Genomic DNA, 44,869 nt, shown 5'->3' with positions numbered 1-44,869 from the left:
CGCCAGGCGTCCTGCCTGGCGTGCCTGATGCAGCGATGCCTTAGTGCGGCCTGGTCTGCTGCGCGTACAGTTGCTCGCGCAGCTGCTGGGCGCTCGAGTGCGTGTAGTCCTTGTTGACCTCGGTCTTGATCAGCTGCTGGACCTGCGGGTTGAGCTTGGTGCGCAGCACGCCCAGGAATTCCGGCGAGGCGGCCAGCATCAGCTGCTGGTAGCGGCCTTCCTGGTGCGACTTGAGGAGGAATTCCGCCACGTCCTTGGCGAACAGGTCGGTCGCATGCTGCTGCGGCGTCTGGGCAGGCTGGTATTGCTTGTTCGGCGCGCCCGCCTGGGCATTGTGCGCAAAGCCGGCGCCGCCATTGCTTCCGATATTGTGCGCGCTGCCGGCGGCCGAGGTCGGGCCTAGCCGGTCGGTCTCGGTATCCATGGTGCGCAGCTGCGCGGCGGAGTTGACCATGTCCTGCATTTCCTGCAAGGGCTCGTTGGCGTCGGACTCGGAGAAGAATCGTGCACGGCCCGCATTGGCCGCAATAATCCAGGTTGTTGGCATGCTACCCCCTGTCGGTTGTGAGTTGTTGGCGATCGCGTGCAACAAGGCTCATGACGGGCGGAAATACCTGCACAAACAGCAGGCCTCCGGCCCATGGCGGTGGCCATGTGCAGCTCGATCAGGTGTTGGCCCAGTATAGCCCCGCTTCCCGAAGCCCGGCGCACCAACGCCGGCTACCGTGCGCGGGTTGAAGCCGTACGTGATCTTTTGCACGCCCCGCATGTCTAACCGAGCTTCCCTGGCTTTTTCGAAGGAGAGCTACGATGAGTCAACCTGTTCCTTCCACCCCGGCGCCGCGCCAGCCGGATGCCGTCGGGCCGGATTATGCGGCCATCAAGCAGCGCCAGCAGGCCACCTGGGCCAGCGGCGACTTCGCCGTCGTCGGCGTCACCCTGCAGATCGTCGGAGAGTCGCTGGCCGAGGCGGCCGACATCCGCGCCGGCGAGCGCGTCATCGACATCGCGGCCGGCAACGGCAATGCCAGCCTGGCCGCCGCGCACCGCTTCGCGCGCGTCACCTCCACCGACTACGTTCCCGGGCTGCTCGAGAAGGGGCGCGCACGGGCGGCGGCCGAAGGCCTGCAGATCGACTTCCGCGAGGCCGATGCCGAGGCGCTGCCCTTCGGAGACGCCAGCTTCGACGTCGCCCTGTCCACCTTCGGGGTCATGTTCGCCCCCGACCAGCAGCGCTGCGCGCGCGAGATGATGCGGGTGCTGCGTCCCGGCGGGCGGATCGGCCTCGCCAACTGGACGGCGGAGGGCATGATCGGCCAGCTGTTCAAGACCCTGGGCCGCTACGTGGCGCCTCCCGCCGGCCTGTCACCGCCTTCGCTGTGGGGCAATGAAGACTACCTGCGCCAGCTCTTCGGCGCGGACGCCGCCAGCATCCGCTGCACACGCCGGATCTTCAACTTCCGCTATGCCTCGCCGGCGCACTGGATCCAGGTCTTCCGCGACTACTACGGCCCCCTGCACAAGGCCTTCGCCGCGCTCGACCCCGACGGACAGCAGGCCCTGGAGGCCGATATCGCCGCCATGCTCCAGCGCTTCAACGTGGCCGGCGACGCCTCGCTGGTGGCGCCAGCCGAATACCTCGAGGCGGTGATCATCAAACGCCTGCCCGAGGTCCTGCACTGAGACCCCAAGCACTGCGCGGCGGGCCGGCGCCGGCCCGCCGCGCCATTTCTTCGCCACGGCAGGCCGCACGCTTGCCGCTGGCTGTCCATCTTTCCCGGCAGTACAATCGAAGCCATCCCTTCGAGAAAGGCTGCCATGCGCTCGATCGCACTGTTGTCCGCACTCCTCCTCACCCTGCCGGCCGCACCCGCGAGCGCCCAGCGCGACGTCATCATCGGCACCGCCTCGCCCCTGTCCGGTCCCGGCGCCCACCAGGGCAAGGACATCGAGAACGGCGCCCGCATGGCCATCGACGAACTGAACGCCAAGGGCATCGTGCTGGACGGGCAAAAGGTGCGCTGGCGCCTGATGGCGGAGGACGACGCCAGCGACCCGAAGACCGGCACGGCGGTGGCCCAGAAACTGGTCGATGCGCGCGTGGCCGCGGTGGTCGGCCACCTGAATTCCGGCCCCACGGTGCCGGCATCGAAGATCTATGCGAGCGCGGGCGTGCCCCAGATTTCGCCGGCGGCGACCACGCCGGTCTACACCCGCCAGGGCTACAGGACGGCGTTCAGGGTGGTGGCCGACGACAGCCTGATCGGCCGCACCCTGGCCGGCCATGCCCTCGTGGCCCTGAAGGCGAAACGCATCGCTGTCATCGACGACCGCACCGCCTTCGGCCAGGGCCTGGCCGATGAGTTCCTGAAGGAGGTGCGCAAGCGCGGCGGCGCCGCCATCGTCAGCCGCCAGTTCACCCACGACAAGGCGACCGATTTCAGCGCCATCCTGACCCAGATCCGCGGCAAGCGGCCGGACGTGATCTTCTACGGCGGCATGGACGCGGTGGCCGGCCCCATGCTCAAGCAGATGAAGACGCTGGGCCTGCAGGCGGCCATGGTGTCGGGGGACGGCGTGTGCTCGGAAAAGTTGCCGCTGCTGGCAGGCGATGCGCTGGGCGACGGCAAGGTGGTGTGCGCCGTGGCCGGCGGCGTCGAAGGGCCGCGCGAAGCCGGCTACGCCGCTTTCCTCGAACGCTATCGCCAGCGCTACGGCATGCCGGTGGAGACCTATGCGCCCTATGCCTACGATGCGGTGATGGTGTTCGCGCAGGCGATGCAAAAGGCGGGCTCGGCGCAGCCCGCGCGCTTCCTGCCGGCGCTGGCCGCCGTACGCCACGAGGGCGTGACGGGTTCCATCGCCTTCGATGCGAAGGGCGACCTGCGGGACGCCGCAATGACGCTGTACACCTACCGCCAGGGCAAGAAGGTCAAGCTCCAGGTAGTGCACGGCATGTAATGCGCGGCCGTTGAAATGCATATGCGTATTGACGAGCGTATGTAACAACAACTGTACAAATCTGGCCTTGGCATGGCGCTTCCAGTTGGATTAGGATCATTTGATTCCTAACATCAACAATGGAGAATGAGATGAAGCGTAGCCTGTGCAGCAGTGTGATTGCGGGGTTGTTCGTCGTTGCCGCACCTGCCTTTGCGCACGGCGGCGCTGCCGCCACCACGGCGCCATCGTCCGCCGTCGCCGGCTCGGCTTCCGGCATCGAAATCGCATCGATGGACCGCGAAGTCCGCCCCCAGGACGATTTCTTCCGCTACACCCAGGGCAAGTGGCTGAAGGACGTTGAGATTCCGTCGGACCGTTCCAGCTGGGGCGCCTTCAACATCGCCCAGGAGCGCGTCGAGCAGCAGATCAGCGCCATCATCGCCGACGCCGCCGCCCAGAAGAATGCGAAAGCCGGCTCGGAAGCCCAGAAGATCGGCGACCTCTACACCAGCTACGTCGACCAGGCGCGCCGTGACCAGCTCGGCCTGGCGCCTTTGAAGGCAGAACTGGCGCGCATCCAGGCGCTGAAGGACAAGCGCGGCATTGCAACCCTGATGGCGCGCCTCGACCGCATCGGCGTCGACGGCCCGGTCGGCATGGGCGTGGGCCAGGACAACCGTGATTCGACGCGCTACGTGGTCGGCATCTCGCAATCCGGCCTCGGCATGCCCGACCGCGACTACTACCTGAACGACAAGGACGCGCGCTTGAAGGACATCCGCGCCAAGTACCAGACCCACGTCGAAAAGATGCTGGCCCTTGGCGGCCACCAGGACGCGGCTGCCAAGGCAGAGAGAATCGTAGCGCTGGAAACCGACATCGCCCGCATCCAGTGGACCAAGGTCGAGAACCGCGACCCGGTCAAACGCTACAACAAGAAGACCCTGGCCGAGCTGCGCGCCCTGGCGCCTGGCTTCGACTGGGACGCCTACCTGAAGGGCACGGGCGCCGGCAAGGTTACCTCCGTGATCGTCAGCCAGCCGTCCTACCTCGAAGGCCTGGACAAGCTGATCGCGGCCACCCCGGTCGACACCTGGAAGTCCTATTTCGAATTCCGCATGCTCAGCAGCTATGCGCCTTACCTGTCGCAGGCCTTCGTCGACGAAAGCTTCGCCTTCCGCGGCGCCGTGCTGTCGGGCCAGAAGGAAAACCGTCCGCTGGAAAAGCGCGCGATCGCCGAAGTGAACCGCACCCTGAGCGAAGTCGTGGGCAAGGCCTACGTGACCCAGCACTTCCCGCCGGAGCGCAAGCAGCAGGTGCTGGACATGGCGAAGAACTTCATCACCGCCTTCGGTGAAGGCATCGACCAGCTCGAGTGGATGTCGCCGGAGACCAAGAAGCAGGCGCATGCCAAGCTGGCCAAGATCAACGTCAAGATCGGCTACCCGGACAAATGGCGCGACTATTCCAGGCTGAAGATCGTGCGCGGCGACCTGGTCGGCAACGTGATCCGCGCGCGCGAGTTCGGCCACGACTACATGGTGAACCGCCTCGGCAAGCCGGTCGACCGCAGCGTCTGGGGCATGTCGCCGCAGACCGTCAACGCCTACTACAGCCCGACCCTGAACGAGGTCGTGTTCCCGGCGGCGCGCCTGCAGTACCCGCTGTATGACGCGAACGCCGAGCCGGCGGTGAACTACGGTTCGGTCGGCATCTCGATCGGCCACGAGATCAGTCACGCCTTCGACGACAAGGGTTCGCAGTACGACGGCGACGGCAACCTGCGCAACTGGTGGACCGAAGAGGATGCCAAGCAGTTCGCGGCGCGCGGCAAGGTGCTGGTGGACCAATACGCCGGCTACAGCCCGCTGCCGGGCTACCACCTGAACGGCGAGCTGACCCTGGGCGAGAACATCGCCGACAATGCCGGCGCCATCATGGCCAGCCGCGCTTACAAGATCTACCTGGAGGGCAAGCCCGGCCCGGTGATCGACGGCTTCACCGCCGAGCAGCGCCTGTTCATGGGCCTGTCGCAGGCGCGCAAGGGCAAGGCGCGCGACGCCGCGCTGATCTCGCAGGTCAAGGTCGACCCGCACTCGCCGTCGGAATTCCGCGTCAACGGCAGCCTGCGCAACCACCCCGGCTTCTACGAAGCCTTCGACGTCAAGCCGGGCGACAAGATGTACCTGGACCCGAAGGATCGCGTGATCTTCTGGTAAGCGGGGGCGCTACGCCGTACCCGGAAAACGCTACCGGAAGGTGGCGTTTTTCATTGGTGGCAGGCAGCTGGCAGCTTGCTCAGTGGGGCGCCGGCGTGGCCGTCGCCTCGGCAAGCGGGAAGCATCCGTAGGCCTCGACCGCGACGTGAACGTCGAGGAATTCGCGGAATGCCATGATCTGTCCGTCGGCGACCGTGAACACGTGTACCCAGTCGCTTTCGAACTCGCGGCCCGTGTCACGCGCCGTCCAGGCGCCATGGCCGAGGACCACGACCTTGTCGGCCTGGGCGATGAACTCACGGGGCGTGAGTTCGCGAGTTTCTTGCAGTTCGCTGTTCATCCGAAAGTAATCGGCCACCTGCTCGCGTCCCTGGCGCCTGCCGGTGAAGCAGAGCTTCGGCACGGCCGGGATTTCCCAGGTGATGCCGGGCGCCATGCACGCCAGGACGTGCTCCAGATCGTGGTTGGCAAACGCCGCATAGGCCTGGCGCACCAGGTCGACATTCTGTTGCTCGCTCATCGCCGTCTCCTGCAAAGCCTGGATGGGATTTCAGTATCGTTCAGAATCGCGATTGTGCAAGCTGCCCCATGCTGAATCCACAAGCACAGCAAGGAAGTACCGCGGCTTTGAGAAATTATCAATAGTAATTTCTAGTAGGCAATATCGGTGCATTTTCTACGGTAGACTCCTTATTCATATAGATGCACACCTCTCAAAAGGGGCGCTGCTTAACAATGAATTAAAAGGAGTTTTATGGTCGATCTCGAGACGTTCACCACTGTCCGCGATTTACTGGTCGGACCTACAGGCTTTGTCATTCTGCTGACAGTTGTGGTCGCCCTCGTTTACTGGCGAACTCGTTCCTTGCACGTATTCTGGTACCGACTTTGGAGATTGTTCGTCAGTCGGCAATGCAGGCCAGACTCGGCGGTGGAGCGTTACCATGAAGATCAGATGGAGATGCTTAAGTTCCGCTTCTGTACCCATATTCCTGTTCGTACTCCGCTTCAGATACCGCCAATCATCGACTGGATGCGTCGTCATGACCAGGATGCGGCTGCAATCGTCGCATGCGGCGCATATTTCGATGTAGCCAAACCCGGGTTGACGCAAGCGGCCGACAGTTTCAATCGGAAATGGGTTCTTATGCCGTTTGCGATGGCAATTGTTTTCTTTCTGGCGACGTTTGCAGCAGGCATGGGCGCAAGTTTAGATCGTGCTTTGTTACAGTTTAAGGCAACCGGCAACTGGTTTTTCCTTGACGAGAACGGTGCCAGACCGCTCGGTGATAGTCCGGGCTTCTTGTTCAGCAAATGTGGTGCTTCTTCTGACGTCCTCGCCAAGGAATCTGGTTTCGAGCCTCAGGAGGTTTCGATTTTGTGTGATGCCGCTCGTACGGACGATGTGGTCAAATTCGTTCGGAAAGTGGTAGGCCAGCAACGCATTGGGTTTGGAGCGTTTGCACTATTCTTGTTGGGCGCAACATTGACTTTTGCGAGCGCGGTCGGACGTGTCAACGCGATGCTAAAGTTACGTCAAATAGTGCGTGAAAAAGCAGACGCACAGCCAGAAGCAGAAGCATCAACTGGATGAGCGAATCCAGTCCTGGGAGACGCACCTCAGAGTTTCGCAAGGCTAGTATATTTCTTGCGCAGCCCTGTTTCAGACCCGCACAGTCTCGATCAGTTCGACGCGGTTACCGAAGGGGTCTTCGATTCCCGCGCGGCGGCGCCTGTAGACCTGGGCCTCTTCGCGCACCTCGACGCCGCGTTCCCGCAACAGTGCGCAATAGGCGTCGAAGTCCTCGATGAGAAAGGCCGGATGCGCCTTCTTGGCCGGCACGAAGCCGGCCTGCCCACCAATGTGCAGCTGGGAGGCGCCGGCGGTGTACCACACGCCTCCCGAGGCGTTCAGCGGCGCCGGCTTCGCTACCTCGGCCAGGCCCAGCACGCCGCCGTAGAAGGCGCGCGCCGCCTCGTCGGCGCCCGGGGGGATGGCGACCTGGACATGGTCGATACCGGCGATGTGGGGCATGACAGTCTCCGCGGTGTTGGCGAAGCCCTATTATCGCATCCGCCGGCCGGCCCGGTCCCTGCCGTGGCCTCGGCACGGCCATCGGCAAAGTTCCCTTTATTGCCGAGTTGCTGTGCTACTCTCATCGTTTGTTCTTCGACAAGGGTATGTCATGGCTGAAAAGACGCAAACGCAGATGCCTGCCGGGAAAGCCGGCGGACTCAATCGCATCCTGAACGCGGTCGAAGTGGTCGGCAACAAGCTGCCCGATCCGGCGATCCTGTTCGCCCTGCTGCTGGCCGTGGTCTGGCTGGCCTCGTGGGCGATGTCGGGCATGGTGTTTACCGAGATCGATCCGCGTTCCGGCCAGGCCATCCAGATCAAGAACCTGCTCTCGCCTACCGCCCTGACGGACTTTGCATCGCGCATGGTCAATACCTTCGTCACCTTCCCGCCGCTGGGCGTGGTGCTGGTGGCGATGCTGGGCCTCGGCGTGGCGGAGTACACCGGCTTCATCAACGCTGGCCTGCGCAAGATCCTGTCGGTCACCCCCAGGCGCCTGCTCACCCCGGTGCTGGTCGGCGTCGGCGTGCTGAGCCATGTGGCCGTCGACGCCGGCTATGTGCTGGTGATTCCGCTGGGAGCCGTGATCTTCTATGCGGCCGGACGCCATCCGCTGGCCGGCATCTCGGCTGCCTTCTTCGGCGTGTCCGGCGGCTTCTCGGCCACCTTCTTCCTGCCTTCCAGCCTCGATCCGCTGCTGGCCGGCCTGACCCAGGTGGCGGCGCGGCTCTCGTCCGACCCGGCCGCCGCCTCGGTCGTCATCAATCCCCTGAACAATTACTACTTCACGACGGCATCGCTGTTCCTGGTGATCTCCGTCGGCTGGTTCCTGACCGACAGGATCATCGAACCGCGCCTGAAGAAAACCGCGGTCGTCGATGCCGATCCGGCGGTCTTGCCCAAGATGGACGAACTGCAGCCTCTCGAGCGCAAGGGCCTGCGCTGGGCCGGCATCGCGATGGTCGCCAGCCTGGCGCTGCTGGTGCTGTCGATCGTGCCGGAAAGCTCGGCATGGCGTGCGCCGGACACCCGTGAGATCACCCATGCGTCCGCACCCCTGATGCAGTCGATCGTCCCGCTGATCTTCATCTTCTTCCTGATCCCGGGCGTGGTGTACGGCTATGTCGCCGGCACTGCAAGGAACCACCGCGACATCGTCAAGGGGATGAGCCATGCCATGAGCGGCATGGGCTATTACGTCGTCATGGCCTTCTTCTGCGCGCAGTTCATCTTCGCCTTCGGGCAGTCGAACCTGGGCGCGCTGCTGGCGATCAAGGGCGCCCTGTGGCTCAAGGAGATGGCCTTCCCGATGGGCGTCACCCTGGCCGGCATCGTGCTCCTCACGGCGACGGTCAACCTGTTCGTCGGTTCGGCCTCCGCGAAATGGGCCCTGATCGGCGCAGTCATGGTGCCCATGCTGATGGAACTCGGCGTCTCGCCCGACATGACCCAGGCTGCCTACCGCGTCGGCGACTCCTCGACCAACATCATCACGCCGCTGCTGCCTTACTTCCCGCTGATTATCGTGTTCTGCCAAAAATACGTGCAGTCGACCGGCATCGGCACGCTCATCGCCCTGATGCTGCCGTATTCGGTGGCGATGCTGGTATGCTGGACCGCGTTCCTGCTCGGCTTCTGGGCGCTGGACATCCCGCTTGGCGTCGGATCGACCTACACCTACCCGGCAGCGGACTGAACGCCCTCTATCCCTCTTCGCTACGACATGGAGACTGTGTGAAATACGCTACGCTAGTTCTGATGGGCCTTGCCGTGACCACCGCGCAGGCCGCCGACGGGCCGCGCTTCGATCCGAAGCGCCTGGCCCAGGATGTCAAGACCTTGTCCTCGGACGAATTCGAAGGCCGCAGCCCGAACAGCGCCGGCGAAACCAGAACGGTCGATTATCTGGTCCAGCAGTTCAAGGCGGCCGGCCTGCAGCCGGGCGGCGACCTGGCGGGTGGCAAGCGCGCCTGGACCCAGGACGTGCCCCTCGGGCGCTTCGAGATCAAGGGCCCGGTTGCGCTGAGCCTGGTTGAGGCCGGCAAGACGCGCAGCCTGAAGCAGGGCGACGACATGGCGGTGCGCGCCTCGATGAGCGGCATGAAGCAGGTCTCCTTCAAGAATGCGCCACTGGTCTTCGTCGGCTACGGCGTCACCGCGCCGGAGCGCAAATGGGACGATTTCAAGGGCGTGGACCTGAAGGGCAAGCTGGCCGTGGTCCTGATCAACGACCCGGACTTCGAGACCGGGCAGGGCGAGTTCGGCGGCAAGGCGATGACCTATTACGGGCGCTGGACCTACAAGTACGAGGAAATGGCACGCCGCGGAGCGCTGGGCACCATCATCGTGCACGAGACCGCGCCGGCTTCCTACGGCTGGGCGACGGTGAAGAATTCGAATACCAACGTGATGTACGACGTGGTGCGCAAGGAGCCGCTCAAGTCGCATGCGCCGATGGAAGCCTGGATCCAGCGCGACCTCGCCGCCGGCATCTTCAAGAGCGCCGGGTTCGACTTCGACGCGCTCAAGAAACAGGCGCAAACGCGCGACTTCAAGCCGGTCGAACTGAAAGGCGTGACCCTGTCGGCCGACTACGCGGTCGATGCCCAGGTCATCAAGTCGAAGAACGTGGTCGCCATCCGCCCGGGCAGCAAGCAGCCGGACCAGGTGGTGATCTACAGCGGCCACTGGGACCACCTGGGCGTGGGCCAGCCGGATGCGAAGGGCGACAAGATCTATAACGGCGCGGTGGACAACGCCACCGGCATCGCCGCCATGCTGGAACTGGCGCGCGCCTACGGCAAGGCACCGGCGCCGGCGCGCAGCGTCGTGTTCCTGGCGGTGACGGCCGAAGAAAAGGGCCTGCTCGGCTCGGAGTATTACGCGTCGAACCCGCTGTATCCGCTGGCCTCGACCGTGGCGGTGATCAATCTGGACGCCCTCAGCCCCTACGGCCCGGCAAACAACTTCACCATCTCGGGCAGCGCCAAGCTGGAACTGCTCGACCAGCTGGTCGCCAAGGCCAAGGGGTGGAACATGCGCTATTCGCCGGACCCGAAGCCGGAAGCGGGTTATTTCTTCCGCTCCGACCACTTCCCCTTTGCCAAGCGCGGTGTGCCGGCCATCTCTTTCGGTTCGGGTAACGACTGGGTCCAGGGCGGCGTCAAGGCGGGCAAGGCTTCGGAAGAGGCCTACACGGAGAAGAACTACCACCAGCCCTCGGACAATTTCGATCCAGGCTGGTCCTTCACCGGCATGGCGCGCGACCTGGAGCTGCTGTACGCGCTGGGCAGCGACCTGGCCAACTCCGGCAAGTGGCCGAACTGGGCTGCCGAATCGGAGTTCCGTGCGGCGCGCGACCAGTCGGCGTCCCTGCGCAAGTAAGACGGCTGGCGTCGCCCGCCAGGATGAGGCCAGGCCGGGTGCACGCTAGCCTGCTCCGGGTTTCGTGAGGTATCCCGCCTTGTCTACCTGCAGCCGGGCCAGCGTCACCACGGCTCCGGTCAGCGCGACAGCCAAGGCAACGCCGATCCAGACGCCGTACAGCGCGTACCCGAGGATGAATCCGCCCACGACGGGCGAAGCGGCATCCGCGACGGCGATCAGGGCCTGGACGCTGCCCATGACGACACCTTGCCGCTGCGCCGGCACATGCACCGACAGGGCGGCCAGGTAGGTGGGCTTGGCAAGGGCGTCGGCGGCGCCGACGCAGACAACCGCGAAGGCAAGCACGGGAATCGAGGTGGCGAGCCCGGCGGCCAGGAAACCGGCGCCCGACACGGCGAAGATCAGCACGATCAGCGTGCGCTCGGTGAAGCGCCTGCTCAGCCAGCCCAGCACCAGAATCTGGACGAGGACATTGACCACGCCGTCGGCCATCATGAGGTAGCTGAGCTCCTTCGGTCCGAAGGGATGGCCGTTCCAGACGAAAGTATCGGCAAGAAAGACCGGCAGCTGCGAGATCACCATGCCGTAGGCGAAGAAGTGGCACAGCATCACGCCGATCAGCAGGCGGACCGCAGGCGTATCCAGGAGGGCGCGCAAGGAGATCTTTCCACCTGCCGTTCCGGTCCCGGCGCCGGTGTCAAGGTGGGGCGCCGGGCGGCTGTCTCGCAGCAGCACGAAGGTCAGTACGGCGGCCAGCAGCGTCGACAGCAGGGCGGCGTGGACCGGCCTCGTGAGCGAGGCGCCGGACAACTGCCCCGCCAGACCCGCGCCGACGATGCCGCCCAGGCCGACGCCGCCCATCACGATGCCGATGGCCTGGCGCCGGTCCCGGGCATCCGAATGCTCGGTGACGTAGGCCGCCGCGGCCGCCAGATTACCTGCGCTCAACCCGAATAGCAGACGGGCGAACAGGATGACGGCGATGTTCGGTGCGCTGGAGAGCAGCAGCAGGCTCGCCGCCGCAAGAATCTGGCTGGCAAGCAGGATGCGCTTGCGGCCGAAGCGGTCGGCGAGCTGGCCGAGCAGGGGCGCGGAGCAGAACTGGCTGAGCGCTTCCACGGCGATGACGATGCCGATGACAGTCGGGGAACCGCCCATGTCTCTGACAAGAAATGGGAGCACGGGCATCACGCAGGACATGCCGGCGGCGACCAGGCTGACGACGGCGAAGACCGGCAGGATCATGCGCCAGTCCAGGGTGCCGGGCTTGCCTCTCCCCGCTTGCTGGCGATCCCTAGCAGGCATGTTCTGCTCCGGCAGTCAGGGCGCAGCCGCGCTGTTCCCGGCTGAATGGAAGCAGGCCCACGTGCGCCAGGTAGGGGGCGAGTTCCCCAGCCCGGTCCGCGTCGAAGGTCGCGCCGACATAGCCGTCCGGACGGACCAGTACGCACTCGCCCGGCGCCAGGCCATAGGCCTCGCGCACATGCCCCCATGCGTCGGCGACGTCGCCGTCGGGGCCGATATGGTGGATACGCAAGCGCGGTCTTGGCGCGGGCGGCGCGAAGCTGGCCTCGTAGGCGAGCAGCGTCCAGTGCGTCCCCTGGAACAGGTGGAACAGGCGCGAGGGCTGGCCGGCGGCCCCGTACACCGGCGCATCCGGCGCACGGTCTCCCGCCCGGATACCGGCCCGGCGTTCGGGCAGCTCTTTCGCGAGCGGCGAATCGGGGTAGCCGATATCGAGCTGGGACACCTCGCGCCCGCGTCGCATCCCGCCCTGTTTCTGGGCATCGAGCAGGCGGGTCGACAGCCCGAGCACGGCTTCGGCCACCGGGCGGCGCTCGGCCTCGTAGCTGTCGAGCAGCGCGTCCGCCGCCCCGCCCAGCGCGGCCGCGAGCTTCCAGCCCAGGTTGACGGCATCCTGCACGCTGGTATTCAGTCCTTGCCCCCCGGTCGGCGGATGCACGTGGGCGGCGTCGCCGACGAGGAAGGCTCGCTCCACGCGGTAGCGCTCGGCCAGCCGCGCGTTCATCTGGTATTCCGAGGCCCAGGACACCGACTGCACGCGGATGTCGGCACGCCCCGTGCGCGCGGCGATGAGGGCATTCAGGCCCGCGGCCGAGAGGTCCGCCGGCGCGTCGCGCGGAACCGGCGCCTGGATCTGGAACAGCTCGGTCCCGGCCAGGGGACAGATCGCCACCATCCGCTCCATGTCGCCATCGTTGAACTGGTGCCAGGCATCGCGGTCGAGTCCGCTTAGCAGAACGTCCGCCACCAAGGCATGCACGCCCAGCGTCTTGCCCGGAAAGTCCACGCCCAGCGCCTTTCTCACCAGGCTGCGGCCGCCATCGGCGCCGACCAGGTAGCGCACCTGAACGGTCTCCTCGCCGTCCATGCCGGCAAGATGCGCGCTGACGCCGTCCGGGCCTTGCTCGAAGTCCAGCAGCGTGCGTCCGAACTCCACTTCGTGCCCGAGCTCGCCCAGCCGGTCGCGCATGATGCGCTCGGTCAGGAACTGCGGGATCATCAGCGGAAGGTGGTAAGGCTCGGCCGGCGTCGGCGGCTGCGCCTGCGCCATGTCGGCCTCGACGTAGCTGCCGTCGGCCTGGTAGCGGCGCTGGCGTGGATAGAGACCACCGGCGGCCACGACGCGGTCGAGGATGCCCATGTCCTCGAACACTTCCTGCGTCCGCGGCTGGATGCCCTTGCCGCGCGAGCCGGCGAAGGGCGTTTCCATCCTGTCGATGATCCGGAACGCCACGTCGCGGCGCGCAAGTTCGATGGCGAGGGTGAGGCCAGCGGCGCCGGCGCCGCAAATCAGGACGTCGCTTGTCGTACGGTCATGCATATCAGCTCCTTTATGTGTAAAATACACCTAACTGGAGCCATGCTATGACATTTGAAAAAAATGTGCAAGATACACATATTTCGCAAAAGATGAGGGCGCTGCACGTTTCCCTGATCAGGATCGCGAGCGCCCTGAACCGGCCCCGCAACGACGAGAAGCTGATCGAGGCGGCGGGTGTACGCCTTGACCGGGCGCTGTTTTCCGTCCTCGTCACCATCGAACGGCTCGGACCGATCGGCGTGGTCGACCTGGCGGAACGTTCAGGTCGCGACTACACCACGGTCAGCCGCCAGGTCGCCAAGCTCGAGAGTCTGGGCCTGGTGGAACGCCGGGAAAATCCCCAGGACCGCCGCGTGCGCGAGGCGGTGATTTCCCCCGCGGGGAAGGACATGACCGATCGCATCGATGCCGCGCGCGAGCGCATGGCCGATGTGGTCTTCAGGGATTGGAGCAGGGAAGAAATCGAGGTCTTCGTGAAGCTGATGGGCAAGTTTGCCGTCGCGCTCGACGAAGAACTGCCGGGCGGCGAGGCGCAGGCCGGCGAATGAGCCGGAAGGCGGGCAGCCTGGGCCGCCCGCCCCGCCCTGGACCGCGGCGCCCAGGGCGCCGCGGTCCAGGCAGTGCTTACCAGCCCAGGTCCTTCAGCAGCGGCAGGGTCAGGTCCTTCGGCGGGACGACTTCCAGCGTCAGGTCGTCGTTGATGCTCGGCTCCATCAGCAGGTTCGGGACCGCCGTCACGTCGAAGTGCGAGACAGATGAACCGCCGACCAGCGGATTCGGCGTGTACAGCAGCGGACGGCCCGCCAGGTCGGCGCCGGCGCGGCGGCTCGGGTCGACCGAGAACGATGCGGTCACCTGGCCCGGCTGGGCGCGTGAGCCGAAGGGCTTGGCTGCGTTCACGGCCGCTTTCAGCTGTTCGCCGTCGGCCTGGGTGACGCCGACCGACGGAATCCGGATCGAGGAATCCGCCCCGCCGGGAGCGAAGGAGCCGGCCACGTTGTTCGCCAGGATCACGCCGACCGCGCCCGCATCCTGCGCATTCTTGACCTTCTGGGTGAAATTGCAGCCACCGCGGCTGATGATCGGTACCCGGCCTTTTGCCGCCGCCGCATTCGCCGCGTTGAACGGCGAGCAGCCATGGCCGAGTTCGCCGGCCTGGTTGGCGATCAGCGCCAGCGCGCCAAGCTTGCCGTTGCTCGGTGCGGCCGGGCCGAAGACCGACGGGCTGTAGTCGATCAGCGGAACGGCGCCGGCCGGGCTGGTCGACTTCACCACCGGCATCGGGGCCAGCATGCCGGCGGCGGCCCGCACATTGGGGCCATTCCAGGCCAGTTGCAGGGGATTGATCGCCGACGCCTTGCGCTCTGCCGGGGTCATCTCGAGCCAGGTCTTCTTGGCCGTGTTGTCGTACATGAAGCGTTCCCAGATGCTCGGGTAGCCGTAGTAGTAGCCGCCGGTTCCAGTGTTGACGCCGAGTACCGAGAAGCCCAGGCCGTGGCCGAGTTCGTGCATCAGGGTGGCTGCGAAGTCGACTTCGTCGCCATTGTTGCCGTCCAGGCCCAGGTAGAAGGGGCTGCCGTCGAGGCAGCCAGGCTGGCCGAGGCGGGCATTGAACTGAGTCTTGATGTCGACGTTGCCGTAGCCGCTGCCGTCGTCCGGTTGGCCTTCGGACAGGTTCTCGCCGAGCAGCTTGTTGGCGAGCGCCTGCGGGTAGAGGGTGTCCGGCTGGCCGGGCTCGGTGAGGATCCAGATGTTCCAGGCGCCGGCACTGCCAAGGGTGGCGCTGGTCGATGTGCAGGCCAGGTTTTCCCAGCCGGCCGAGACCGTGATCTCGACGTCGCTCTGCAGGTTGCGGCCCCAGACGTCGGCGACGTAGCGGTACACGTTCATGCGCTGTTCGCCGAGCGTGGTGCCCATATTGCCGCCGACCGGCTTGACCGGGGTCGGGTCGTTGAAGCCGTAGCCGGCCGGGTCGCGGCTCTGGATCTTGATGGTGGCGGCTTCGGCAGCCAGGCAGGTCAGGGCCGCGGCGGCAGCGATCAGCGAGCGGGCAGCGGTGCGCGAAATTGGTTTCATCTGCATGGTTACTCCGTGACGGCCTGGTTGGTGTGAACGTGACCTTTGGCGACGGCTTCGGCGCCGGCGCCATGCGAGTCGAAGCACTGGCGTTCGATGCTACCGTCGGCTTTGCGCACCGCGACGGACTGGGACATCATCTCGTCGGTCACGCGAAAGCCGCGCAGGCCGCTGCGGTGGACCTTGCTCAGCGGCTTCTGGGGCGCCACGCGCATCATGCTCCTGGCCGAGGCGGCCTGCGCCTGCAGCGCCGCCGCTTCGGCGGCGGTCGGCGCGCGCAGCTTGCCGGTTTCCGGATCCTTGACGACGGTCAGCGATTCCGCGGCCTGCGGGGCCGCATCCTGGGCGCTGGCGCCCTGCATGCTCAGGCCCAGCAGGGCCAGGGTGATGCCGGCGGCGCACAGCAGGCGCTGGCCGGAAGGGTGTTTCTGGGACATGGGATTCTCCTGGTATCGGGTTCGGTGAGGCGCGCGGGTCAAGGCGCGCTCCGGATGGCGAAACGGCGCGACTCGGTCAGCCGCGCTTGCGGCGGCGCGCCGCGACCAGGCCCATGGCGCCGGCGCCCAGGATCAGCATGCTCGACGGTTCCGGAATCTCGCTGACCGCGAAGCGGTCCAGGCCGATGTAGTTGGAGAGGTCCGCTTCACCCGTGTATTGCAGGGCGAAGCGGGCGTTGCCGGAGATGGCGCCTTTCTCGATGCGCGCCTGGTAGTGCACCCAGCCGTCGGTAGAGACGGTCGTCGGCGCCATCATGACGAATGCCGAGAGGTCGGTGCTGCCGTCGCTGAAGCCGAATGAGACCTGGTCGCTGTAGCCGTCGGCCGCGGCAGCGCGCATCCAGAACGAGACGATGACACCTTCGGCGAGGGAGAACTCGGGGGTGATCAGCCAGTTGTCGAGGCTCCCGCCCATCTCGGCGCTGTTGAAATTCGCGGCGATATAGCTGTTGGGCGCACCGCTCAATGCGCGGAACTGGGACTCGTCGCCCTGGAACCAGCCGATCGACCCAGGTGGCGTGCTGGCGTTGTTCATCACCCATCCCTTGCCGGCGAGGGTGCTCACATCGTCGAAACCTTCCTTGACAAGGAAGCCGGCCTGGGCCGACGCCATCATTCCCGACATTACCAGTGCAGCTAGTGCTTTCTTTATCATCGAGTACGCTCCATAGAGTTGGGCAGTGGGGCAGGGGCGCTTGTGGCGAACCGCCCGAGCTTAGCGGCTACATGTCTCCAGCCGATACATCTGTTAGGCATTTAACGTGCCAGCTCTCTAGGTACTTGATTTAGCGAAGAAATGTTGACCTCTTACAAAAGAAATACAGATGAATGTAAAACTATCCGACAAAAGCTGGACAAACAATTATATTTTGCACCATGAATGTGCAGAAACGGGCGCAGTGTCAATACGATGAGGATTCCACGAAGAAATGCTGCAATACGGTGGATAGAGTAAAAAAGTGGCGAAGGTGTGACTGCTCCTGCTGCTGCGGCGCTGCATCATAACGGGGCAGGTAGGCGGATGGAGTTGCGTCGGAAAAGCTGACACTTGGAGTCCTTCAGGGGGCAACAAATGTCTCAACGCTCTGACAGGCGGGGACTGAAAACAAAAACGCCACCCAAAGGTGGCGTTTGCGAATTCTTGGTGGCCCGGGGCGGAATCGAACCACCGACACAAGGATTTTCAATCCTCTGCTCTACCAACTGAGCTACCAGGCCAAGAGAGGCATGATTATAGCCAGCGATTTTCATCTGCGCAAGCCCCTGGCGGAATCCTGTTCCCACGGCCCCCCGCGCGCGGCCCCACAACGCCCGAGCGCGCTGTTGGCATCTCGCTATAATGTGTTTCATGACTACCACCACCGCCCAGCACCGCAGCGACGTCTGCATCGTCGGCAATGGCGCCATCGCCAAGACCGCCGCCCTCGGTTTCGCCCAGTCGGGGTACAGCGTCACCCTGCTGGTGCCGCCCTCGCGCCCGGCGCCGGAGGCTCCCACGGCCTCGGCCGCGGAAAAGCCCTGGGACGTGCGGGTCTATGCCCTGAACCACACGGCGCACGACCTGCTGGCCGGGCTCAAGGTCTGGGGCGCGCTCGACCTGGCGCGGGTGCAGGCGGTCGACGCGATGGACATCCATGGCGACGGCCAGCAGGGCGGCAACCTCGGCTTCGACGCCTTCGGCGCCCACGTCGGCACCCTGGCCTGGATCGTCGAGGACAGCAACCTGAACGGCGCCCTGGACGCGGCCCTGAAGTTCGCGGCGAACGTGCAGATCGTCTCCGGCTGCGCGGTGGACCTCACGTGCAGCGAAGCGGGGGCGGGCATCGTGCTCGAAGACGGCAGGAAGATCGCCTGCGAGCTGGTAGTCGGGGCGGACGGGCGCGAATCCTGGGTGCGCGGCCAGTGCGACATCGGGGTCGACTACCGCATGTACCACCAGCGCGCCATCGTCACCAATTTCGCCTGCGAGAAGCCGCACCACGGCGTGGCCTACCAGTGGTTCACCTGCGCCGACGGCATCATCGCGCTGCTGCCGCTGCCGGGCAAGCAGGTTTCGCTGGTCTGGTCGGCGCCCGAAACCCTGGCCGACACCCTCATGGACGAGTCGCTCGGCGAACTGGCGATCCGTCTCGGCGAGTACGCCGACGAAAAGCTGGGCGCCCTGCGCCCCCTGCAGCCGGACGCCGTCAAGGCCGTGCCGCTGGCGCTGGTGCGTCCGCACTCCCTGGTGGCGCCGCGCGTGGCCCTGGTGGGCGACGCCGCCCACGCCGTGCATCCGCTGGCCGGCCACGGCATGAACCTGGGCTTCGGCGACATCCACGACCTGCTGCAAGTGCTGCGCGAGCGCGAAGACCGGCGCGGCATCGCCGACGAGCGGGTGCTGGCGCGCTATGCCCGCAAGCGCAAGGAAGACGTGCTGCTCATGCAATGGGCAACCGATGGTCTCGAACGTTTGTTCGGCGCCAACCTCGAACCCGTACGCGTTGTCCGCAATTTCGGATTAAACTTGCTCGATAAATTGCCTATGGTTAAGCGTCGCCTGATGGCGCACGCGATGGGCAAGTAACCCTCAAGGAACACACCATGTTGAAAACCAAGGTCGCCGTCCTGCTGGCGACGGGCCTGCTCGCATCCTGCGTCGAGGCGCAGAACACCGAAGCCACCATCAAGAAGGCGCTCGAACCGAAGCTGGGCGGCGCCAAGATCGAATCGGTCCGCGAAACGCCCTACGGCGGCCTGTACGAGGTGCGCGTGGCCGGCGACATCCTGTACACCGACAAGAAGGGCGACTACCTGTTCATCGGCCACGTCTACGACACCAAGACCTCGACCGACCTGACCCGCGCCCGCATTGACGAAATCAACAAGATCAAGTTCTCGGAACTGCCGCTGGAGATGGCCCTCAAGCAGGTCAAGGGCGACGGCAAGCGCACCATCGCCGTGTTCGAAGACCCGAACTGCGGCTACTGCAAGCGCCTGCGCCAGACCACGCTGAAGGAACTGGACAACGTCACCATCTACACCTTCATGTACAACATCCTCTCCGAGGATTCCTTCACGAAGTCGAAGAACATCTGGTGCGCGCCGGACCGCGTGAAGGCCTGGGACGACTGGATGATCAACGGCAAGCTGCCGCCGAGCGCGCCGGCCGCCTGCGAAACGCCGAACGACAAGATCGTCGCCCTCGGCCAGAAACTCAAGATCCAGGGCACGCCGGCGATCTTCTTCACCGACGGCTCGCGCATTCCCGGCGCGGTCGACCTGAAGACGCTGGAAGCCAAGCTGCAAAGTCTCAAGTAGGGTGGACGGCTTCGCCGTCCGCGCGTTCAGCTAAAGAATGCGTCACCACTGCGCATCCGTGAGTTGAACGCGCGGTCGGCAGAGCCGACCACCCTACAAAAACAAGAACGTGACGTAGTCCACACTAGGGGTAGCACATGGTGACCTTGAACATCAACGGGCGCGACCTGCAGGTCGACGCCGATCCTTCCACGCCCATCCTCTGGGCGCTGCGCGACAACCTCAACATGACCGGCACCAAGTTCGGTTGCGGCGCGGCCCTGTGCGGCGCCTGCACCGTGCACCTGGACGGCAATCCGATCCGCTCCTGCATCACGCCGATTTCAAGCGCGCAGGGGATGAAGATCACCACCATCGAAGCGATGGAAAACGACAGCGTCGGCAAGGCGGTGCAGGACGCCTGGGTCAAGCACGACGTGCCGCAATGCGGCTACTGCCAGAGCGGCCAGGTGATGAGCGCCGTCGTCCTGCTGCGCACCAACAAGCGTCCGAGCGACGCCGACATCGACAATGCGATGAGCGGCAATATCTGCCGCTGCGGCACCTATCAACGGATCCGCGCGGCCATCAAGGATGCCGCCAAGACCCTGGCCTGAAGGAGAAGCCATGCACATCGACTGGATCGACCGCGCGGCAGCCGCCCGCGCCATCGGCAGCGGCCTGTCGCGCCGCGGCTTCCTGAAGACCGGCGCGCTGGCCACCAGCGGCCTGGTGCTGGGCTTCGTCGTCCCTGGCGCCAACCGCTTCGCCCAGGCCCAGGAGGCCAAGGTCTACGCCCCCAACGCTTTCCTGCGCATTGCGCCGGACAATACCGTCACCGTGATCGTCAACCGCCTGGAATTCGGGCAGGGCGTGCACACCTCGCTGCCGATGCTGATCGCCGAGGAACTCGACGCCGACTGGTCGCAGATGCGCGGCGAGCTGGCGCCGGCCGGCGACATCTATAAAGACCCGGCCTTCGGCATCCAGATCACCGGCGGTTCGGGCAGCATCGCGCGCGGCTTCAACCAGTACCGCGAGATCGGCGCCCGCGCCCGCGCCATGCTGGTGGCGGCCGCCGCCGAGCAGTGGAAGGTGGCGCCAGGCCAGTGCCGGACCGAGAAGGGCGTCGTATTCGGCCCGGCCGGCCAGAAGGCCAGCTACGGCTCGCTGGCCGACGCTGCGATGAAGCAGCCGGTGCCGGCCACCGTCGTGCTCAAGGAGCCGAAAGCCTTCCGCTACATCGGCAAACCGATGCGCCGCATCGATGCGCGCGCCAAGTCGAGCGGCCGCCAGCAGTTCGGCATCGACTTCAAGCCGGAAAATACCGTCACCGTCGTGGTGGCGCGCCCGCCGGTGTTCGGCGCCAAGGTGGCGAAGTTCGATGCCGCAGCCGCGCGCGCAGTGAAAGGCGTGCTCGCCGTGCTGGAAGTGGACCTGGACCGCGGCGCGCGTGGCGTGGCCGTGTTCGCAAAGGGCTACTGGCCGGCCAAGCAGGGCCGCGACGCCCTGAACGCCGAGTGGAATACGGGTGAGGTCGAGAAGGTGAGCAGCGAGGCCCAGCTGGCGCGCTACCGCGAGCTGGCCAAGGCGCCGGGCGGCGCTGTCGCGCGCCGGGCCGACGTCTCGACACTGGCCGGCGCGCCGCACCGCATCTCGGCCGTGTATGAATTCCCCTACCTGGCGCATGCGCCGATGGAGCCGCTCAACTGCGTGGTCGACCTGAAGGGCGATGCATGCACGATCTGGGCCGGCACCCAGTTCCAGACCGTGGACCAGCAGGTGGCAGCTACGCTGCTGGGCCTGAAACCCGAGCAGGTCACGATCAACACCATGATGGCCGGCGGCGGCTTCGGCCGGCGCGCGGTGCCGTCGTCGGACTGGATCGGCGACGCCGTGCGCATCGCCAAGGCCTATCGAGCCGCCGGCCACGCCGGTCCCGTGAAGGTCGTGTGGAGCCGCGAGGACGATATCCGCGGCGGCTACTACCGTCCCTCCTATGTGCACCGCGCCGACATCGGCATCGATGCGAAGGGCGAGATCGTGGCCTGGGACCACAAGGTGGTCGGCCAGTCGATCATGGCGGGCACCCTGTTCGAGCCGATGATGGTCAAGAACGGCGTCGACGGCACCACCATCGAGGGCATGGGCGAGCCGTATGCGCTGCCGATGAACCTCGCCGTCGAGGGCGTGAAGCAGAACGTGCCGGTGCTGTGGTGGCGTTCGGTCGGCTCGACCCATACCGCCTACGTGATGGAAACCCTGATCGACGAGGCGGCCCACGTCGCCAAGGTCGACCCGGTGGCCTACCGCAAGAAGCTGATGGGCGAGAAGCATGCGCGCCACCGCGCGGCCCTGGACCTGGCGGTCAGCAAGTCCGGCTACGGCAAGAAGGCGCTGGCCAAGGGACACGCCTGGGGCGTGGCGGTGCACGAGTCCTTCGGCTCGGTGGTCGCCTACGTGGTCGAGGCCTCGCTGGTCGACGGCGTACCGAAGCTGCACCGCGCGGTCGCCGGCGTGCACTGTAACCAGCCGGTGAATCCGCTCTCGATCGAGGCGCAGATCCAGGGCGCGGCGCTGATGGGTCTGGGCATGACCCTGCCGGGCGCCGCCATCACGCTCAAGGATGGCGTGGTGGAGCAGCAGAACTTCGGCGACTACGTGGTGGCGCGCCACCACGAGATGCCGCAGGTCGAGGTGCACATCGTGCCGTCGAACGATCCGCCCACCGGCATCGGCGAACCGGGCCTGCCGCCGCTGGCGCCGGCCTTTGCCAACGCTGTGTTCCGCCTGACCGGCAAGCGCCTGCGCAAGCTGCCTTTCGACCTGGCGTCGGCGTAAGCCATGGCGGCCCTGACCGGCATTCTGCTGGCTGCGGGGCGGGGCCGCCGCTTCGATCCCGCGGGGGCGCGCAACAAGCTCCTGCAAACGCTGCCCGGCGGCGAACCTGTCGTCGCGGCCAGCGCCCGCCATCTTCTTTCCTGCCTGCCGCGCGTGATCGCGGTCGTCGCACCAAGCGATGGCGGGGTAGGGGACATCCTGGGAGCGCTCGGCTGCGAGGTCACCGTGTGTCCTGACGCCGACACCGGCATGGGCGCTTCGCTCGTGCATGCGCTGCGGCATGCGCCGGTGTCAGAGGGCTGGCTGGTGGCGCTGGGCGACATGCCCTTTGTCGCGGATTCCACCCTCGCCGCACTGCGCGACGCGGTCCTGAACGGAGCCGGCATCGCCGTGCCGGTGCATGAAGGCCGGCGCGGCAACCCCGTCGCCTTCGGAGCCTGCCACCGTGAAGCGCTCCTGGGCCTGGGTGGCGACCAGGGCGCGCGCCGCCTCCTGCAAGCGCATTCCGTCACGGAAATCCTTGTTCCGGATCCGGGCATCCTGCGCGATATCGACACACCTTCGGACCTGCCTGCTTGACATATGCATGTCAATGTTTCCAGTCGTGATCGAATCCGATTACACTAGGGAGCATATTCCGGCCGCACGTCCCTACAAAATGAAAAAACCTTCCGAAAAAAAGCGCACTGCGCAGCCAGCCATCCAGTACACGATCGTTCCCAAGGACCTGGCGGCTCACCTGTTCAACGTCACGGTCACGGTTGCGGCGCCCGACCCTGAGGGACAGGTCTTCGCCCTCCCGGCATGGATCCCGGGCAGCTACATGATCCGCGAGTTCGCCCGCAACATCGTGCGCATCCGCGCCGAAAGCGGCGGGACGGACGTGGCGCTTTCCAAGCTGGACAAGCATTCCTGGCGCGCCGCCCGCACGAGCGGCCCCCTGACCCTGCACTACGAGGTCTATGCCTGGGACCTGTCGGTGCGCGCCGCCCACCTCGACCAGACCCATGGCTTCTTCAACGGCACCAGCGTGTTCCTGCGCGTCGTCGGCCAGGAGGCATTGTCGCAGCAGGTCGACATCCAGCGTCCCGGCGATCCCGTCGCCAAGACCTGGCGCGTGGCCACCGCGATGAAAGAACTGGGCGCCAAGCGCTATGGCTTCGGCACGTATATCGCCGCGAACTACGACGAGCTGATCGACCACCCGGTCGAGATGGGCGACTTCGAGCTGGCCACCTTCAAGGCCCACGGCATCCCGCACGACATCGTCATCACCGGCCGCGTGCCGAACCTGGACATGGCGCGCCTGCAGGCCGACCTGAAAGCCATCTGCGAAACCCAGATCGCCTTCTTCGAACCGCAGACGAAAAAAGCGCCGATGGAGCGCTACGTGTTCATGACCATGGCCGTCGGCGACGGCTACGGCGGCCTGGAACACCGCGCCTCCACCGCCCTGATCTGCGCGCGCGCCGACCTGCCGAGCACGGCCAGCCCGAAGAGCGCCGAGCCCGGCGAAGGCTACCTGCGCTTCCTCGGCCTGTGCAGCCACGAGTACTTCCACACCTGGAACGTCAAGCGCATCAAGCCGGCCGTGTTCGCGCCCTACGACCTGCAGGTCGAGAACTACACGCCGCTCCTGTGGCTGTTCGAGGGCTTCACCAGCTACTACGACGACCTGATGCTGGTGCGCGCCGGGATCATCGGCGAGGCGACCTATTTCAAGCTGCTGTCCAAGACCATCGGCGGCGTGCTGCGCGGCAGCGGCCGCACCAAGCAGAGCGTGGCCGAATCGAGCTTCGACGCCTGGAGCAAGTACTACCGCCAGGACGAGAACTCGCCGAACGCCATCATCAGCTACTACACCAAGGGTTCGCTGATCGGCCTGGCCTTCGACCTGACCATCCGCGCCAAGACGAGTGGGGCGAAGTCGCTCGACGACGTGATGCTGGCGCTGTGGGAACGCTTCGGCCGCGATTTCTACAAGGGCGCCGGACGTGGCGTGCTTGATGCCGAAGTCGAAGCCATCTTCGACGAAGTGGCAGGCACCCGCCTGCGCAGCCAGTTCGACCGCTGGGTGCGTGGCACCGAGGACTTGCCGCTGGCCAAGCTGTATGCGGCTTTTGGCGTCAAGCTGGTGGACGAGCGCAAGGGCGGCAAGCCTTCGCTGGACGCCGGCATCGGCCGCGATGCGCTGGGCGCCAAGCTGACCCAGGTGCACGAAGGCGGCGCAGCCCACCGCGCCGGCCTGTCGGCGCACGACGTGGTGATCGCGATCGACGGCCTGCGCGTGATCGGCAATCCTTCGAATGTCGACACCCTGCTGTGCCGCTACCGTGTCGGCGACAAGGTCAAGGTCCACGCTTTCCGCCGCGACGAGCTGATGGAATTCGAGGTGACCCTGCAGGGTGATCGCGTGCCGTGCATCACCCTGTCCCAGGCCGTCGCCGGGAAAAAGTCGACCGCGCTGAAGCGTCCGAGCGCTGTCTGACCACAACGGCGGCATTGCCGCCGTTTTTTTAAACCGATTCCGCACCGAGGCACACTTGAAATCCACCCTGCTCGCCGCTGCCCTCTCGCTTATCGCCGCATCCGCCTCCGCCCAACTATCCGCACCCCTGAAATCCGACGTCACGACGCGGGTGAACGGCATGTACCCCTGGCTCGACACGGTCTACAAGGACCTGCACGCCCATCCCGAAATCGCCTTCCAGGAAGTGCGCACCGCCGGCAAGCTGGCTGGCGAAATGCGCAAGCTCGGGTTCGAGGTGACTGAAAAAGTCGGCAAGACGGGCATCGTCGCCGTCCTGAAGAACGGCGCCGGCCCCACGGTGCTGGTGCGCACCGAGATGGACGGCCTGCCGATGGAAGAGAAGACCGGCTTGCCCTACGCCAGCCGCGCCAAGGCGGTCAGCAATGGCGCCGAAAGCTTCGTCACCCACAGCTGCGGCCACGACATCCACATGGCCGGCTGGCTCGGCACCGCGCGCACGCTGGTGGAAATGAAATCGAAGTGGAAGGGTACCCTGGTCTTCATCGCCCAGCCGGCCGAAGAGATCGTCTCCGGCGCCAAGGCCATGCTGGACGACGGCCTGTTCAAGCGCTTCCCGAAGCCGGATTACGCTTTCGCCCTGCATTCCTGGCCGCTGGCCCACGGCACGGTCGGCTTCAACGACGGCCCGGTCTCGTCCAATTCGGATTCCATCGAGATCGTCTTCAAGGGCCGCGGCGGCCACGGCTCGGCGCCCGATAAATCGCTCGACCCGATCACCATCGCTGCGCGCTTCGTGGTCGACGTGCAGACCGTCGTCAGCCGCGAGAAGGATCCGAAGGAATTCGGCGTGGTGACCATCGGCGCCATCAACGGCGGCACGGTCGGCAACATCATCCCGGACAATGTGCAGGTGCGCGGCACCATCCGTTCCTATAGCCCGGCCGTGCGCGCCAAGCTGCTGGAGGGCGTGCGCCGCGTGGCCAATGCCTCTGCCGCCATGGCGGGGGCACCGGCGCCCGACGTGCAGCTGATTTCTGGCGGCGCGGCCATCGTCAACAGCGAAGCGCTGGTGAAGAAGACCGAGGCCGTGTTCAAGGATGCATTCGGCGCCGGCAACGCCCAGCGCATGCCGGCGATGACGGCCAGCGAAGATTTTTCGCTCTTCGTGAACGAAGGCATCCCCTCGATGTTCTTCTTCACCGGCGTCTACGATCCGAAGGCGGTGCAAGAGGCCGAGCGCCCCGGCGGCAAGCCGATCGCCTTCAACCATTCGCCCTTCTACGCGCCGGTGCCGGAGCCGTCGATCAAGACCGCGGCGCAGGCCATGAGCCTGGCTGTCCTGAACGTCCTCGGCCGCTGAAGTTCAGTCCTGCGGCCCGGCTAGCGTGCGCAGCTGGAAGCGGTAGTCGCGGTCGAACAGGAAGGTTTCTGAGAAGGTCACCGCCTCCGTATTCGCCGCCACCAGTCCCTCGGGCCGGGGCAGCGGCCCGCTGCGCATCATCGAGGCCATGGCCACGCGCGACGCATCCGGGTCGCGCGAGCGCTGCACCCGCACATCGGTCAGCTGGCCTTCCTTGTCTACGGTAATGTTCACCACCACAATCGCCGGCAGCATCGGCGGCAGGCGGCCGCTGAAAGTACGGTCCGCGTTGCGCTCGACGATGTGGCGGGCCACGTGTGTCTTGTAGGCGTCGAGCGTGAGCGAAGGTGCCGGGACGTGCGCTGGTGTGGGGGCCGGGGGCGGGTCCACCGAAATGGTGCTGCGCTCTTCGACCGGTACGGGTGGGGGCGGGCTGGCGCAGCCGGACAGGAGTGCCAGCAGCGTCGCGAAGAACGCTTTACTGCGAAGAAAAGTGTTCATGGCGGATGAGTGAGCGTCGCAGGTTGGCGCATCAAGGGCGCTCAACTTCGACGCTTCTGCTCATCCGGAGTTCCGCAAGCTGCGCGGAAAAGGCTGTCAGCCGAACAGGCGCTCCAGCTCGACACCAGGCTCGGGCGCGCGCATGAAGGCTTCGCCGACCAGGAAGGCGTGCACGTTCGCGTCGCGCATGCGCTTCACGTCCGCCGGCCCCATGATCCCCGACTCCGTCACCACCAGGCGATCCTGCGGGATGCGCGGCAGCAGGCCGAGGGTCGTGTCGAGCGAGACCTCGAAGGTGCGCAGGTTGCGGTTGTTGATGCCCACCAGCGGGGTCTTCAGCTTCAGGGCCGCCGTCAGTTCCTCGCCGTCATGCACCTCGACCAGCACGTCCATGCCGAGGTCATGCGCGCAGGCTTCGAGATCCGCCATCAGGCCGTGGTCCAGCGCCGACACGATCAGCAGGATCGCATCCGCGCCCATCGCGCGCGCCTCATACACCTGGTAAGGGTCGACAATGAAATCCTTGCGGATCACCGGCAGGCTGCATGCCGCGCGCGCCTGGCGCAGGTAGTCCACGGAGCCCTGGAAGAACTGCACGTCGGTCAGCACCGACAGGCAGGCCGCGCCATGCCCGGCATAGCTTTGGGCGATGGCGGCCGGCTGGAAGTCGGGGCGCAGCACGCCTTTTGAAGGCGAGGCCTTTTTCACTTCCGCGATGATGCCGGCGTGGCCGGCGGCGATTCTTTCGCGCAGGCTCCGTTCGAAACCGCGGATGTCCTGGCGTGCTTCCAGGTCGCTTTCGACCTCGCGGCGCAGGGAATACAGGTCGCGCTGCTTCTTCGCGGCGGCCACTTCGTCGGCCTTCACGGCCAGGATCTTGTTGAGGATGTCGGACATAAGAAAAACTCAGGTTTGCTTGGACAGTGCGAGCTTCACGCCAAGCCAGACGAACAGGCCGCCGGTGGCGCGCTTGAGCCACAGCGAGACGGAAGGGTTGAGCTTGATGCGCTCGCTGGCCTTGGCCGTAGTGAGCGCGAGTCCGCAGCACCACAGCATGCCGTTGACATTGAAGATGCAGCCCAGGACGATGAAGGCCATGGCCTTGCTCGGCGCGTCGAGCGCGATGAACTGCGGCACGAAGGCCAGGAAGAACAGCGCAACCTTCGGATTGAGCACATTGGTAAGAAACCCCTGGGCGAAGATCTTCCGGTAGGGCAGGGCAGCCAGCGCCGGGGCCTTCGTCTCACCAGCGGCCTTGCGGCTGCGCAGCAGGCCCACCGCCATATAGAGGATGTAGGCCGCGCCGACCAGCTTCACCACCGTGAAGGCCGTGGCCGACGTCGACAGCACCGCCGACAGCCCGAGCGCGGCCGCGAAGATGTGCACCATCGTCCCGGCGCCGATGCCGAGCGAGGCGGCGACGCCGGCGCGCCAGCCCTGGGTGGCGCTGCGGGTCATGATCAGGAGAGAGTCAGGACCCGGCATGATGTTCAGCAGCAGTCCGGAAATGATGAAGAGCGGAAGGTCATGGATGCCGAACATGCTGCGCCCCTATCAGGAAGAGTGCCCGCCGAGCTGGCGCGTGACGGTGACGAACTGCTCGAGTTTGGCCAGGGCCGCGCCGGACGCGATCGTCGCACGCGCCTTCGCCAAACCTTCCTCGATCGAGGACGCCACGCCGGCCGCATACAGGGCGGTGCCGGCATTGAGCGCCACGATGTCGCAGGCCGGTCCCGGCTCGCCGCGCAGCGCTTCCAGCACGCGCTCCTTCGACTCGGCCGTGTTGGCTACCTTCAGGTTGCGGCTCGAGATCATCGCCAGGCCGAAGTCTTCCGGATGGATCTCGTATTCGCGGATCTCGCCGTTCACCAGTTCACCCACCAGGGTGCCGGCGCCGAGCGAGACCTCGTCCATATTGTCGCGGCCCCACACCACCATCGCATGCTGGGCGCCGAGGCGCTGCAGCACGCGCACCTGGATGCCGACCAGGTCGGGGTGGAACACGCCCATCAGGATGTTCGGCGCCCCGGCCGGATTGGTCAGCGGCCCCAGGATGTTGAAGATGCTGCGCACGCCCAGCTCGCGGCGCACCGGCGCCACGTGCTTCATGGCCGCATGGTGGTTGGGCGCGAACATGAAGCCGATGCCGGTCTGGGCGATCGACTGGGCGATCTGCTCGGGCTTCAGGTCGATCTGGGCGCCGAGCGATTCGATCAGGTCGGCGCTGCCGCTGGACGAGGACACGCTGCGCCCGCCATGCTTGGCCACGCGGGCGCCGGCTGCCGCCGCCACGAACATCGAGGCGCTGGAAATATTGAAGGTGTTGGCGCCGTCGCCGCCCGTGCCGACGATGTCGAGCAGGTGGGTGGTGTCGGCCATCGGCACCTTGGTCGAGAATTCGCGCATCACCTGCGCGGCGGCGGTGATCTCGCCGATGGTTTCCTTCTTCACGCGCAGGCCCATGGTCAGGGCCGCGACCATGGTCGGCGACATCTCGCCCGACATGATCTGGCGGAACAGGTGAAGCATCTCGTCGTGGAAGATCTCACGGTGTTCGATACAACGCAGCAGGGCTTCTTGTGGGGTGATCGGCATGGCGGTTCCAGTTGGCTAGACGTAGTTGTGCTTTACTGCGCGGGCGCGGCGCCGCGTTCAAACGGCGCGAGCGCAAGAGCGCATCAGCGCGCGAGGAAGTTCTTGAACAGCGCGTGGCCGTGTTCCGACAGGATCGACTCGGGATGGAACTGCACACCCTCGATGTCGTATTCCTTGTGGCGCACGCCCATGATTTCGCCGTCGTCGGTCCATGCCGTCACTTCCAGGCAGTCCGGCAGCGAAGCCCGCTCGATCGCCAGCGAGTGGTAGCGGATCACGGTGAAGGGACTGGGCAGTCCCTTGAACACGCCCTCGCCGGTGTGGGCGATCAGCGAGGTCTTGCCATGCATGACCTGCTTGGCGCGGATGACCTTTCCGCCGAAGGCTTCGCCGATGGCCTGGTGGCCCAGGCACACGCCAAGGATCGGCAGCTTGCCCTTGAATTCACGCAGGATGTCGAGCGAGATGCCGGCATCCTTGGGCGCCTTCGGTCCCGGCGAGATGCAGATGCGCTCGGGCGCCATCTTCTCGATGTCGCCAAGGGTGATCTCGTCGTTGCGCACGGTGCGCACGTCTTCGCCCAGCTCGCCCAGGTACTGGACGATGTTGTAGGTGAAGGAATCGTAGTTGTCGATCATGAGCAGCATGTCAGAACTCCCCATCCAGGCCGTCTTGCACCTGTTCGGCCGCGCGCAGCACGGCGCGCGCCTTGTTTTCGGTTTCCTGCCATTCCATCTCGGGAATGGAGTCGGCGACGATGCCGGCCGCGGCCTGCACGTAGAGGTTGCCGTCCTTGATCACGCCGGTACGGATCGCGATCGCCACGTCCATCTCGCCGCCAAAGGACAGGTAGCCGCAGGCGCCGCCATAGATGCCGCGCTTGACCGGCTCCAGCTCATCGATCACTTCCATCGCGCGCACCTTCGGCGCACCGGTGAGGGTGCCGGCCGGGAAGGTGGCGCGCAGCACGTCGAGGTTCGACATGCCGTCCTTCAGCTTGCCCTCGACGTTGGAGACGATGTGCTGCACGTGCGAGTATTTTTCGATGACCATGCGGTCGGTGACCTTGACGCTGCCGGTGTCGGCGATGCGCCCGATGTCGTTGCGCGCCAGGTCGATCAGCATCACGTGCTCGGCGATCTCCTTCGGATCGGCCAGCAGCTCGGCCGCCAGCTCGGCATCGCGTTCCGGCGTCGCGCCGCGCGGGCGGGTGCCGGCGATCGGGCGCAGCGTGACCTTCTTGCCGCCCTCATTGCCGACACCTTGCAAGGCTTCGTTGCGCACCAGGATCTCCGGCGAGGCGCCGACGATCTGCATGTCGCCGAAGTTGTAGTAGTACATGTACGGCGAGGGGTTCAGCGAACGCAGCGAGCGGTACAGCGACAGCGGCGAATCCACATAGGGCTTGCGGATACGCTGGCCGATCTGCACCTGCATCAGGTCGCCGGCCATCACGTATTCGTGGGCCTTCGCGACCGCCTTCAGGTAGTCTTCCTTGCTGAATTCGCGCACCGCCTCGGTACGCACCGAGCTCGAGGTCACCGGCGCATCGACGCTCCGGCGCAGCATCACGCGCAGGTCTTTCAGGCGTTGGCGGGCCCTGGCATAGGACTCCGGCTGCGACGGGTCGGCGTAGACGATCAGGTAGAGCTTGCCCGACAGGTTGTCGATCACGGCCAGCTCTTCGGTCAGCATCAGCTGGATGTCCGGCAGGCCGAGCTGGTCGGGCGGGCAGGAGTCCGCCAGCTTGCGCTCGATGTGGCGCACCGTGTCGTAGCCGAAGTAGCCGGCCAGGCCGCCGCAGAAGCGCGGCATGCCGGGGCGCAGCGCCACTTTGAAGCGCGACTGGTACTGTTCGATGAATGTGAGCGGGTTGCCTTCGAAGGTCTCGACGACTTCGCCGTTCTTCACGACCTCGAGATGGTTGCCGCTCGAGCGGATCAGGGTCGATGCCGGCAGGCCGATGAAGGAATAGCGTCCGAAGCGCTCGCCGCCGACCACCGACTCCAGCAGGAAGGTGTTCCTGCCGGACTGCTGGGACTGGGCCAGCTTGAGGTAGAGCGTCAGCGGCGTTTCGAGGTCGGCGAAGGCTTCCGCGATCAAAGGAATGCGGTTGTAGCCCTGGTTGGCCAGCGATTTGAATTCGAGTTCGGTCATGCTTTTCTCCAGACCGCCCATGGGAGGGAAGGGCGGTGGTTCACTTCAAAAAACCTGCCGGCTTAGTTGCGCAAACGCGACCGGCAGCAATCAACGCGGCTTAGTTAGCCCAGGATTGCCAGCGTCGCCACAGCCAGGCCTCAAGGGCGCCGGTCTGGTTGACAGTGTGTTTTTTGGTGAAAAACATGTATAGATGACTTATTTTGCGGTGTCGTTATGCGCAGATATGAGCGCCGCTGCTTCAAGCAGCGAACTCACTATACCATCAGAATTAATTTCTTGTATAGGGCGTCCGTGGTTATAACCATATGGCACGGTGAGCACAAAACAACTGGCGGCACGCGCGGCCTCGGCATCGTTGGACGAGTCGCCGATGGCCACCACGCAGGATGGCGGCAGGTCCAGCGCGGCGCAGGCGCCCAGCAGGGGCATCGGATCGGGCTTCTTCTTCGCGAAGGAATCGCCGCCGAACACGCGCTCGAAATACGGCGCCAGGCCTTTCTGTTCGAGCAGGGGCTCGGCGAAGGCGATCGGCTTGTTGGTCACGCAGACGAGGCGCAGGCCGGCGTCGCGCATGGCCCGCAGGCCTTCGACCACCTCCGGGTACACCGTGCTGCGCTCGCCATTGACGGCGAGGTAGTGGTGCTGGTAGCCGGCCAGCGCTTGGTCGAACACGGCGTCGACGCGCGCCGCATCCCAGTCGAGCAGCAGCGCGTCGCGCACCAGCTTTTCGGAGCCCTTGCCGACCAGCGGCTTGATGATCTCCTGGGTGATCGGCGCGAGGCCGAATTCGGCGCGCATGCCGTTCAGGGCCGCCTCGAAGTCGGGCACCGTGTCGAGCATGGTGCCGTCCAGGTCGATGATGGCGGCCCGGATGGCCGCGGCGCCGGCCCGCATTACTTGCCGACCGTGGCGAGTTCGGCGCGCATCGCGTCGATCACGGCCTTGTAGTCAGGCTTGCCGAAGATGGCGGAGCCGGCGACGAAGGTGTCGGCGCCAGCGGCTGCCGCGGCCGCGATGTTGTCCGCCTTGATGCCGCCATCGACCTCCAGCATGATGTCGCGGCCGGATTCGTCGATCATGCGGCGCGCCTGCTCGATCTTCTTGAGCGCCTGCGGGATGAAGGACTGGCCGCCGAAGCCCGGGTTCACCGACATGATGAGGATCATGTCGATCTTGTCCATCACGTGCTCGAGGTAGTGCAGCGGGGTGTGCGGGTTGAACACCAGGCCGGCCTTGCAGCCATGGTCGCGGATCAGCTGCAGCGAGCGGTCCACGTGCTCCGAGGCTTCCGGGTGGAAGGTGATGATGTTGGCGCCGGCCTTGGCGAAGTCCGGGATGATGCGGTCGACCGGCTTGACCATCAGGTGCACGTCGATCGGCACGTCCACGTGCGGACGGATCGCCTGGCACACCAGCGGGCCGATGGTGAGGTTCGGGACGTAGTGGTTGTCCATCACGTCGAAGTGGATGATGTCGGCGCCGGCGGCGACGACATTGCGCACTTCCTCGCCCAGGCGGGCGAAATCGGCGGACAGGATGCTGGGGGCGATGCGGTAGGTGGTCATGGTGACGTGCGGGTAAAAAGGAAGCCGCTATTTTACGCCGATGAGGCCCCATGCTGCTCTGGCGGGACGCCTCTGGAGGGCGCTGCGCGGTATGATTGTCGTTTGCGCCACACGTGGCGCTCCCGCCAATATTGTCGATCACGCAAGGAAATCCCATGGCCGCCTATGAATTCGCTGTCTCCGTCAGGACCCAGTACCTGCCGGAGCAGTCCAACCCCGACCGCGACCAGTACGTGTTCAGCTACACCATCACGATCAGGAATACCGGCAGCGTCGCCGCCCAGCTGATCTCGCGTCATTGGGTGATCACCGACGCCAACAACCAGGTGCAGGAAGTGCGCGGCCTGGGCGTCGTCGGCCACCAGCCCCTGCTGCAGCCGGGCCAGCAGTTCGAGTACACCAGCGGCACCCAGAGCGCCACGCCGCAGGGCTCGATGTACGGCGAATACTTCTGCGTGGCCGAGGACGGCCACCGCTTCGAAGTCCCGATTCCCGAGTTCGTGCTGTCGCAGCCGGGCGCGCTGCACTGATCATTGCCGGTCTTTGTCGACGTCCTGTTGCGCCGGCTCGTCGCGCACGTCCTTGCGGCCGGCGAACATGGTCCACCAGACGATAAAGACGAGCAGGAACAGCGCCACACCAGCTTCCACCATCAAGATCCACATACCGGTCCTCGAGTTCATATGTTTCCGACACGCCGCAGTGTAACCGCTTCGCTCTTCCTCGTCGCCTTTTTGGCGGCCTGTTCGACCACCCCGCAGCAAGAGCCGCCCAAGCCGGCCGAACCGACGCGCATGCCGCCGCCGGTGGGCCCGGTCTACGTGCCTCAGGAGCCTGCGCCGCCAGCGCCTCCTGTTCAGCCGCCGGCGCCAGTGCCCCTGATGACGCCCGTGGCCTTCAGTGAGCTGCCGGGCTGGCAGCAGGACGACCTGCGCCAGGCCTGGCCGGCGTTCGTGCAGTCCTGCCGCGTCCTCGTCAGGAAAGCCGACTGGAAAGCGGCCTGCGAGGCGGCGCGCACGATCGATGCGGCTGACGCGGCCGCGGTGCGCGCCTTTTTCGAGACCTGGTTCGTGCCGAACCTGATGCGGGCCAGCGACGGTGCGGATGCGGGCCTCATCACCGGTTACTACGAGGCGATGCTGTACGGCGCGCGCAAGCGTGGCGGCGCGTATCAAACGCCGCTGTACCGGGTGCCGGACGATCTCTTGACCGTCGACCTGGGCGGCGTCTATCCGCAGCTGAAGGGCATGCGCCTGCGCGGCCGCCTGTCCGGCAAGACCGTGGTTCCGTACAGCACCCGGGCCGAGATCGCGCGCGCGCCCTTCGCGGGCAAGGAACTGCTGTGGGTGAACGATCCGGTCGAGGCTTTCTTCCTGGAGGTGCAGGGCTCGGGCAGGGTGCAGCTCGATAGCGGCGAGACCGTGCGCGTGGCGTACGCGGACCAGAACGGCCATCCCTATAAAGCCATCGGCCGCTGGCTGGTGGACCAGGGCTACCTGACTTCCGCGGAAGCGACGGCGCAGGGCATCCGCGCCTGGATCGCGGCCAATCCGGACCGCCGCCAGGAGCTGTTCAACGTGAACCCCAGCTATATCTTCTTCCGCGAAGAGAAGCTGCCCGATCCTTCCTTGGGTCCCAAGGGGGCGCTGGGTGTGCCATTGACGCCGGGCCGCTCGGTGGCGATCGACCCGTCCTTCGTGCCGCTCGGCGCGCCGCTCTTCCTGGCGACCACGGAAGCCGCCAGCGAGGTGCCGATGCAGCGCCTGATGATGGCGCAGGACACCGGCGGCGCGATCCGCGGGGCGGTGCGCGCGGACTTCTTCTACGGCTTCGGCCCGGATGCCGTCGACCGGGCCGGCAAGATGAAGCAGCGCGGCCAGATCTGGGTGCTCATGCCCAAGCCTGCCGCCACGCAGGTGGCGCGCTAGCCAGGGCGGAGCTCCTTCAGTCTTTCACATGGCGCAGGCGGGTGCCGAAGATCGTCGCAAGCGACAGGACGACGGCGCCGGCGGCGATGCAGGCCAGGCCCGCGCGCACGCCGAATCCCTCGCCGAGCCCCCCGGCCAGCAGCGCGCCCAGCGGCGCCGCGGCGACGGTGAGCGCGCGCATCGTCGCCACCATGCGTCCGAGCACGGCGTCCGGCGTCACGCGCTGGCGCAGGGCGCTGTAGGGCACGAAGAACAGCGTGGCGCCGCAGTCGATCCAGAACACCACCATGGCATAGGCGGCAAGGGTCCATCCCGCGCTGCCGAACAGGGCGGCCGGGATGGCGGGCACCAGGGCGAAGCCCAGCGCCGACACGCACAGGCCGGCCAGGATGCCGCCGCCGGTGCCGAATCGATTCGAGAGCGGCTTGACCAGCAGCGAGGCCGCGAGGATGCCCAGGCCGCCGAACATGTTCGCCATCCCCATGGTCCCCGCCGTCATGCCGAGCACCCGCGTGGCGAAGATCACGTGCAGGGCGGTATAACCGTAGAACAGCAGGTGCCAGCCGGCCGAGACCCAGGCCAGGGTGCGCAGCAGGGGGTGGCGCCACACGAAGGCCAGGCCTTCCTGGATGTCGCGCAAGGGATGGGCATCGGATGGCGGCGGCTGAGGTTCGCGCGCCCTGATGCGGCGCAGGTTGAGCAGGGAGACGACGAAGCCGGCGACGTTGCACAGGATGGCGATCGGCGCGCCCAGCAGCTGCACCAGTCCACCCGCCATGCCGGGGCCGAGCACCCGGGCCGCCGATTCCGTGGCGGCGAACTTCGACTGCGCGTCGACCAGCCCGCCGCGTCCCACCAGGAAGGTCAGGAACACCTGTTCCGCGCTGCCGCCCACCACGTAGCCGGTGCCGATCACGAAGCCGACCGCGTACAGCCACGGGATGCTCAGGATATCGAGCCACCAGGCCAGCGGGACGGTGGCGAGCGCGATCGCGACCATCAGGTCGCTGGACATCATGACCGGCAGGCGGCGGTTCCGGTCCAGCAGCACGCCCGAGGGGAGCCCGAACAGGAGGAAGGGCAGGGACTCGAAGGCGGCCAGCGTGCCCATCTGGGCCGGCGTGGCATGCAGCATCAGCACGGCGCAGATCGGCAGGGCCAGCAGGGTGATCTGGGCGCCGAAATGGGCCAGGATGCTGCTGAACCAGAAGCGGCGGAAATCGGGATTGCGCACCACCGAGTCGGACGGGATGCGCTTCGTTAGCCAGTTGTCGTCAGGGGAGGAAATGATGATCTCACGCAGAATATTGCTGAACAAATAATGATACCTGTGTTCGGTATGCTGCGAGACGCTACAATCCCGGCAATCCATTCACATACAAGGGGACACCGCATGCAATACCAGGATCTGCTGATCGAAAACCACGGCAAGGTCGCCGTGATCCGCCTGAACCGCCCGAAGGCGATGAATGCGCTGAACGACAATATGATGAACGAGCTTGGCCAGGCCCTGTACGCCTTCGATGCCGACCCGGGCGTGAACGTCATCATCCTGACCGGCAGCGACAAGGCCTTCGCGGCCGGCGCCGACATCGCGGCCATGGCGAACTACACCTATAGCGTCGACACCTACCCGGGCAACTACATCGGCCGCAACTGGGAGCACATCCTCAACATTCGCAAGCCGGTGGTCGGCGTGGTGTCCGGCTACTGCCTCGGCGGCGGCTGCGAACTGGCCATGATGTGCGACTTCCTGATCGCCGCCGACAACGCGAAATTCGGCCAGCCGGAGATCAAGGTCGGCGTCACGCCGGGCGCGGGCGGCACCCAGCGCCTGCCGCGCGCGATCTCGAAGTCGAAGGCCATGGACATGCTGCTCACCACCCGCATGATCGATGCGGCGGAAGCCGAGCGCACCGGCCTGGTCTCGCGCGTGTATCCGGCGGACACCGTCATGGAAGAAGCCATCAAGGTCGCCCAGGGCATCGCCGAGATGCCGGTGTCGGTCGCCATGCAGATCAAGGATTGCGTCAACCAGGCCTACCAGATGCCGCTGAACGAAGGCGTGCGCTACGAGCGCCGCTACTTCCACGCCGGCTTCGGTACGCCCGCCCAGAAGGAAGGCATGTCGGCCTTCCTCGAGAAGCGCAAGCCCAACTTCGAAGGCATGTAAATGAAGGCGGCGCTGCGGCGGGGAGCGGCGGCGTTTGCCCTCGTCGCTGTCGCGGCGTATGGCTGCAGTGCGCTGCCGCCGCTTGGCCGGCGCAGCGCCAGCGTGGCGCTGCAGGGAACCGAGGCCACGCCGCTGGGGCAGGCGATCGCGCCGCTGGCGGCTGCGAACCCGGGGCGCTCCGGTGTCCATCCCCTGATCGACGGCCGGGACGCCTTCGCGGCCCGCGTGCTGCTGGCCCACAGCGCCAGGCAGAGCCTCGACGTCCAGTATTACATCTGGCGCGACGACCTCACCGGCACCCTGATGCTGGATGCCCTTCGCACGGCCGCGGCGCGCGGCGTGCGCGTCCGGCTGCTGCTGGACGATAACAATACCGGCGGGCTGGATCCCGTCCTCGCGGCCCTCGACCGCCATCCCAACATCGAGGTGCGCCTATTCAATCCGTTCGGCATGCGGCGCTGGCGCAGCCTTGGCTACCTGACGGACTTCAGCCGCTTGAACCGGCGCATGCACAACAAGTCCTTCACCGCCGACAACCAGGCGACCATTATCGGCGGCCGCAACATCGGCAACGAGTATTTCGGCGCCATGGGGGACATGCTGTTCGTCGACCTCGACGTCATGGCGGTGGGGCCGGTGGTGCGCGACGTGTCCGAGGACTTCGACAAATACTGGAACAGCGCCTCCGCCTATCCCGTCTCGGCCCTGGTAGACCCCGCGGATGCCGAGCGTCCGGAGGCGCTGGCCGAACGGGCCGCCGCTTTCCGCGTGCAGGACGAGGCGCAGCGCTACCTGGAGGCGATCGCCACCTCGTCTTTCGTGGAGCAGCTGGTGCAGCGGCGGCTGCCGCTGGAGTGGAGCGTCACCCGCCTGGTCAGCGATCCGCCGTCGAAAGTACTGGGCGCAGCCGCGCCCCAGGAGCGCATGGCGGTCGCCATGCGCAAGCTGCTGGGAGAGCCGAAGCGCGAGGTCGACCTGGTCTCACCCTATTTCGTGCCCGGCAAGGAAGCGGCGCAGGCGCTCGCCGACCTCGCCCGCAGCGGGGTGCGCGTGCGGATACTGACCAATTCCCTGGAAGCGACCGACGTCGCCGCCGTCCATGCGGGGTACGCGAAGTGGCGGCGCGGACTCGTCGAAGCCGGCGTGTCGCTGTTCGAGCTGCGCCGCAGTTGGGGGGCGGCGCTGCCGGAGTCGGGGAAGGGGCGCTTCGGCAGCTCCGCTTCCAGCCTGCACGCCAAGACCTTCGGCGTGGACGGGCGCACTGTCTTCATCGGCTCCTTCAACCTGGACCGCCGCTCGATCGACCTGAACACCGAAATGGGTTTCGTGATCGACAGCCCGGGCATGGCGCAGGCGCTGGGCCGCACGCTCGACGAGGAGGTGCTGGAGCGGGCCTATGAGGTGCGGCTTGGCGACGACGGCAAGCTGGTCTGGATCGAGCGCTCCGGCGCCAGCGTCACCCGGCACGACACCGATCCGAACACCAGCAGATGGCAACGGGCCGGCGTGCGCCTGCTGTCCATCCTGCCGATCGACTGGCTGTTGTAGGGCGGCGCGTTCAGATATCGCCGGCGTCGCCGTCGGGTTCCGGACCTTCTTCGCGCCACTCGAGGATGTCGCCGGGCTGGCACGACAGCCGCTCGCAGATCTTGTCGAGCGTCGCGAAGCGTATGCCCTTGACCTTGCCGGACTTGAGCAGGGACAGGTTCTGTTCCGTGATGCCGACGTAACTGGCCAGTTCCTTCGATTTGATCTTGCGTTTGGCAAGCATGACGTCGAGGTTGATGATGATGGCCATCAGACGAACCCCTCGTTTTCTTCGCTCAGGCGCCGGCCTTCGTGCATCACGCCGACGACCAGGTAGAACATGCTGCAGACCAGCAGCAGCAACAGCTCGTGCGAGGTGATGTCCATGGCGATCGCATGGGACTCCCCGCCGCCGATCCAGCCGAACAACAGATTGCGTAATGGCGTCTCGAGGTTGAACAGGACGACCGCCGCGATCGTCGCGCCCGCCGCGGTGCGCAGATGGCCGATCGTCTTCATGGCGAAGATCTGCCCAGCCTGGAAGGCGCTCAGCGTGGCGCTGAGATGACGGATGCCATGCGTCAGCGCCAGCAGGCCGGGCGCGCCGACCAGGATGCCCACCAGCCGCTGCACGTTGCCGAGCCGCTCGACGGCATTGTCCGTCATGCCGTCCGGATTGATATGCAGCTGCAAGGGGCCGAGCGACACCGGGCCGGCCATGGCCCACGACAGGATGAAGAAAGCGATCTGGACGGTGAGGAAGACGAACAGGAGCCATCGGATGACGTGGCAAAGGCGGAACAGCTGGCCGAGGTCGAAAGATGAGCTTTGGTTCTCGTTCATTTTTAGATGTCTCAAAGAAAAAAATGATTGTCTCACGAGATTTTGTTGCTGTACGATCCCTGCAGTATTTACGCGCCGCCTCCTGCGTGCCCAGGGCCGTCCCCGGCCCCGATGCGATCCTCTCTATGCATGTCGCATTATCGTAAAACAACAAAAAATTATTGTTTGACATTAATAAAAACCGAGAATAGACTGGTTTCCATCAACCCGACGTCACTTGATCAGGCGCTCCGACACCATGCGGACGCGGGATCGGCGGGCGGCGGGCTGCTAGCGCGAAGTCCAGTGTGTTGTCGGAAGCGGTCACACAAAGGGATGTCCGATCTCGGCAATGTTGGCAACATGTGTATTAAAACAATCAACTATCAAGGAGTATCACATGCAAGATTTCGACCTGACCAGCGAAGAGTTCTCGATCGAAGCCCTGGAAGCACGTTTTGAAATGGAAGCGACCGCACCGGGCGCCGAAACCGAGTGGAAGTGCACCTGCACCATCGAGAACTGATCCAGCCGGATCAGGCGTAGCGGGGCCATCCCGCTATCGCATTCTCCCGGGGGGCGCGTCCGCCAGCGGTCACGCCCCCTCGTTCGAGTCCGCACAGGATCTTCATGTCCCTCCCCAGCACATCCACGATCCCCGTCCTGAAGGCCGGCATCACGCTCACCCGCTTCGAGTCGGGCGCCGCATCCCCGCGCTTCCTGCTGGCGCTCGGCGACAGTCACTTCCTCGTTTCGGCCAAGACCCGCGCGCTGGTGCTCGCATTGCTGAGCAAGCCGCTCGATGCCGCGCAGCTGGAAGCGCGCTACGAAGCCGAGAGCGGCCAGTTCCTCGCGGCAGAACAGCTGCTGGCGCTGGCCAGGCAAACCCTGCCCGACGTGCTCTACATCGATACGCCGCTGCCGCCGCGGCACATGCCCTTCGTCGTCAGCGTGACCCTGCTGCCGACCCGGCTCGCAAGCCGGGTGACCCGCTGGCTGGCCTGGCTGTTCACGCCCGGCCTCGCGGTCGCGCTGCTCGCGGTGTTCGCCGCGCTGCACATCGCGGTGCTGCCTTCGGCCATGCACAGCGCCCATGGCGCCTGGTCGGCCAGGGAAGCCGTCGGCCTGGTCAGCCTGTTCCTGCTCAGTGGCCTGGTCCATGAGCTGGGCCACACCGCCGCCTGCCGGTATTTCAGGTGCCCGCACGGCGCCATCGGTTTCGGCCTCTATTTCATCTTCCCCGCGTGGTACGCGGACGTCACCAAGGCCTGGCAGCTGCGGCCGCGCCAGCGCGCGGTGGTCGACCTCGGAGGCGTGTATTTCCAGTCCATCTTCCTGATCGCGATCGATGCCTGGGCGCTCGCCATCGGCAGTGCGATGGCGCTCAAGCTGTCGTGGCTGATCACCTTCACCATGCTGTTCACGCTCAATCCGGTGTTCAAGTTCGATGGCTACTGGCTGCTGTCCGACCTGAGCGGCCTGCACAACCTGCACAAGCAGGTGCAGTCCTCGGTTTCCTCCCTGGTCGCGGCCGCGATCGGCAGGCGCACGGCCGGGGCGCCGACCGTGCGCAGCGGGATCCTGTACGGCTACACCTTGCTCAGCGTCGGCTACTTCGCGTACTTTGCGCTGTTCCTGGGGCGCGAACTGCGCCTGCTGCCGACCGCCACCCTGGACAAGATCGCGGCCGGCTGGGCGCTGCTGCGCGCGGTCCCCGCCGGACAGGGCTGGGAACTGGCCGTCGCGCTCGGCGCCTTCACCGGCACGCTGCTGTGGCCCGCCATGGTGATTCTCGGCACCGTCTTCTTCCTCGATAAATTGCGCCGTTCGCTGATCGGCATCGCCGCCGCCGTCAGGACGGCGCGCGCCTTGCCGCTGGCTCCCGGTTCAGCCCTGGAGAAATCATGATCGCCACATTCATGCGCCTGTTCGGGCAGTCGGGCCGTCCGGTCGCGGTGTCGAACGACGCCCAGCTGGAAGACCAGATGACGCAGGCGATGGTTTACCTGCTCGGCCTGGATGAGGCGCAGGCCCAGCCCCTGGCGCACGGCGCGCTGCGGCAGCGCCAGTTCCTGCGCGGCGGGCGCAGCCTGCGGGCGGCGCCCTCACACGGGTTCGAGCCGGCCCGGCAGGCGCTGCACGCGGCGCTCGAGCGCGGCCCCTGCCTGCTCGCGCTGCCCTTCAGCGTGAGCGGAATCTGCCTGCTGCGCAGCCTGTCCGCCGATCCCGCGCTGCACCTGGTCCTGGTCCAGAGCCCCGCGCTGCGCATGCTCGGCGACGAGATGCCGCTCGCGCGCCGGCCGCTGTCGCTGTGCCCGACACAGAACGCCGTCGCCCAGGTCAAGATGGATGCGGCGCGCCGCGCCCGCACGGTGTATGTCAGCTTCCCCGAACTTCAGCCGCTGGGGCATGGGACGACCGCATCGATTGCATTCCTGGGCAAGCCCTGCCGCTTCTCCATGCTCGAGCCCCTGCTCGGCATTTCCGGTGTGGCGGCCGTCCTCACCCCGACATTCGACGGCGCCGCCCTGCTGGCATGGAACCGGCCGCCAAGCCGCGAAGGCGCGCAGGGCGCGTCCATGCACGCCTGCCTGCACTGGCTGGTCGAGCATTTGCAGACCTCGGCGGCGGCGGCGCCGGACCTCACCCTGTCCTGGCATCAGCTGTACCGGGCCAGCCTTCACTTCTACCGCATCGAGCGCGCCAACCAGCTCAAGCAGCTCGAGGCCTGGGCCGCCGCGTGGGGGCGTTCGTCCCCCGGGCAGGCGAACCGCCTGGCGCAGTTCGCGCAAGCCCGGATCGCGGCCCTGAGCCAGGCCGGTTCACACTGAGGAGTCACACCATGCACACGAGAGAATGGGGAGTGCGCGCCCGGATCCTGCTGGAGCGGGGCCGGGCCGCCATTCCTGGCCGGAACGGGCGGCAGCGCCTGGCCGGTTTTGCCGACTCGGTCCGCGCGGCCTTTCCCGACCTGTCCGAGCGGGAAGCGCGTGCCTTGCATGCGCGCTATCGCGCATCGATGCGCAAGTTCGCGCTGATGAAGGATTTCCTGGCGTCGCTGAGTGCGGAGCAGCTCGGCGCCTTCCTGGACCGGCACGTACAGGTCGAAGGACGGGAAACCCTGGACATGCTCAGGGGGAGCGCGGAGCCGGTGATTTTCGTGACGCCGCACTACGGCAGCTTTCCGGCCGCCTGCCTGAAGCTGATCCGGGAAATTGGACACGAGAAGACCATCAACGCTTTCTACAATCCGCCCTCCGCGAACCGCAGCTCGGAAGGGTTCGAGACGCTGTTCTCGCGCCTCGGCTACGGCTTTCACGCCCTGTTCAACGACGACACGGCGGTGCTCAAGGCGCTGCGCGTCCTGAAGCGGGGCGAGGCGCTGACGATGATGCCGGACGTCTTCGACATCAATGGACACGTGCTGTACGTCCCCTTCTTCGGCAGGCTGGTTCCCGCCATGGCCGGCACGGCCCTGTTCGCGTTGAAGAGCAGGGCGACCGTCATCGTCGGCTACGGCTGTCCGGGGCAGGGCATCGCGTCGACCCTGAAGCTCGGGCAGCCCTTGCGAATCGAGCGCAGCGACAGCCTGGAAAACGACATCGCCACGCTCACGGCCGCGATATTCCGGGAGATGGAAGCCCAGATCCGCCGGCATCCCGAGCACTGGATCTATCTGAAGGACATCGGCACCCTGCTGGCCGGACGGCTCGCCGCCGAAGCCCGCGACGACGAGGAGTGGCTGGCCGGGATGGAGGCGGCAAGCGGGCAATTCGACGCCTTCCTGCCCGAGTGGCGCTTTGCCCTGCGCGAGCTGCGCGCGATGCACCACGATGCGCCCCGGGAGGTGGCTAACGCATGAAGAACATCCTGTATGCCGTGACCGTGACCGTGACCTTGGCCTGCGCCTCACTGTGCGGTCCGGCCGCGGCCGCCGACCGCGAATGGATCGATTACAAACGCCTGCTGGAGATCACCCGGCTGGACAAGTTCTACGCCGCCCCGCCGGCCGCGCGCGACAAGGTCAGGCTGCTCGGCACAGTCCAGCCGAACAATGCCGCAATCGCCCCGCAGGACATCGTGTTCACGGTCGTGCGCGGCGCCCAGGTCAAGCGCATCACCGTCGACCGGGAAGGGCGCTTCGATCCGGCGATCGATCCCGCCTGGGCAAGGGACAACCCGAAGGTGCTCACCAATATGCCGCCCGGCGAAAAGGCCCGGTTCTCGTTTGCGGCCGAGCCCATCGTGCCGCCAGGCACCCGGTTTGGCTATGCTGCCCTGATGGCAGGGGTCAGGCAGTCGAATGCCCTGGTCAAGGAGCAGGGCGGCATGATGCGCTTCCTGATGCCCACGTTTTCCGGCATCGAACTGCGTTACGCGCCGGGGCAGGGCGCGAGCGCGCGGATCGTCTCGGCCCGCGGCGAGGCTATCGTTTCCGCCGACGCGCAGGGGGCGCTGCGGCTGAAGCTGGACGAGCGCCTGGCTTCCACGAATGCGGAAGTGATCCTCTCGCATGTGCCGCAGTCAGTCGACCTCCTGGCCGAGTGAAGCGATGGCCAGTCACCGTAAGGTCCTCACCTTGTCCGGCGCGGCGGCATGGCTGGCGCATCGGCCGCTTTGCCGGATGATGGTCGCATTGGCGTGGGTGGCGCTGCCCGCCATGCTGGCCTCCCAGCTGAGCCAGGCCTATGTTTCCGGGCCAGGCGGCAAGGCGCTTTCCGCGCTGGCGATGGCCGCCCTGGTCCTCTACGCCTTCGCGCGTTATGTGCGCCTGATCGAGCGGCGCGCTCCCGTCGAGTTGGCGGCGCGGCCGGCCGGCGCTGAATTGCTGGGTGGTGCGGCACTGGGCGCAGCCGTGTTCGCGCTCGCCATCGGCATCCTGGCCGCCCTGGGCGTGTTCTCCATTGCCGGATCGAGGAGCCCGATGCTGCTGCTCGCGGCGATACCGGGCGCCTTGATGGTCGCGGTATTCGAGGAAATCATGTTCAGGGCGATCGTGTTCCGCGCTCTGGAAGAGTCGTTCGGGAGTTGGGCCGCGCTGGCGGTCTCGGGATCGATTTTCGGTCTGATGCACATGGGCGGAGCCGAATCGAGTTTCCAGGCGGCGGTCGCAGTCACCGTGGAAGCGGGGCTGCTGCTCGGGGTGGCCTATATGGTGACGCGGCGGGTATGGCTGTGCATCGGCATCCACTTTGGCTGGAACCTGACGCAAGGTGCGCTGTTCTCCTTGTCCGTGTCGGGGAAGGCCCAGGAGGGCGTGTTCATCTCGCAACTGACGGGCGCCCCCTGGCTGACGGGCGGCTGGTTCGGCGTCGAAGCATCCCTCGTGGCCGTACTGACTTGTCTTGTGCCGTGCGCCGCGCTGGGAGCCTATGCTTACAAGACCGGCAAGGCCAGGCCGCCGCGGCGCCGCCAAAAGGAACTTGTGGCGATTCCCGTGGTTGAGAGGGCTTGACGCACGTCAAAAACAACTGCATAATCTCGCTCTCTGCTGCTGACGAACACAACGCTTCGCACGGTGCAGTAAGGTAGTACAGAACAACGATCTTTAACAATCAACAGTCGATAAGTGTGGGCGTTTGA

The 44,869-nt window shown here is 65.9% G+C and carries 44 protein-coding genes and 1 tRNA gene; 24 read left to right on the top strand and 21 right to left on the bottom strand.

From position 1 onward, the window contains the following. Positions 1-40: 40 nt before the first annotated feature. Positions 41-547 carry a host attachment protein gene (locus NX780_RS24010; RefSeq protein WP_258830413.1) on the bottom strand — a complete coding sequence of 169 codons (507 nt, stop codon included), beginning with the start codon at positions 545-547 and terminating at the stop codon, positions 41-43. A 263-nt stretch (positions 548-810) separates the two neighbouring features. Between NX780_RS24010 and NX780_RS24005 the strand changes: the two genes are divergently transcribed. From NX780_RS24005 to NX780_RS23995, 3 genes are all read left to right on the top strand, one after another. Beyond that, the gene (locus NX780_RS24005; RefSeq protein ID WP_258830412.1) at positions 811-1,683 is read left to right on the top strand and encodes a class I SAM-dependent methyltransferase; all 873 of its coding nucleotides are present in this window, start codon (positions 811-813) and stop codon (positions 1,681-1,683) included. 135 nt (positions 1,684-1,818) lie between these two features. Then, positions 1,819-2,961 carry a branched-chain amino acid ABC transporter substrate-binding protein gene (locus tag NX780_RS24000; RefSeq protein ID WP_258830411.1) on the top strand — a complete coding sequence of 381 codons (1,143 nt, stop codon included), beginning with the start codon at positions 1,819-1,821 and terminating at the stop codon, positions 2,959-2,961. A gap of 131 nt (positions 2,962-3,092) precedes the next feature. Next, positions 3,093-5,162: a M13 family metallopeptidase gene (locus NX780_RS23995; protein WP_258830410.1), complete on the top strand. Its 2,070-nt coding sequence runs from the start codon at positions 3,093-3,095 to the stop codon at positions 5,160-5,162. A gap of 79 nt (positions 5,163-5,241) precedes the next feature. On the opposite strand, the gene NX780_RS23990 is transcribed toward NX780_RS23995, so the two are convergent. Continuing rightward, entirely contained in the window at positions 5,242-5,682 is a 441-nt protein-coding gene (locus tag NX780_RS23990) for a nuclear transport factor 2 family protein (RefSeq protein WP_258830409.1), read from the bottom strand. Positions 5,683-5,916: 234 nt separating this feature from the next. Between NX780_RS23990 and NX780_RS23985 the strand changes: the two genes are divergently transcribed. Continuing rightward, on the top strand, positions 5,917-6,756 hold the full coding sequence (locus tag NX780_RS23985; RefSeq protein WP_258830408.1) for a DUF6216 family protein: 840 nt from the start codon (positions 5,917-5,919) through the stop codon (positions 6,754-6,756). Between the two features lie 69 nt (positions 6,757-6,825). Here the strand turns inward: NX780_RS23985 and NX780_RS23980 are convergent, their stop codons facing one another. Further along, positions 6,826-7,197: a VOC family protein gene (locus NX780_RS23980; RefSeq protein ID WP_258830407.1), complete on the bottom strand. Its 372-nt coding sequence runs from the start codon at positions 7,195-7,197 to the stop codon at positions 6,826-6,828. Between the two features lie 175 nt (positions 7,198-7,372). On the opposite strand from NX780_RS23980, the gene NX780_RS23975 reads away from it, so the two are divergent. Next, a complete protein-coding gene (locus NX780_RS23975; RefSeq protein ID WP_258830406.1) occupies positions 7,373-8,935 on the top strand; it encodes an AbgT family transporter in 1,563 nt (520 codons plus the stop codon). Positions 8,936-8,973: 38 nt separating this feature from the next. Beyond that, complete coding sequence (locus NX780_RS23970; protein WP_370663647.1) at positions 8,974-10,623, top strand: M28 family metallopeptidase; 1,650 nt, start codon at positions 8,974-8,976, stop codon at positions 10,621-10,623. A 45-nt stretch (positions 10,624-10,668) separates the two neighbouring features. On the opposite strand, the gene NX780_RS23965 is transcribed toward NX780_RS23970, so the two are convergent. Beyond that, on the bottom strand, positions 10,669-11,931 hold the full coding sequence (locus NX780_RS23965; RefSeq protein ID WP_258830405.1) for an MFS transporter: 1,263 nt from the start codon (positions 11,929-11,931) through the stop codon (positions 10,669-10,671). Then, positions 11,921-13,471 (bottom strand): FAD-dependent oxidoreductase, encoded by a 1,551-nt coding sequence (locus NX780_RS23960; RefSeq protein WP_258830404.1) that lies wholly within the window; start codon positions 13,469-13,471, stop codon positions 11,921-11,923. The genes NX780_RS23965 and NX780_RS23960 overlap by 11 nt, the downstream gene beginning before the upstream one ends. A 44-nt stretch (positions 13,472-13,515) precedes the next feature. Here NX780_RS23960 and NX780_RS23955 point away from each other — a divergent pair, with 44 nt between their 5' ends. Beyond that, complete coding sequence (locus tag NX780_RS23955) at positions 13,516-14,019, top strand: MarR family winged helix-turn-helix transcriptional regulator (RefSeq protein WP_258830403.1); 504 nt, start codon at positions 13,516-13,518, stop codon at positions 14,017-14,019. A 76-nt stretch (positions 14,020-14,095) separates the two neighbouring features. Here NX780_RS23955 and NX780_RS23950 read toward each other — a convergent pair whose 3' ends face one another. The 4 genes from NX780_RS23950 to NX780_RS23935 form a co-directional block, all read right to left on the bottom strand. Further along, complete coding sequence (locus NX780_RS23950; protein WP_258830402.1) at positions 14,096-15,553, bottom strand: PA domain-containing protein; 1,458 nt, start codon at positions 15,551-15,553, stop codon at positions 14,096-14,098. A 2-nt stretch (positions 15,554-15,555) separates the two neighbouring features. Further along, positions 15,556-15,984, bottom strand: coding sequence for a post-PEP-CTERM-1 domain-containing protein (locus NX780_RS23945; protein WP_258830401.1), 429 nt, complete (start codon positions 15,982-15,984; stop codon positions 15,556-15,558). Positions 15,985-16,060: 76 nt separating this feature from the next. Next, positions 16,061-16,699, bottom strand: coding sequence for a choice-of-anchor J family PEP-CTERM protein (locus tag NX780_RS23940; protein WP_258830400.1), 639 nt, complete (start codon positions 16,697-16,699; stop codon positions 16,061-16,063). Between the two features lie 487 nt (positions 16,700-17,186). Continuing rightward, a tRNA-Phe gene (locus tag NX780_RS23935) sits at positions 17,187-17,262 on the bottom strand. Positions 17,263-17,383: 121 nt separating this feature from the next. Between NX780_RS23935 and NX780_RS23930 the strand changes: the two genes are divergently transcribed. The 7 genes from NX780_RS23930 to NX780_RS23900 all read left to right on the top strand — a co-directional run bounded on the left by NX780_RS23930 (position 17,384) and on the right by NX780_RS23900 (position 26,015). After that, a complete protein-coding gene (locus NX780_RS23930) occupies positions 17,384-18,610 on the top strand; it encodes an FAD-dependent monooxygenase (RefSeq protein WP_370663646.1) in 1,227 nt (408 codons plus the stop codon). 17 nt (positions 18,611-18,627) lie between these two features. After that, positions 18,628-19,344, top strand: a complete 717-nt coding sequence (locus NX780_RS23925) for a DsbC family protein (RefSeq protein WP_258830398.1) — start codon at positions 18,628-18,630, stop codon at positions 19,342-19,344. Positions 19,345-19,481: 137 nt separating this feature from the next. Then, a complete protein-coding gene (locus tag NX780_RS23920; protein WP_258830397.1) occupies positions 19,482-19,940 on the top strand; it encodes a (2Fe-2S)-binding protein in 459 nt (152 codons plus the stop codon). A gap of 10 nt (positions 19,941-19,950) precedes the next feature. Then, positions 19,951-22,164, top strand: coding sequence for a xanthine dehydrogenase family protein molybdopterin-binding subunit (locus tag NX780_RS23915; protein ID WP_258830396.1), 2,214 nt, complete (start codon positions 19,951-19,953; stop codon positions 22,162-22,164). A 3-nt stretch (positions 22,165-22,167) separates the two neighbouring features. Further along, complete coding sequence (locus NX780_RS23910) at positions 22,168-22,743, top strand: nucleotidyltransferase family protein (RefSeq protein ID WP_258830395.1); 576 nt, start codon at positions 22,168-22,170, stop codon at positions 22,741-22,743. A gap of 79 nt (positions 22,744-22,822) precedes the next feature. After that, the gene (locus NX780_RS23905) at positions 22,823-24,652 is read left to right on the top strand and encodes a M61 family metallopeptidase (protein WP_258830394.1); all 1,830 of its coding nucleotides are present in this window, start codon (positions 22,823-22,825) and stop codon (positions 24,650-24,652) included. Between the two features lie 55 nt (positions 24,653-24,707). Beyond that, entirely contained in the window at positions 24,708-26,015 is a 1,308-nt protein-coding gene (locus NX780_RS23900; protein WP_258830393.1) for an amidohydrolase, read from the top strand. Positions 26,016-26,018: 3 nt separating this feature from the next. Here the strand turns inward: NX780_RS23900 and NX780_RS23895 are convergent, their stop codons facing one another. The 8 genes from NX780_RS23895 to rpe all read right to left on the bottom strand — a co-directional run bounded on the left by NX780_RS23895 (position 26,019) and on the right by rpe (position 32,836). Then, the gene (locus NX780_RS23895; RefSeq protein WP_258830392.1) at positions 26,019-26,516 is read right to left on the bottom strand and encodes an energy transducer TonB; all 498 of its coding nucleotides are present in this window, start codon (positions 26,514-26,516) and stop codon (positions 26,019-26,021) included. Positions 26,517-26,612: 96 nt separating this feature from the next. Beyond that, complete coding sequence (trpC, locus tag NX780_RS23890) at positions 26,613-27,413, bottom strand: indole-3-glycerol phosphate synthase TrpC (RefSeq protein WP_258830391.1); 801 nt, start codon at positions 27,411-27,413, stop codon at positions 26,613-26,615. 9 nt (positions 27,414-27,422) lie between these two features. Continuing rightward, complete coding sequence (locus NX780_RS23885) at positions 27,423-28,058, bottom strand: LysE family translocator (RefSeq protein WP_258830390.1); 636 nt, start codon at positions 28,056-28,058, stop codon at positions 27,423-27,425. A 12-nt stretch (positions 28,059-28,070) separates the two neighbouring features. Continuing rightward, positions 28,071-29,111 carry an anthranilate phosphoribosyltransferase gene (trpD, locus tag NX780_RS23880; protein ID WP_258830389.1) on the bottom strand — a complete coding sequence of 347 codons (1,041 nt, stop codon included), beginning with the start codon at positions 29,109-29,111 and terminating at the stop codon, positions 28,071-28,073. A gap of 83 nt (positions 29,112-29,194) precedes the next feature. Then, entirely contained in the window at positions 29,195-29,758 is a 564-nt protein-coding gene (locus NX780_RS23875) for an anthranilate synthase component II (RefSeq protein ID WP_258830388.1), read from the bottom strand. Position 29,759: 1 nt separating this feature from the next. Next, entirely contained in the window at positions 29,760-31,268 is a 1,509-nt protein-coding gene (trpE, locus tag NX780_RS23870) for an anthranilate synthase component I (RefSeq protein ID WP_258830387.1), read from the bottom strand. A 198-nt stretch (positions 31,269-31,466) separates the two neighbouring features. Then, positions 31,467-32,165 (bottom strand): phosphoglycolate phosphatase, encoded by a 699-nt coding sequence (locus NX780_RS23865; RefSeq protein WP_258830386.1) that lies wholly within the window; start codon positions 32,163-32,165, stop codon positions 31,467-31,469. Beyond that, a complete protein-coding gene (gene rpe / locus NX780_RS23860; RefSeq protein ID WP_258830385.1) occupies positions 32,165-32,836 on the bottom strand; it encodes a ribulose-phosphate 3-epimerase in 672 nt (223 codons plus the stop codon). The genes NX780_RS23865 and rpe overlap by 1 nt, the downstream gene beginning before the upstream one ends. A gap of 155 nt (positions 32,837-32,991) precedes the next feature. On the opposite strand from rpe, the gene apaG reads away from it, so the two are divergent. Continuing rightward, positions 32,992-33,366: a Co2+/Mg2+ efflux facilitator ApaG/CorD gene (gene apaG, locus NX780_RS23855; RefSeq protein ID WP_258830384.1), complete on the top strand. Its 375-nt coding sequence runs from the start codon at positions 32,992-32,994 to the stop codon at positions 33,364-33,366. On the opposite strand, the gene NX780_RS23850 is transcribed toward apaG, so the two are convergent. After that, positions 33,367-33,501 (bottom strand): hypothetical protein, encoded by a 135-nt coding sequence (locus NX780_RS23850; RefSeq protein ID WP_258830383.1) that lies wholly within the window; start codon positions 33,499-33,501, stop codon positions 33,367-33,369. A gap of 18 nt (positions 33,502-33,519) precedes the next feature. On the opposite strand from NX780_RS23850, the gene mltA reads away from it, so the two are divergent. After that, positions 33,520-34,764 carry a murein transglycosylase A gene (gene mltA / locus NX780_RS23845; protein WP_258830382.1) on the top strand — a complete coding sequence of 415 codons (1,245 nt, stop codon included), beginning with the start codon at positions 33,520-33,522 and terminating at the stop codon, positions 34,762-34,764. A gap of 16 nt (positions 34,765-34,780) precedes the next feature. Here mltA and NX780_RS23840 read toward each other — a convergent pair whose 3' ends face one another. Next, positions 34,781-36,082, bottom strand: a complete 1,302-nt coding sequence (locus tag NX780_RS23840; RefSeq protein ID WP_258830381.1) for an MFS transporter — start codon at positions 36,080-36,082, stop codon at positions 34,781-34,783. 75 nt (positions 36,083-36,157) lie between these two features. Between NX780_RS23840 and NX780_RS23835 the strand changes: the two genes are divergently transcribed. Further along, a complete protein-coding gene (locus NX780_RS23835; protein WP_258830380.1) occupies positions 36,158-36,937 on the top strand; it encodes an enoyl-CoA hydratase in 780 nt (259 codons plus the stop codon). Further along, the gene (locus NX780_RS23830) at positions 36,938-38,485 is read left to right on the top strand and encodes a phospholipase D family protein (RefSeq protein ID WP_258830379.1); all 1,548 of its coding nucleotides are present in this window, start codon (positions 36,938-36,940) and stop codon (positions 38,483-38,485) included. A gap of 10 nt (positions 38,486-38,495) precedes the next feature. Here NX780_RS23830 and NX780_RS23825 read toward each other — a convergent pair whose 3' ends face one another. After that, positions 38,496-38,735 carry a helix-turn-helix domain-containing protein gene (locus NX780_RS23825; protein WP_258830378.1) on the bottom strand — a complete coding sequence of 80 codons (240 nt, stop codon included), beginning with the start codon at positions 38,733-38,735 and terminating at the stop codon, positions 38,496-38,498. Continuing rightward, positions 38,735-39,307, bottom strand: a complete 573-nt coding sequence (locus tag NX780_RS23820) for a DUF2975 domain-containing protein (RefSeq protein WP_258830377.1) — start codon at positions 39,305-39,307, stop codon at positions 38,735-38,737. The genes NX780_RS23825 and NX780_RS23820 overlap by 1 nt, the downstream gene beginning before the upstream one ends. 379 nt (positions 39,308-39,686) lie before the next feature. On the opposite strand from NX780_RS23820, the gene NX780_RS23815 reads away from it, so the two are divergent. The 6 genes from NX780_RS23815 (at position 39,687) to NX780_RS23790 (ending at position 44,741) form a co-directional block, all read left to right on the top strand. Then, positions 39,687-39,812 (top strand): hypothetical protein, encoded by a 126-nt coding sequence (locus NX780_RS23815; protein ID WP_258830376.1) that lies wholly within the window; start codon positions 39,687-39,689, stop codon positions 39,810-39,812. A gap of 104 nt (positions 39,813-39,916) precedes the next feature. Next, positions 39,917-41,194 (top strand): hypothetical protein, encoded by a 1,278-nt coding sequence (locus NX780_RS23810; RefSeq protein ID WP_258830375.1) that lies wholly within the window; start codon positions 39,917-39,919, stop codon positions 41,192-41,194. Further along, positions 41,191-42,117 carry a hypothetical protein gene (locus NX780_RS23805; protein ID WP_258830374.1) on the top strand — a complete coding sequence of 309 codons (927 nt, stop codon included), beginning with the start codon at positions 41,191-41,193 and terminating at the stop codon, positions 42,115-42,117. Before NX780_RS23810 ends, NX780_RS23805 begins: the two co-directional genes overlap by 4 nt. An 11-nt stretch (positions 42,118-42,128) precedes the next feature. Beyond that, positions 42,129-43,148, top strand: a complete 1,020-nt coding sequence (locus NX780_RS23800; RefSeq protein ID WP_258830373.1) for a lysophospholipid acyltransferase family protein — start codon at positions 42,129-42,131, stop codon at positions 43,146-43,148. After that, a complete protein-coding gene (locus tag NX780_RS23795; protein WP_258830372.1) occupies positions 43,145-43,834 on the top strand; it encodes a DUF2987 domain-containing protein in 690 nt (229 codons plus the stop codon). The genes NX780_RS23800 and NX780_RS23795 overlap by 4 nt, the downstream gene beginning before the upstream one ends. A gap of 4 nt (positions 43,835-43,838) precedes the next feature. After that, the gene (locus NX780_RS23790) at positions 43,839-44,741 is read left to right on the top strand and encodes a CPBP family intramembrane glutamic endopeptidase (RefSeq protein WP_258830371.1); all 903 of its coding nucleotides are present in this window, start codon (positions 43,839-43,841) and stop codon (positions 44,739-44,741) included. Positions 44,742-44,869: the final 128 nt, after the last annotated feature.

Origin of the sequence: Massilia agri (assembly GCF_024753255.1) — a bacterium.
Lineage (GTDB): Bacteria > Pseudomonadota > Gammaproteobacteria > Burkholderiales > Burkholderiaceae_D > Telluria > Telluria agri.
Note: the sequence above shows the minus strand (reverse complement) of the source record. Positions and strands in the feature narration are given on the sequence as shown.

Coding starts and splice junctions, on each gene's coding strand:
- NX780_RS24010 (WP_258830413.1), bottom strand. CDS start 547: ATGCCAACAACCTGGATTATTGCGGCCAATGCGGGCCGTGCACGATTC.
- NX780_RS24005 (WP_258830412.1), top strand. CDS start 811: ATGAGTCAACCTGTTCCTTCCACCCCGGCGCCGCGCCAGCCGGATGCC.
- NX780_RS24000 (WP_258830411.1), top strand. CDS start 1,819: ATGCGCTCGATCGCACTGTTGTCCGCACTCCTCCTCACCCTGCCGGCC.
- NX780_RS23995 (WP_258830410.1), top strand. CDS start 3,093: ATGAAGCGTAGCCTGTGCAGCAGTGTGATTGCGGGGTTGTTCGTCGTT.
- NX780_RS23990 (WP_258830409.1), bottom strand. CDS start 5,682: ATGAGCGAGCAACAGAATGTCGACCTGGTGCGCCAGGCCTATGCGGCG.
- NX780_RS23985 (WP_258830408.1), top strand. CDS start 5,917: ATGGTCGATCTCGAGACGTTCACCACTGTCCGCGATTTACTGGTCGGA.
- NX780_RS23980 (WP_258830407.1), bottom strand. CDS start 7,197: ATGCCCCACATCGCCGGTATCGACCATGTCCAGGTCGCCATCCCCCCG.
- NX780_RS23975 (WP_258830406.1), top strand. CDS start 7,373: ATGCCTGCCGGGAAAGCCGGCGGACTCAATCGCATCCTGAACGCGGTC.
- NX780_RS23965 (WP_258830405.1), bottom strand. CDS start 11,931: ATGCCTGCTAGGGATCGCCAGCAAGCGGGGAGAGGCAAGCCCGGCACC.
- NX780_RS23960 (WP_258830404.1), bottom strand. CDS start 13,471: ATGCATGACCGTACGACAAGCGACGTCCTGATTTGCGGCGCCGGCGCC.
- NX780_RS23955 (WP_258830403.1), top strand. CDS start 13,516: ATGACATTTGAAAAAAATGTGCAAGATACACATATTTCGCAAAAGATG.
- NX780_RS23950 (WP_258830402.1), bottom strand. CDS start 15,553: ATGCAGATGAAACCAATTTCGCGCACCGCTGCCCGCTCGCTGATCGCT.
- NX780_RS23945 (WP_258830401.1), bottom strand. CDS start 15,984: ATGTCCCAGAAACACCCTTCCGGCCAGCGCCTGCTGTGCGCCGCCGGC.
- NX780_RS23940 (WP_258830400.1), bottom strand. CDS start 16,699: ATGATAAAGAAAGCACTAGCTGCACTGGTAATGTCGGGAATGATGGCG.
- NX780_RS23930 (WP_370663646.1), top strand. CDS start 17,384: ATGTGTTTCATGACTACCACCACCGCCCAGCACCGCAGCGACGTCTGC.
- NX780_RS23925 (WP_258830398.1), top strand. CDS start 18,628: ATGTTGAAAACCAAGGTCGCCGTCCTGCTGGCGACGGGCCTGCTCGCA.
- NX780_RS23920 (WP_258830397.1), top strand. CDS start 19,482: ATGGTGACCTTGAACATCAACGGGCGCGACCTGCAGGTCGACGCCGAT.
- NX780_RS23915 (WP_258830396.1), top strand. CDS start 19,951: ATGCACATCGACTGGATCGACCGCGCGGCAGCCGCCCGCGCCATCGGC.
- NX780_RS23910 (WP_258830395.1), top strand. CDS start 22,168: ATGGCGGCCCTGACCGGCATTCTGCTGGCTGCGGGGCGGGGCCGCCGC.
- NX780_RS23905 (WP_258830394.1), top strand. CDS start 22,823: ATGAAAAAACCTTCCGAAAAAAAGCGCACTGCGCAGCCAGCCATCCAG.
- NX780_RS23895 (WP_258830392.1), bottom strand. CDS start 26,516: ATGAACACTTTTCTTCGCAGTAAAGCGTTCTTCGCGACGCTGCTGGCA.
- trpC (WP_258830391.1), bottom strand. CDS start 27,413: ATGTCCGACATCCTCAACAAGATCCTGGCCGTGAAGGCCGACGAAGTG.
- NX780_RS23885 (WP_258830390.1), bottom strand. CDS start 28,058: ATGTTCGGCATCCATGACCTTCCGCTCTTCATCATTTCCGGACTGCTG.
- trpD (WP_258830389.1), bottom strand. CDS start 29,111: ATGCCGATCACCCCACAAGAAGCCCTGCTGCGTTGTATCGAACACCGT.
- NX780_RS23875 (WP_258830388.1), bottom strand. CDS start 29,758: ATGCTGCTCATGATCGACAACTACGATTCCTTCACCTACAACATCGTC.
- trpE (WP_258830387.1), bottom strand. CDS start 31,268: ATGACCGAACTCGAATTCAAATCGCTGGCCAACCAGGGCTACAACCGC.
- NX780_RS23865 (WP_258830386.1), bottom strand. CDS start 32,165: ATGCGGGCCGGCGCCGCGGCCATCCGGGCCGCCATCATCGACCTGGAC.
- rpe (WP_258830385.1), bottom strand. CDS start 32,836: ATGACCACCTACCGCATCGCCCCCAGCATCCTGTCCGCCGATTTCGCC.
- apaG (WP_258830384.1), top strand. CDS start 32,992: ATGGCCGCCTATGAATTCGCTGTCTCCGTCAGGACCCAGTACCTGCCG.
- NX780_RS23850 (WP_258830383.1), bottom strand. CDS start 33,501: ATGTGGATCTTGATGGTGGAAGCTGGTGTGGCGCTGTTCCTGCTCGTC.
- mltA (WP_258830382.1), top strand. CDS start 33,520: ATGTTTCCGACACGCCGCAGTGTAACCGCTTCGCTCTTCCTCGTCGCC.
- NX780_RS23835 (WP_258830380.1), top strand. CDS start 36,158: ATGCAATACCAGGATCTGCTGATCGAAAACCACGGCAAGGTCGCCGTG.
- NX780_RS23830 (WP_258830379.1), top strand. CDS start 36,938: ATGAAGGCGGCGCTGCGGCGGGGAGCGGCGGCGTTTGCCCTCGTCGCT.
- NX780_RS23825 (WP_258830378.1), bottom strand. CDS start 38,735: ATGGCCATCATCATCAACCTCGACGTCATGCTTGCCAAACGCAAGATC.
- NX780_RS23820 (WP_258830377.1), bottom strand. CDS start 39,307: ATGAACGAGAACCAAAGCTCATCTTTCGACCTCGGCCAGCTGTTCCGC.
- NX780_RS23815 (WP_258830376.1), top strand. CDS start 39,687: ATGCAAGATTTCGACCTGACCAGCGAAGAGTTCTCGATCGAAGCCCTG.
- NX780_RS23810 (WP_258830375.1), top strand. CDS start 39,917: ATGTCCCTCCCCAGCACATCCACGATCCCCGTCCTGAAGGCCGGCATC.
- NX780_RS23805 (WP_258830374.1), top strand. CDS start 41,191: ATGATCGCCACATTCATGCGCCTGTTCGGGCAGTCGGGCCGTCCGGTC.
- NX780_RS23800 (WP_258830373.1), top strand. CDS start 42,129: ATGCACACGAGAGAATGGGGAGTGCGCGCCCGGATCCTGCTGGAGCGG.
- NX780_RS23795 (WP_258830372.1), top strand. CDS start 43,145: ATGAAGAACATCCTGTATGCCGTGACCGTGACCGTGACCTTGGCCTGC.
- NX780_RS23790 (WP_258830371.1), top strand. CDS start 43,839: ATGGCCAGTCACCGTAAGGTCCTCACCTTGTCCGGCGCGGCGGCATGG.